This window comes from Streptomyces sp. NPDC046870 (genome assembly GCF_040704595.1).
In the GTDB taxonomy this organism is placed as follows: Bacteria; Actinomycetota; Actinomycetes; order Streptomycetales; family Streptomycetaceae; genus Streptomyces; species Streptomyces argyrophylli.
On the sequence record NZ_JBEYXM010000023.1, the window covers coordinates 57,672 to 114,842 of the forward strand.

53 protein-coding genes (2 of these 53 running past the window's edge) are annotated in these 57,171 nt (G+C 71.9%); 13 read left to right on the forward strand and 40 right to left on the reverse strand.

Annotated elements, in window-relative coordinates; translation table 11 throughout:
- Both AB0946_RS33165 and hisI read right to left on the reverse strand, forming a co-directional pair.
- Positions 1-1,037 carry the 5' portion of an anthranilate synthase component I gene (locus AB0946_RS33165; RefSeq protein WP_366764387.1) on the reverse strand. 463 nt of this gene lie to the left of the window's left edge, so only the first 1,037 of its 1,500 coding nucleotides appear in the window; the start codon lies at positions 1,035-1,037; its stop codon lies off the left edge, out of view.
- A gap of 10 nt (positions 1,038-1,047) precedes the next feature.
- Positions 1,048-1,449, reverse strand: a complete 402-nt coding sequence (gene hisI / locus AB0946_RS33170) for a phosphoribosyl-AMP cyclohydrolase (protein ID WP_366764388.1) — start codon at positions 1,447-1,449, stop codon at positions 1,048-1,050.
- 118 nt (positions 1,450-1,567) lie between these two features.
- Between hisI and AB0946_RS33175 the strand changes: the two genes are divergently transcribed.
- Positions 1,568-2,203 carry a TIGR03085 family metal-binding protein gene (locus AB0946_RS33175; protein WP_366764389.1) on the forward strand — a complete coding sequence of 212 codons (636 nt, stop codon included), beginning with the start codon at positions 1,568-1,570 and terminating at the stop codon, positions 2,201-2,203.
- Between the two features lie 12 nt (positions 2,204-2,215).
- The gene (locus AB0946_RS33180) at positions 2,216-2,614 is read left to right on the forward strand and encodes a VOC family protein (protein WP_366764390.1); all 399 of its coding nucleotides are present in this window, start codon (positions 2,216-2,218) and stop codon (positions 2,612-2,614) included.
- Positions 2,615-2,621: 7 nt separating this feature from the next.
- Here AB0946_RS33180 and AB0946_RS33185 read toward each other — a convergent pair whose 3' ends face one another.
- The 10 genes from AB0946_RS33185 to hisD form a co-directional block, all read right to left on the reverse strand.
- Entirely contained in the window at positions 2,622-3,875 is a 1,254-nt protein-coding gene (locus AB0946_RS33185; RefSeq protein ID WP_366764392.1) for an MFS transporter, read from the reverse strand.
- 22 nt (positions 3,876-3,897) lie between these two features.
- Entirely contained in the window at positions 3,898-4,485 is a 588-nt protein-coding gene (locus AB0946_RS33190) for a helix-turn-helix domain-containing protein (RefSeq protein WP_366764393.1), read from the reverse strand.
- 129 nt (positions 4,486-4,614) lie between these two features.
- Positions 4,615-5,370 (reverse strand): imidazole glycerol phosphate synthase subunit HisF, encoded by a 756-nt coding sequence (gene hisF / locus AB0946_RS33195; protein WP_366764394.1) that lies wholly within the window; start codon positions 5,368-5,370, stop codon positions 4,615-4,617.
- Between the two features lie 24 nt (positions 5,371-5,394).
- The gene (locus tag AB0946_RS33200) at positions 5,395-5,784 is read right to left on the reverse strand and encodes a RidA family protein (protein WP_366764395.1); all 390 of its coding nucleotides are present in this window, start codon (positions 5,782-5,784) and stop codon (positions 5,395-5,397) included.
- Positions 5,781-6,506: a bifunctional 1-(5-phosphoribosyl)-5-((5-phosphoribosylamino)methylideneamino)imidazole-4-carboxamide isomerase/phosphoribosylanthranilate isomerase PriA gene (priA, locus tag AB0946_RS33205; RefSeq protein WP_366751403.1), complete on the reverse strand. Its 726-nt coding sequence runs from the start codon at positions 6,504-6,506 to the stop codon at positions 5,781-5,783. Before priA ends, AB0946_RS33200 begins: the two co-directional genes overlap by 4 nt.
- 3 nt (positions 6,507-6,509) lie before the next feature.
- A complete protein-coding gene (hisH, locus tag AB0946_RS33210; protein WP_366764396.1) occupies positions 6,510-7,166 on the reverse strand; it encodes an imidazole glycerol phosphate synthase subunit HisH in 657 nt (218 codons plus the stop codon).
- Positions 7,157-7,321, reverse strand: a complete 165-nt coding sequence (locus AB0946_RS33215) for a hypothetical protein (RefSeq protein ID WP_014672133.1) — start codon at positions 7,319-7,321, stop codon at positions 7,157-7,159. Before AB0946_RS33215 ends, hisH begins: the two co-directional genes overlap by 10 nt.
- Before the next feature lie 3 nt (positions 7,322-7,324).
- Entirely contained in the window at positions 7,325-7,918 is a 594-nt protein-coding gene (gene hisB, locus AB0946_RS33220) for an imidazoleglycerol-phosphate dehydratase HisB (protein ID WP_171157228.1), read from the reverse strand.
- Positions 7,915-9,027 carry a histidinol-phosphate transaminase gene (locus tag AB0946_RS33225; RefSeq protein WP_366764397.1) on the reverse strand — a complete coding sequence of 371 codons (1,113 nt, stop codon included), beginning with the start codon at positions 9,025-9,027 and terminating at the stop codon, positions 7,915-7,917. Before AB0946_RS33225 ends, hisB begins: the two co-directional genes overlap by 4 nt.
- Entirely contained in the window at positions 9,024-10,349 is a 1,326-nt protein-coding gene (gene hisD, locus AB0946_RS33230; protein ID WP_366764398.1) for a histidinol dehydrogenase, read from the reverse strand. Before hisD ends, AB0946_RS33225 begins: the two co-directional genes overlap by 4 nt.
- Positions 10,350-10,545: 196 nt before the next feature.
- Between hisD and AB0946_RS33235 the strand changes: the two genes are divergently transcribed.
- The 4 genes from AB0946_RS33235 to ybaK all read left to right on the forward strand — a co-directional run bounded on the left by AB0946_RS33235 (position 10,546) and on the right by ybaK (position 14,653).
- Positions 10,546-12,123, forward strand: coding sequence for an oxidoreductase (locus AB0946_RS33235; protein WP_366764399.1), 1,578 nt, complete (start codon positions 10,546-10,548; stop codon positions 12,121-12,123).
- A gap of 185 nt (positions 12,124-12,308) precedes the next feature.
- Complete coding sequence (locus AB0946_RS33240) at positions 12,309-13,382, forward strand: hypothetical protein (protein WP_366764400.1); 1,074 nt, start codon at positions 12,309-12,311, stop codon at positions 13,380-13,382.
- A gap of 11 nt (positions 13,383-13,393) precedes the next feature.
- A complete protein-coding gene (locus tag AB0946_RS33245; protein ID WP_366764401.1) occupies positions 13,394-14,134 on the forward strand; it encodes an LON peptidase substrate-binding domain-containing protein in 741 nt (246 codons plus the stop codon).
- 18 nt (positions 14,135-14,152) lie between these two features.
- Positions 14,153-14,653: a Cys-tRNA(Pro) deacylase gene (gene ybaK, locus AB0946_RS33250; protein WP_366764403.1), complete on the forward strand. Its 501-nt coding sequence runs from the start codon at positions 14,153-14,155 to the stop codon at positions 14,651-14,653.
- A 553-nt stretch (positions 14,654-15,206) separates the two neighbouring features.
- Here ybaK and AB0946_RS33255 read toward each other — a convergent pair.
- From AB0946_RS33255 to AB0946_RS33270, 4 genes are all read right to left on the reverse strand, one after another.
- Positions 15,207-15,833, reverse strand: coding sequence for an AAA family ATPase (locus AB0946_RS33255; RefSeq protein WP_366764404.1), 627 nt, complete (start codon positions 15,831-15,833; stop codon positions 15,207-15,209).
- Between the two features lie 34 nt (positions 15,834-15,867).
- Positions 15,868-16,689: an ABC transporter permease gene (locus tag AB0946_RS33260; protein WP_366764405.1), complete on the reverse strand. Its 822-nt coding sequence runs from the start codon at positions 16,687-16,689 to the stop codon at positions 15,868-15,870.
- Positions 16,690-16,801: 112 nt separating this feature from the next.
- The gene (locus AB0946_RS33265; RefSeq protein WP_366764407.1) at positions 16,802-17,815 is read right to left on the reverse strand and encodes an ABC transporter ATP-binding protein; all 1,014 of its coding nucleotides are present in this window, start codon (positions 17,813-17,815) and stop codon (positions 16,802-16,804) included.
- Positions 17,816-17,873: 58 nt separating this feature from the next.
- Positions 17,874-19,097: an NYN domain-containing protein gene (locus AB0946_RS33270; protein ID WP_366764409.1), complete on the reverse strand. Its 1,224-nt coding sequence runs from the start codon at positions 19,095-19,097 to the stop codon at positions 17,874-17,876.
- Positions 19,098-19,320: 223 nt separating this feature from the next.
- On the opposite strand from AB0946_RS33270, the gene AB0946_RS33275 reads away from it, so the two are divergent.
- Positions 19,321-19,488: a hypothetical protein gene (locus AB0946_RS33275; protein ID WP_366764410.1), complete on the forward strand. Its 168-nt coding sequence runs from the start codon at positions 19,321-19,323 to the stop codon at positions 19,486-19,488.
- 81 nt (positions 19,489-19,569) lie between these two features.
- On the opposite strand, the gene dnaE is transcribed toward AB0946_RS33275, so the two are convergent.
- Complete coding sequence (gene dnaE, locus AB0946_RS33280) at positions 19,570-23,109, reverse strand: DNA polymerase III subunit alpha (protein WP_366764411.1); 3,540 nt, start codon at positions 23,107-23,109, stop codon at positions 19,570-19,572.
- A 222-nt stretch (positions 23,110-23,331) separates the two neighbouring features.
- Here dnaE and AB0946_RS33285 point away from each other — a divergent pair, with 222 nt between their 5' ends.
- The 4 genes from AB0946_RS33285 (at position 23,332) to AB0946_RS33300 (ending at position 28,036) form a co-directional block, all read left to right on the forward strand.
- Positions 23,332-24,657, forward strand: coding sequence for a DUF2252 domain-containing protein (locus AB0946_RS33285; protein ID WP_366764412.1), 1,326 nt, complete (start codon positions 23,332-23,334; stop codon positions 24,655-24,657).
- A 68-nt stretch (positions 24,658-24,725) separates the two neighbouring features.
- Positions 24,726-25,406, forward strand: coding sequence for a hypothetical protein (locus tag AB0946_RS33290; protein WP_366764413.1), 681 nt, complete (start codon positions 24,726-24,728; stop codon positions 25,404-25,406).
- Positions 25,407-25,472: 66 nt separating this feature from the next.
- Positions 25,473-26,285 carry a thioredoxin domain-containing protein gene (locus AB0946_RS33295; RefSeq protein ID WP_366764414.1) on the forward strand — a complete coding sequence of 271 codons (813 nt, stop codon included), beginning with the start codon at positions 25,473-25,475 and terminating at the stop codon, positions 26,283-26,285.
- 80 nt (positions 26,286-26,365) lie between these two features.
- A complete protein-coding gene (locus AB0946_RS33300; RefSeq protein WP_366764415.1) occupies positions 26,366-28,036 on the forward strand; it encodes an alkaline phosphatase D family protein in 1,671 nt (556 codons plus the stop codon).
- An 18-nt stretch (positions 28,037-28,054) separates the two neighbouring features.
- Here AB0946_RS33300 and AB0946_RS33305 read toward each other — a convergent pair whose 3' ends face one another.
- Positions 28,055-28,627 (reverse strand): dienelactone hydrolase family protein, encoded by a 573-nt coding sequence (locus AB0946_RS33305; RefSeq protein ID WP_366764417.1) that lies wholly within the window; start codon positions 28,625-28,627, stop codon positions 28,055-28,057.
- A 105-nt stretch (positions 28,628-28,732) separates the two neighbouring features.
- Between AB0946_RS33305 and AB0946_RS33310 the strand changes: the two genes are divergently transcribed.
- The gene (locus AB0946_RS33310) at positions 28,733-29,839 is read left to right on the forward strand and encodes a mechanosensitive ion channel domain-containing protein (RefSeq protein WP_366764418.1); all 1,107 of its coding nucleotides are present in this window, start codon (positions 28,733-28,735) and stop codon (positions 29,837-29,839) included.
- A 13-nt stretch (positions 29,840-29,852) separates the two neighbouring features.
- On the opposite strand, the gene AB0946_RS33315 is transcribed toward AB0946_RS33310, so the two are convergent.
- From AB0946_RS33315 to AB0946_RS33340, 6 genes are all read right to left on the reverse strand, one after another.
- Complete coding sequence (locus AB0946_RS33315; RefSeq protein WP_366764419.1) at positions 29,853-30,593, reverse strand: SDR family oxidoreductase; 741 nt, start codon at positions 30,591-30,593, stop codon at positions 29,853-29,855.
- Positions 30,594-30,710: 117 nt separating this feature from the next.
- The gene (locus AB0946_RS33320; protein ID WP_366764420.1) at positions 30,711-32,297 is read right to left on the reverse strand and encodes a Na+/H+ antiporter; all 1,587 of its coding nucleotides are present in this window, start codon (positions 32,295-32,297) and stop codon (positions 30,711-30,713) included.
- A 150-nt stretch (positions 32,298-32,447) separates the two neighbouring features.
- On the reverse strand, positions 32,448-32,921 hold the full coding sequence (locus tag AB0946_RS33325; RefSeq protein ID WP_366764421.1) for a GNAT family N-acetyltransferase: 474 nt from the start codon (positions 32,919-32,921) through the stop codon (positions 32,448-32,450).
- Complete coding sequence (locus AB0946_RS33330) at positions 32,912-33,856, reverse strand: RluA family pseudouridine synthase (protein ID WP_366764422.1); 945 nt, start codon at positions 33,854-33,856, stop codon at positions 32,912-32,914. The genes AB0946_RS33325 and AB0946_RS33330 overlap by 10 nt, the downstream gene beginning before the upstream one ends.
- 67 nt (positions 33,857-33,923) lie before the next feature.
- Complete coding sequence (gene lspA / locus AB0946_RS33335) at positions 33,924-34,574, reverse strand: signal peptidase II (protein ID WP_366764423.1); 651 nt, start codon at positions 34,572-34,574, stop codon at positions 33,924-33,926.
- A 67-nt stretch (positions 34,575-34,641) separates the two neighbouring features.
- On the reverse strand, positions 34,642-35,763 hold the full coding sequence (locus AB0946_RS33340) for a TraR/DksA C4-type zinc finger protein (protein ID WP_366764424.1): 1,122 nt from the start codon (positions 35,761-35,763) through the stop codon (positions 34,642-34,644).
- Between the two features lie 606 nt (positions 35,764-36,369).
- Here AB0946_RS33340 and ileS point away from each other — a divergent pair.
- Positions 36,370-39,513 (forward strand): isoleucine--tRNA ligase, encoded by a 3,144-nt coding sequence (gene ileS, locus AB0946_RS33345; RefSeq protein ID WP_366764425.1) that lies wholly within the window; start codon positions 36,370-36,372, stop codon positions 39,511-39,513.
- A gap of 170 nt (positions 39,514-39,683) precedes the next feature.
- Here ileS and AB0946_RS33350 read toward each other — a convergent pair whose 3' ends face one another.
- The 16 genes from AB0946_RS33350 to rsmH form a co-directional block, all read right to left on the reverse strand.
- The gene (locus AB0946_RS33350; RefSeq protein WP_365698669.1) at positions 39,684-40,823 is read right to left on the reverse strand and encodes a DivIVA domain-containing protein; all 1,140 of its coding nucleotides are present in this window, start codon (positions 40,821-40,823) and stop codon (positions 39,684-39,686) included.
- Between the two features lie 54 nt (positions 40,824-40,877).
- A complete protein-coding gene (locus AB0946_RS33355) occupies positions 40,878-41,168 on the reverse strand; it encodes a YggT family protein (protein WP_030347861.1) in 291 nt (96 codons plus the stop codon).
- A gap of 59 nt (positions 41,169-41,227) precedes the next feature.
- Positions 41,228-41,869 (reverse strand): cell division protein SepF, encoded by a 642-nt coding sequence (sepF, locus tag AB0946_RS33360; protein WP_030642042.1) that lies wholly within the window; start codon positions 41,867-41,869, stop codon positions 41,228-41,230.
- Positions 41,870-41,996: 127 nt separating this feature from the next.
- A complete protein-coding gene (locus AB0946_RS33365) occupies positions 41,997-42,716 on the reverse strand; it encodes a YggS family pyridoxal phosphate-dependent enzyme (protein ID WP_366764426.1) in 720 nt (239 codons plus the stop codon).
- 6 nt (positions 42,717-42,722) lie between these two features.
- Positions 42,723-43,451 (reverse strand): peptidoglycan editing factor PgeF, encoded by a 729-nt coding sequence (pgeF, locus tag AB0946_RS33370; RefSeq protein ID WP_366764427.1) that lies wholly within the window; start codon positions 43,449-43,451, stop codon positions 42,723-42,725.
- Positions 43,448-44,659, reverse strand: coding sequence for a cell division protein FtsZ (ftsZ, locus tag AB0946_RS33375; protein WP_366764428.1), 1,212 nt, complete (start codon positions 44,657-44,659; stop codon positions 43,448-43,450). Before ftsZ ends, pgeF begins: the two co-directional genes overlap by 4 nt.
- A 280-nt stretch (positions 44,660-44,939) precedes the next feature.
- Positions 44,940-45,734, reverse strand: a complete 795-nt coding sequence (locus tag AB0946_RS33380; RefSeq protein ID WP_366764429.1) for an FtsQ-type POTRA domain-containing protein — start codon at positions 45,732-45,734, stop codon at positions 44,940-44,942.
- Between the two features lie 29 nt (positions 45,735-45,763).
- Positions 45,764-46,852 (reverse strand): undecaprenyldiphospho-muramoylpentapeptide beta-N-acetylglucosaminyltransferase, encoded by a 1,089-nt coding sequence (gene murG / locus AB0946_RS33385; RefSeq protein ID WP_171157169.1) that lies wholly within the window; start codon positions 46,850-46,852, stop codon positions 45,764-45,766.
- A 6-nt stretch (positions 46,853-46,858) separates the two neighbouring features.
- Positions 46,859-48,226: a putative lipid II flippase FtsW gene (gene ftsW, locus AB0946_RS33390; RefSeq protein ID WP_366764430.1), complete on the reverse strand. Its 1,368-nt coding sequence runs from the start codon at positions 48,224-48,226 to the stop codon at positions 46,859-46,861.
- A gap of 68 nt (positions 48,227-48,294) precedes the next feature.
- Complete coding sequence (murD, locus tag AB0946_RS33395; RefSeq protein ID WP_366764431.1) at positions 48,295-49,737, reverse strand: UDP-N-acetylmuramoyl-L-alanine--D-glutamate ligase; 1,443 nt, start codon at positions 49,735-49,737, stop codon at positions 48,295-48,297.
- Positions 49,719-50,789 carry a phospho-N-acetylmuramoyl-pentapeptide-transferase gene (gene mraY, locus AB0946_RS33400; RefSeq protein ID WP_366751504.1) on the reverse strand — a complete coding sequence of 357 codons (1,071 nt, stop codon included), beginning with the start codon at positions 50,787-50,789 and terminating at the stop codon, positions 49,719-49,721. The genes murD and mraY overlap by 19 nt, the downstream gene beginning before the upstream one ends.
- Positions 50,789-52,204 carry a UDP-N-acetylmuramoyl-tripeptide--D-alanyl-D-alanine ligase gene (gene murF / locus AB0946_RS33405; RefSeq protein ID WP_366764432.1) on the reverse strand — a complete coding sequence of 472 codons (1,416 nt, stop codon included), beginning with the start codon at positions 52,202-52,204 and terminating at the stop codon, positions 50,789-50,791. The genes mraY and murF overlap by 1 nt, the downstream gene beginning before the upstream one ends.
- Positions 52,205-52,232: 28 nt before the next feature.
- Positions 52,233-53,888: a UDP-N-acetylmuramoyl-L-alanyl-D-glutamate--2,6-diaminopimelate ligase gene (locus AB0946_RS33410; protein ID WP_366764433.1), complete on the reverse strand. Its 1,656-nt coding sequence runs from the start codon at positions 53,886-53,888 to the stop codon at positions 52,233-52,235.
- 31 nt (positions 53,889-53,919) lie between these two features.
- Positions 53,920-55,884: a penicillin-binding transpeptidase domain-containing protein gene (locus tag AB0946_RS33415; protein WP_366764434.1), complete on the reverse strand. Its 1,965-nt coding sequence runs from the start codon at positions 55,882-55,884 to the stop codon at positions 53,920-53,922.
- Between the two features lie 304 nt (positions 55,885-56,188).
- Entirely contained in the window at positions 56,189-56,767 is a 579-nt protein-coding gene (locus AB0946_RS33420; RefSeq protein ID WP_366764435.1) for a septum formation initiator family protein, read from the reverse strand.
- A 67-nt stretch (positions 56,768-56,834) separates the two neighbouring features.
- Positions 56,835-57,171, reverse strand: the 3' end of a protein-coding gene (gene rsmH / locus AB0946_RS33425) for a 16S rRNA (cytosine(1402)-N(4))-methyltransferase RsmH (RefSeq protein ID WP_366764436.1). It continues 620 nt past the right edge of the window; only the last 337 of its 957 coding nucleotides appear in the window; its start codon lies beyond the right edge, outside the window; its stop codon occupies positions 56,835-56,837.

Here is a 57,171-nt window from a genome sequence, read left to right on the forward strand (position 1 = left end):
TCGTTGCGGCCGAGGTCGACGAGCATCAGGTGCTCGGCACGTTCCTTGGGGTCGGCGAGGAGTTCCTCGGCGAGGGCCTGGTCCTCCTGCGGGGTGGCCCCGCGGTGCCGGGTGCCGGCGATGGGGTGGACCATCGCGCGTCCGTCCTCGACCTTCACCAGCGCCTCCGGGGAGGAGCCGACGACGTCGAACCCGTCGAAGCGGAAGAGGTACATGTACGGCGAGGGGTTGGTGGTCCGCAGCACCCGGTAGACGTCCAGGGCGGTGGCCGTGCACGGCGTCTCGAAGCGCTGGGAGGGCACGACCTGGAAGGCCTCGCCCGCGCGGATGCGCTCCTTGACGTCCTCGACGGCCCGCTGGAAGTCGGGGCCGCCCCAGCGGGCGGTGTACTCGGGCAGCTCGGAGGGCGGCAGGTGGGCCGGGGGCTGGGCGACCGGGCGGGAGAGGTCGGCCTCCATGGCGTCGAGGCGGGCGACGGCGTCCGCGTACGCCTCGTCGACGCCGGTGTCGAGGTCGTTGTGGTTGATCGCGTTGGCGATCAGCAGGACCGAGCCCTCCCAGTGGTCCATCACCGCCAGGTCGCTGGTGAGCAGCATGGTCAGCTCGGGCAGCCGCAGGTCGTCACGCTCGCCGGGGCCGATCTTCTCCAGCCGGCGGACGATGTCGTAGCCCAGGTAGCCGACCATGCCGCCGGTGAAGGGCGGCAGGCCCTCCTGGTGCGGGGTGTGCAGGGCCTGGAGGGTGGCGCGCAGGGCCGCGAGGGGGTCGCCGTCGGTGGGGACGCCGACGGGCGGGGTGCCGAGCCAGTGGGCCTGCCCGTCCCGCGCGGTGAGCGTGGCGGCGCTGCGGACGCCGACGAAGGAGTAACGGGACCAGGAACGGCCGTTCTCCGCGGACTCCAGCAGGAAGGTGCCGGGACGCTCGGCTGCGAGCTTGCGGTACAGCGCGACCGGGGTGTCGCCGTCGGCGAGCAGCTTGCGCGTGACCGGGATGACGCGCCGGTCGGTGGCCAGCTTGCGGAAGGTCTCCAGTTCCATGGCCGCGACCTTACTGACCGGATCCGGGTGCGCCGGAACCGGCGTCCTTCAGGAGCACGTCGGCGTCGAAGCAGGTGCGGGCGCCGGTGTGGCAGGCGGCGCCGACCTGGTCGACCTTGACCAGCAGGGTGTCGGCGTCGCAGTCCAGCGCGACCGACTTCACCCACTGGACGTGGCCGGAGGTGTCGCCCTTGACCCAGTACTCCCGGCGGCTGCGGGACCAGTAGGTGCAGCGGCCGGTGGTCAGCGTGCGGTGCAGGGCCTCGTCGTCCATCCAGCCGAGCATGAGCACCTCTCCGGTGTCGTACTGCTGGGCGATGGCGGGGACGAGCCCGTCGGCGCTGCGCTTGAGCCGCGCGGCGATCTCCGGGTCGAGGCTGCTGGGCGGGAGGGCACCGGTCGCACTGGTCATGGGTCACATTGTGCCGCCCGGGACCGGCGGCCGGACACGGCCGTCCATGGAACGGTCACGGCGGCGCGGAGCGCTTCCACGGGTGGGCGGACCCGTTACGTGGCCGTAGGCTGACAGCATGTCGACCTTCGCCAAGCGTGAACGGCTTCTCCTCGCCGACCTCTTGGAAACCGTCGGGCCGGACGCCGAGACCCTCTGCGAGGGCTGGCGGGCCCGGGACCTGGCCGCCCACGTCATCGTGCGCGAGCGCCGCCCGGACGCGGCGGGGGGCGCGCTGATCAAGCAGCTCGCGCCGCGTCTGGAGAAGGTGATGGGCGAGTACACCGCGAAGCCGTACGAGGAGCTGATCCACCTCATCCGTACCGGCCCGCCGCGCTTCTCGCCCTTCCAGCTCAAGCAGGTGGACGAGGCGGCCAACATCGTGGAGTTCTACGTCCACACGGAGGACGTCCGCCGCGCCCAGCCGGACTGGAGCCCGCGCGAACTGGACCCGGTCTTCCAGGACGCGCTGTGGTCCCGCCTGGAGCGCACCGCGCGGCTGATGGGCCGGGGCGTGCCGACGGGTCTGGTGCTGCGCCGCCCGGACGGCCAGACGGTGGTGGCGCACCGGGGCACCCCGGTGGTCACGGTGACCGGCGAGCCGGCGGAGCTGCTGATGTTCGCGTACGGCCGGCAGCGCGCCGCCAAGGTGGAGCTGGACGGCGACGCGGAGGCGATCACCACGCTGCACGAGAGCAGGCGACTGGGCATCTGAGAGGACCGGCCCGTGATCAAGGTGGCGATGACCGGCGTGTACGTGGACGACGTGGCGACGGCGCACGCCTTCTACACCGAGGTCCTCGGCTTCGAGACCCGCACGCACATGGACCTGGGCGACGGCACGCTGTTCGTGACGGTCGGGGCGCGGGAGGGCGCCCAGCCGGATCTCCAGCTGTTGCTGGAGCCCGGCCAGGGCCCGGTCGCGGAGCCGTACCGCAGGGCGCTGTACGAGGCCGGGCTGCCGTGCATCGTCTTCTCGGTGGACGACCTGGGAGCGGAGTACGAGCGGCTGCGCGGCCTCGGTGTCCGGTTCACGCACCCCCCGCAGGAGCAGGGGCCGGTCGTCGCGGCGGTGTTCGACGACACCGTGGGCAATCTGGTGCAGCTGGTTCAGCCCAGGCGGTGAGGGCCGGTCAGCCGGGGAGTTCGGCGCGGCGCAGGGCTGGTACGGCGAGGGCGACGGCCCCGCCGAGCCCGCAGACGGCCGCGCTGGCGGTGAACACGGGGCCGGGACCCCAGGCCCCGATCGCGGCGGCGGCGAACGGCATGCTCAGCGGGGTCAGGCCGAGGCTGACCAGACTGGAGACGGAGGTGACCCGGCCGAGGTAGGCCGGGTCGGACTGGGTCTGGAGCAGGGCGCCGCACATCGCGCCGCTGAGCCCGGTGAGCAGGCCGACCAGCACGGCCGTGGCGACGGCGGCCACGAGACCGGGTACGTAGGCGAGGGCGCCGATGGCCACGCAGCCCGCGATGATGGCGTACCCCGCGACCAGCCCCGCGCGCGGCAGCCGCCCCCGGACGGTCAGCAGCAGCGACGCGGCCCCCGCGCCGACCCCGAACCCGGCGAGCACCCCGCCCATGCCCGCGGCACCCCAGCCGCGCCGGTCGGCGAGCAGGGTCAGCCCGACGTTCAGCGGTCCGACGAAGCCGAGGTCACCGAGGGCGATGGCGACCATCAGCGGCGCGAGCACCCGGTGCCGCCGGATGTAGCGCAGTCCGGCCCTCAGGTCGCTCCAGGCGGTTCCCGCCGTGCCGGGCGCGCCGTCCTGCGGCAGCCGCCGTACCCGCACCGACACCAGCAGCGGGAGCGACACGGCGATGAGCAGCCCGGCGACGGCGAACGCGGCCGGGGCTCCGCCGACGGCCACGGCGAGTCCGCCGAGCGGGGCGCCCACGACGCTCGCGAAGCGGATCGCGAGGCCGCGCATGCCCTGGACCCGGGCGAGCTGGTCCTTCCCGGTGAGACGGGCCGGCAGGGCGCCCACGGCGGGCAGGAACACGGCGTCGACGGTGCCGAAGACCAGCGCCAGCAGGGCGAGCGGCCACAGCCCGGGGCTGGTGAGGAACAGCAGGGCGGCCACGGCGAGGACGGCGGCACAGCGCACGGCGTCACTGCCGATGACGACCCGGCGCGGTCCGAACCGGTCGGCGGCCACTCCCCCGCCGAGCATCAGCACGGCCCTGGGCAGCGCGCTGGCCGACATCACCAGCCCGGCCTGCGCGGGGCTCCCGGCCTGGACGGCGGCCCAGGACAGGGCGAGGTAGTAGACGCTGTCGCCGAGCATCGAGGAGGTGTAGGCCCCGAGCCACCGCAGCACGTTGGGGTCGCGGTGCGCCCGCGCGGCGGCGGGCGGTACGAGCGGGGCGGTCGCGGGAGGGCTGGTCACGGCAGGGCTGTCCTCTCAGACGTCAGACGCGGAACGGGAAGCCGTACACGTGCAGCGCGACATGCTCGCGCCCCTCGGTGTCACCGGCGGCCTCGCGGACCCGCCCCTGCTCGTCGTACCGCTCGATCAGGTCGGTCAGGTCCTTCTTGAGTTCGGCGAGCTCACCGGCGGTGAGCCGGAGCAGGGCCTCCGAGTCGTGGGCCGCGGTGTTCCACCCCGGCCCCCACTGGGCGCGTTCGTCGAGGTACCTGCGGTACATCTCGGCGCGTTGCTCCAGGAACATCCGGGAGGCCGCCAGGTGCGCCGCCGCCTTCTCGGGGGCGTCCCGGAAGTCCTCGTCACGGATGGTGACGCCATCGGACGCCGGCTGCCACCAGCGCTCCCGCGCGTCCGCGCTGCGTGGCTCGGCCTCCTCGACGAGACCGTGCTCGGCCAGCTTGCGCAGGTGGTAGCTGACGAGGGAGACGGCCTCGTCCACCTGCTCGGCGAGCTGGGACGCGGTGGCGGCCTCCGCGACGAACAGCAGGCGGTACAGCCTCATGCGCAGCGGATGGGCGAGCGCCTTGAGCGTCCCGATGTCCGTGATCCGGCGGTTCTCCTCGCGTGCCATGACCCGAACGCTAGACACGCAAGAGAAGTTGCGCAATATCTCTTGCGCAATTTTTCTTGCGCAACATTTCTTGCGCATCGGGCCGGAAAAAGGCCCCGGCCATCGGCCGGGGCCCGTCGGAAGCGGCGGCTACCTCACCGGGTGCCCCGCCCCCCGCAACGTCTCCTTCACCTGGGCGATTCTCAGGTCCCCGAAGTGGAACACCGAGGCGGCCAGGACCGCGTCCGCGCCCGCGTCGACGGCCGGGGGGAAGTCGGCCGGCTTGCCCGCGCCGCCGGAGGCGATCACCGGGACGGTCACGTGCTTGCGCACCGCCGCGATCATTTCGAGGTCGTAGCCGTCCTTGGTGCCGTCCGCGTCCATGGAGTTCAGCAGGATCTCCCCCGCGCCCAGCTCGGCCGCCCGGTGCGCCCACTCCACCGCGTCGATGCCGGTGCCGCGCCGGCCGCCGTGGGTGGTGACCTCGAAGGTGCCCCCGGGGGTGCGGCGCGCGTCCACGGAGAGGACCAGCACCTGCCGGCCGAACCGCTCGGCGATCTCACGGATCAGGTCGGGGCGCGCGATGGCCGCCGTGTTGACGCCCACCTTGTCGGCGCCCGCGCGCAGCAGCCTGTCCACGTCCTGTGCCGTGCGGACGCCGCCGCCCACGGTCAGCGGGATGAACACCTGCTCGGCGGTGCGGCGGACCACGTCGTACGTCGTCTCCCGGTTGCCGGAGGACGCGGTGATGTCCAGGAACGTCAGCTCGTCGGCGCCCTCGGCGTCGTACACCTTGGCCATCTCGACGGGGTCGCCGGCGTCGCGCAGGTTCTGGAAGTTGACGCCCTTGACGACCCGGCCGTTGTCCACGTCCAGGCAGGGGATGACTCGGACCGCCAGGGTCATGAATCCACGGCTCCTTAAAGGCCTTCAGCCTCTGAGTGCTTCTAGTTCCACTTCGACCAGGATGCGCGGGTCGACGAACCCCTCGACGACCAGCAGGGTGGAGACCGGGCGGACGGCGTCGAACAGCTCCTGGTGGGCCCGCCCGACGGCGTCGACGTCCCGCGCATGGGTCAGGTACATCCGCGTACGGATCACGGACTCGATGCCGAGCCCGAACTCGCCGATCGCCTCCAGGGCGCTGGTGAAGGCCACCTTGGCCTGTTCGTACGGGTCGCCCTCCCCGTACAGCACGGTGCCCTTGAAGGACGTCGTGCCGCCCACCAGCACCCGGTCACCCGCCGCGACGGCGCGCGCGAATCCGAAACTCTCTTCCCAGGGACTTCCGCTCTGCACGCGCCGCACGGCTCCGCTCATGACGACACAGCCTCCAAGGCCTCTTCCAGGGTGAACGCCTTCGCGTACAGCGCCTTCCCTACGATGGCGCCCTCGACACCGAGGGGTACCAGTTCGGCGAGGGCACGCAGGTCGTCCAGGGACGACACGCCGCCGGAGGCCACGACCGGGCGGTCCGTGGCGGCGCAGACGTTCTTCAGCAGCTCCAGGTTGGGGCCCTGGAGGGTGCCGTCCTTGGCGATGTCGGTGACGACGTAGCGGGCGCAGCCCTCCTTGTCGAGGCGCTCCAGCGTCTCGTAGAGGTCACCGCCGTCGCGGGTCCAGCCCCGGCCGCGCAGCGTGGTGCCGCGCACGTCCAGGCCGACGGCGATCTTGTCGCCGTGCTCGGCGATCACCCGGGCGACCCACTCGGGGGTCTCCAGGGCGGCCGTGCCGAGGTTCACCCGGGTGCAGCCGGTGGCGAGGGCGGCGGCGAGGGTGTCGTCGTCGCGGATGCCGCCGGACAGCTCCACCTTGATGTCCATGGCCCCCGCGACCTCGGCGATCAGGGCGCGGTTGTCGCCGGTGCCGAACGCGGCGTCCAGGTCGACCAGGTGCAGCCACTCGGCGCCGGACCGCTGCCAGGCGAGGGCGGCCTCCAGCGGGGAGCCGTAGGAGGTCTCGGTCCCGGACTCGCCGTGCACGAGGCGGACGGCCTGGCCGTCGCGGACGTCGACGGCGGGGAGGAGTTCGAGCTTGGCCATGGTCTACAGGGTTCCGATCCAGTTGGTGAGGAGCTGGGCGCCGGCGTCGCCGGACTTCTCGGGGTGGAACTGGGTGGCCCACAGGGCGCCGTTCTCCACGGCGGCCACGAACGGCTTGCCGTGCGTCGACCAGGTGACCTTGGGGGCCTCGATCACCGGGTTGTGGCTCTCCAGGGCCCAGTCGTGGACGGCGTAGGAGTGCACGAAGTAGAACCGCGCGTCGGCGTCCAGGCCGGCGAACAGCCGCGAGTCGGCCGGGGCGTCCACGGTGTTCCAGCCCATGTGGGGCACGACGTCGGCCTGGAGCGGCGCGACCGTGCCGGGCCACTCGTCCAGGCCCTCGGCCTCCACGCCGTGCTCGATGCCGCGCGCGAAGAGGATCTGCATGCCGACGCAGATGCCCATGACCGGGCGCCCGCCGGACAGCCGGCGGTCCACGACCCAGTCGCCCCGGGCGGCGCGCAGGCCCTGCATGCAGGCGGCGAAGGCGCCGACGCCCGGCACGAGCAGGCCGTCGGCGTTCATCGCCTTGTCGAAGTCACGCGTGATCTCGACGTCGGCGCCCACGCGCGCGAGGGCCCGCTCGGCGGAGCGGACGTTGCCGAAGCCGTAGTCGAAGACGACGACCTTCTTGGTGGTGGACGCGGTGCTCAATTCCACACCTCCAGCCGCATGACACCCGCCACCAGGCACAGGCCCGCGCCGATCGAGAGCAGCACGATCAGGCTGGTGGGCATCTTCTGCTTGACGAAGGAGATGATGCCGCCGACCAGGAAGAGGCCGACGACGATCAGGAGGGTCGACAGACCGGTCATGGGTTACAGCGCGCCCTTCGTCGACGGGAGGATGCCGGCCGCGCGCGGGTCGCGCTCGGAGGCGTAACGCAGCGCCCGGGCCAGCGCCTTGAACTGGCACTCCACGATGTGGTGCGCGTTGCGCCCGTACGGAACGTGCACGTGCAGCGCGATCTGCGCCTGGGCGACGAAGGACTCCAGGATGTGCCGGGTCATCGTCGTGTCGTACTCGCCGATCATCGGCGCCATGTTCTCGGGCTCGGTGTGCACGAGGTACGGGCGGCCGGACAGGTCGACGGTGACCTGCGCGAGGGACTCGTCCAGCGGGACCGTGCAGTTGCCGAAGCGGTAGATGCCCACCTTGTCGCCGAGCGCCTGCCGGAAGGCGGCGCCGAGCGCCAGGGCGGTGTCCTCGATGGTGTGGTGGGAGTCGATGTGCAGGTCGCCGTCGGTCTTGACGGTCAGGTCGAACAGACCGTGCCGGCCGAGCTGGTCGAGCATGTGGTCGTAGAAGCCGACGCCGGTGGCGATGTCGGTCCGGCCGGTGCCGTCGAGGTCTATCTCGACCAGCACCGACGTCTCCTTGGTGGTGCGCTCCACGCGGCCTGTGCGGCTCATGAACCCTGCTCCTTCTTCAACTCACGGACCGCGTCGAGGAACGCGTCGTTCTCCTCCGGGGTGCCGGCGGACACCCGCAGCCATCCCGGCACTCCGTTGTCCCGGACCAGGACGCCCCGGTCGAGGATCTTCCGCCAGGCGTCGTGGGCGCTGGCGAACCGGCCGAACTGCACGAAGTTGGCGTCGGACTCGGTCACCTCGTAGCCGATCGCGCGCAGCTCGGCGACCAGCCGGTCCCGCTCCGCCTTGAGCTGCTCGACGTACCCGAGCAGCGTGTCGGTGTGCTCCAGCGCGGCCAGGGCGGTCGCCTGGGTGATCGCCGACAGGTGGTACGGCAGCCGGACCAGCTGGACGGCGTCCACGACCGCCGGGTGCGCGGCCAGGTAGCCGAGGCGCAGGCCGGCCGCGCCGAACGCCTTGGACATCGTCCGGGAGATCACCAGGTGCGGGCGGCCCGCCAGCAGCGGCAGCAGCGAGTCGCCGTGGCTGAACTCGACGTACGCCTCGTCCACGACCACCATCGACGGCTTGGCCGCCTGCGCCGCCTCGTACAGCGCGAGGACCGTCTCCGGGGGGACCGCGTTGCCGGTGGGGTTGTTGGGGGTGGTGATGAAGACGACGTCCGGCTCGCTCTCGGCGATGGCCCGCCGGGCGGCGGCGGGGTCGATCGTGAAGTCCTCGCCGCGCGGACCGGAGATCCAGCCGGTGCCGGTCCCGCGCGCGATGAGCGCGTGCATCGAGTACGACGGCTCGAAGCCGATCGCCGTGCGGCCCGGTCCGCCGAAGGTCTGCAGCAGCTGCTGGATGACCTCGTTGGAGCCGTTGGCGGCCCACACGTTCTCGACGCCGAGGGGGTGCTTGCCGGTCCTGCTGAGGTACTTGGCCAGCTCGGTGCGCAGTTGGACGGCGTCCCGGTCGGGGTAGCGGTTGAGGCCGCGGGCGGCCTCCCGCACCCGCTCCGCGATCCGCTCGACGAGCGGCTCGGGCAGCGGGTAGGGGTTCTCGTTGGTGTTCAGCCGTACGGGGACGTCCAGCTGGGGGGCGCCGTAGGGGGACTTGCCCCGCAGCTCGTCCCGTACGGGGAGATCGTCGATCCGCACGTCGCTCACTTGCTCTCGGGTACCTTCCAGCCGAACCTCGCCTTGACCGCCGCGCCGTGCGCCGGCAGGTCCTCCGCCTCCGCGAGCGTCACCACGTGGTGGGCGACCTCGGCGAGCGCCTCCCTGGTGTAGTCCACGATGTGGATGCCGCGCAGGAAGGACTGGACGGACAGGCCCGAGGAGTGGCAGGCGCAGCCGCCGGTGGGCAGGACGTGGTTGGACCCGGCCGCGTAGTCGCCGAGCGAGACGGGGGCCCAGGGTCCGATGAAGACCGCGCCGGCGTTGCGGACCCGGTCGGCCACCGCCGCGGCGTCGGCGGTCTGGATCTCCAGGTGCTCGGCGCCGTACGCGTCGACGACCCGCAGGCCCTCGTCGATGCCGTCGACCAGCACGATCGCGGACTGCCTGCCCCTCAGCGCGGGCACGATCCGGTCCTCGACGTGCTTGGTGGCCGCGACCTGCGGCTCCAGTTCCTTCTCGACCGCGTCCGCGAGCTCGACGGAGTCGGTGACCAGGACGGCCGCGGCCAGCGGGTCGTGCTCGGCCTGGCTGATCAGGTCGGAGGCGACGTGCACCGGGTCGGCGCCGGCGTCCGCGAGGATCGCGATCTCGGTCGGGCCGGCCTCGGCGTCGATGCCGATCCTGCCCGTGAAGTAGCGCTTGGCGGCGGCGACCCAGATGTTGCCGGGCCCGGTGACCATGTTGGCCGGCGGACAGGACTCGGTGCCGTAGGCGAACATCGCCACGGCGGTGGCGCCGCCGGCCGCGTACACCTCGTCCACGCCGAGCAGGGCGCAGGCGGCGAGGATCGTCGGGTGCGGCAGGCCGCCGAACTCGGCCTGGGCCGGTGAGGCGAGCGCGATGGACTCGACGCCGGCCTCCTGGGCGGGCACCACGTTCATCACCACGGAGGACGGGTAGACCGAGCGGCCACCGGGCGCGTACAGCCCGACGCGCTCGACCGGAACCCATTTCTCGGTCACCGAGCCGCCGGGCACGACCTGCGTGGTGTGGGTCGTACGGCGCTGCTCGCGGTGGACCCGCCGGGCGCGGCGGATGGACTCCTCCAGGGCGGCGCGCACGGCCGGGTCGAGAGCGGCGAGCGCGTCGGTGAGGGCCTGGGCCGGGACACGGACGGTTTCCAGCCGCACTCCGTCGAACTTCTCGGCGAAGTCGATCAGCGCCGCGTCGCCGCGATGATGCACGGCCTCGCAGATCGGGCGCACCTTCTCCAGGGCGGCCTGAACGTCGAAGTCGGCTCGGGGCAGCAGGTCGCGCAGGGCCGGGCCCTCGGGAAGGGCGTCGCCGCGCAGATCGATTCGGGAAATCACAGTCCCAATTCTCTCAGACCGCCGTCGGGAGCCGTCCGCGCGTATCAATGGCTGATACAGACCGTGGACCAATGACTGGTACAGAGGGTGGCCGGAACCCGGAAGATCACCTTCACGGGTGGTGTCCCGCCGGTCACAGAGGGCATGAACGGCTGTACGAAATCCAGCGAACCGAAGAGGAGAGAAGAGGACGACGGTGACCGAGGGAGCCGGCATCCGCACGGGGGACCTGCCGGACGACCTGACCGCGACCGAGGCGGGCATGTGGCAGGCCTTCCGCAACGGCAGCGTGTACGACCTGAGCAGCGGCGACTACGCGGTGGACGATCCGCACGGCGGGCATCCGTGGGGCCCGGAGCGGAGCGTTCGGGCCCGGATCGTCTGCTGGCTGCTCCTCGACGGCCCGCCGGCACTCGCCGGCCGGGTGTCCGCGCTGAAGCTCGTCGGCGTGCGCGTCACCGGCCCGCTGGATCTGGCGGGCGGCCAGGTCACCCCGTACGTGGAGCTGCGCGGCTGCCGCTTCGACGAGGAGATCCGGCTGCCGGAGGCCCGGTTCACGACCCTGCGCCTGGTGGACTGCGCGGTGCCGCGCCTGGAGGCCGCCCGCGTGCACACCGAGGGTGATCTGCACCTGCCGCGCTGCCGGTTCCAGAACGGGGTGCGGCTGACGGACGCGCACATCGGCACCGATCTGCTGCTGAACCAGGCGGTCGCGTACCGGGACCGCGGCGGGCGGTCGATCGCGGCCGACGGCCTAACCGTCGGCCAGGACCTCCAGGCGGAGATGCTGGAGTCGCACGGCGAGTTCAGTCTGCGCGGCGCCCAGATCGGCGTCTCGCTCAGCCTGCGCGGCGCCAGGCTCGCCAACCCCTACGCCCGGTTCGCCCTGAACGCCCCCCAGCTGACGGTCGAACGGACCCTGTACCTGACCCCGGCCGGCGTGGGCAACCCGCTGCTGAGCGGCACCACGCCCGCGCGCGGGACGCGCATCCAGCGGTTCGAGTCCCGGGGCGGGGTGCGCCTGGACGACGGGCGGTTCGGGGACGCCGTCGACCTGGAACGGGCCCGGTTCGTCCTCACCGACGACCAGGAGCTGTCGCTGCGCCGGGTGCAGACGCCGGAGCTGCGCTTCCTCGGGGACAAGCCGGAGCGCGGCAAGGTGGTGCTGTCCGGCGCGCGGATCGTGAACCTGGTGGACCGGGCGGGCAGCTGGCCGGACGCGGGCAATCTGCACATGGGCGGGTTCGCCTACGAGAGCCTGGTGCCGCAGGGCCCGTTCCCGCTGACCCAGCGCCTGGACTGGGTGGCGGCGGCCACCGCCGAGTACGCCCCGGAGCCGTACGAGCGGCTGGCGGCGGTGCTGCGCGCGGCCGGGGAGGACGAGGACGCGCGCGAGGTGCTGCTCGCCAAGCAGCGCCAGCGGCGCGAGACGCTGCCGCTGGCCGGCACGTGCTGGGGCTACCTCCAGGACTGGACGGTCGCCTACGGCTACCGTCCGGGACGGGCCGCGGTGTGGATGGCGGTGCTGTGGGCGGCGGGCACCCTCGCCTTCACCCGTGCGGACCCCCCGCCGGTCAGCTCCGGCGGCCACCCGGTCTGGAGCCCGGCGCTGTTCACGCTGGACCTGCTGCTGCCGGTGATCGACCTGGGCCAGGCCGGCCAGTGGCAGCTGCGCGGTGGCTGGCAGTGGCTGGCGGCGGCGCTGATCCTGATCGGCTGGGTCCTGGCCACGACGGTGGCGGCGGGCGCGACCCGGCTGCTGCGGCGCAGCTGACGGACGTCCGGCGCGAGGGCGGTGCCGTTCATCGACGGCAGACGGAATCCGCCCTCCATGCACACACCTCACACAAAACGCACATTCACCCTTTACCGGTCCTTGACTTAGGGCCGTACAACTTTCCCCGACTTGCCCAGGCCCTCTGGCGCCGCCGCGACCTGCGGACTTTCAATGGTCGCACCATGGCTCTGCTGCCCTCGTTCATCCGCCCCACCCGGATGGCCAAACGCTCCGCCCGCCCGGCCGGCACCCCGCCGGCCGGGGACGAGGCCGTCCTCGACGCGCCCGACGACCGTCTCTCGCCCGCGCTGGTCGCGGCCGGCCGGGGCGAGTACGCCGCCGCGGCCGGCCTGCTCGCCGCCACCCGCACCGCGGCCGAGTGGGAGAACCGGGACCGGTACGTACGGCGCCTGACCGCCTTCGCCCGCTCGCGCCCCGAGTGGTACGAGGAGTGGCGCGTCGCCGCCCCGGACGACCCCGGCGTGCTGCTGCTCGGGGCCCAGCTGGCGGTCGACCGCGCCTGGCCCTCGCCCGCCCGCGCCGAGCTGCTGCGCGAGGTGAGCCCGCTCATCACCGCCGCCGCCCGCGCCGACGGCCGCGACCCGGTGCCCTGGCGGATCGCGCTCGATCACGCGCGCGGCTCGCGGGCGGGGCACCGCTACTTCGAGGAGCTGTGGGAGGCGGCCGTCCGGCGCGCCCCGCACCACTACGGCTGCCACGTGGCCGCCCTGCGCTACCTGGCCGCCTTCTGCTGCGCCCAGTGGGGCGACACGCCCCACACTCCCCATGGCTCGCACGGCGCGTGCTTCGACTTCGCCGAACGGGCCGCGCAGGACGCCCCGGCCGACTCGCTCGTCCAGGCGCTGCCCGCCCGGGCGGCCCTCGGCTGCCTGACCGACGACTGCGGCCCCGACGTGCCACGCGCCCGGCTGGACGCGGCGGCCGACCGCGCCATCGAGCTGTCCGGGCGCTTCCCGGCGGCCGACCCGTGGCCCGCCGAGGTCCGCAACAAACTGCTGTACGTCCTGCTGCGGCTGGAGCGCTGGGAGGACGCCCGCACCCAGCTGCGCCTGATCGGCCCCTACGCCACCTCCTTCCCCTGGGACCGGATCTCGGAGGACCCGCTCGGCCACTTCCTGCGCGTGCGCGAACACCTGGAGACGGCGGGCGCGCGGCCCGTCCCGGCCCGGCTGCTGACGGCGTCCCGGGACCCTCTCGGCGGGCACGGCGGACACGCCCGCGCCGCCGACCACTAGGCTGGGGCGCCGTGACCACCGTCCGTCTGCCGCTCTTTCCGCTGAACTCGGTGCTGTTCCCGGGGCTCGTGCTGCCGCTGAACGTCTTCGAGGAGCGCTATCGCGCCATGATGCGCGCGCTGTTGAAGACTCCCGAGGAGGAGCCGCGCCGCTTCGCCGTCGTCGCCATCCGCGACGGCCACGAGGTCGCGCCGAGCGCCCCGGGCATGCCCGACCCCACGGCCGAGCCCGACCGGGGCCCGGCCGCCGGCTTCGGCCCCGCCCCGCTCAAGGCCTTCCACGGGGTGGGCTGTGTGGCGGACGCGGCGACCATCCGGGAGCGGTCCGACGGCACCTTCGAGGTGCTGGCGACGGGCACGACGCGCGTCCGCCTGCTGTCCGTGGACGCGTCCGGCCCGTTCCTGACCGCCGAACTGGAGGAGCTGCCGGAGGAGCCCGGGGACGAGGCGGGCGCGCTGGCCGAGGGCGTGCTGCGCTCGTTCCGCCAGTACCAGAAGCGGCTGGCGGGTGCCCGTGAGCGCTCGCTGTCCACCGGTGCGGATCTGCCGGACGACCCGGGCGTGGTGTCGTACCTGGTGGCCGCCGCGATGGTGCACGACACACCGACCAAGCAGCGGCTGCTCCAGGCCCCGGACACCGCCTCCCGGCTCCGGGACGAGCTGAAACTCCTTCGCGCGGAGACGTCCATCATCCGTAGTCTGCCGTCGTTGCCCGCGTTCGAGCTGACGCGGACGCCGACGAGTCTGAACTGAGGGAAACCCGGCACCCCGATGGCGAAGAAGTCGAAGAAGCAGCAGTCCGGGGGCACGCCCGCGACGGTGGCCCTGACGGCGGCGGGCGTGGACTTCACGGTCCACGCCTACGACCACGACCCGTCCCACCCCTCCTACGGCGAGGAGGCGGCGCAGGCGATGGGCGTCTCCCCCGAGCGCGTCTTCAAGACCCTGGTGGCCGACGTCGACGGCTCCCTGGTGGTCGGTGTGGTCCCGGTGGCCGGCTCGCTGGACCTGAAGGCCCTCGCGGCGGCGGTGGGCGGCAAGCGGGCGGCCATGGCCGACCCGGCCCTCGCCGAACGCACCACGGGCTACGTCCGCGGCGGCATCTCCCCGCTCGGCCAGCGCAAGAAGCTCCCGACGGTCCTCGACGACTCGGCGGAGTCCCACGCGACGATCTGCGTCTCGGCGGGCCGCCGGGGCCTGGAGGTCGAGCTGGCGCCGGGCGACCTGGCGAAGCTGACGGAGGCAGTGCTGGCCCCGATCGGACGCGGCTGACCCGGGCGGGGGCCGGCCGGCCGGGACGGGTGGTGGGGCACGGCCCGGGGTTTTACCGGGTCCCCCGGACAGACGCCTGCCCGTCCGCCTGTCACGGCCCGGACGGCGGCCGGTTCCATGCCACTTCGGCGGGCCGCCGGGACCTGGAGGCCGGACCGGCGCCGGATGACCTGGCGAAGCTCACGACACCGGACCCGCCAGACCCGGGCAGGTGCCAGCCCGTCCGCCCGTTACGGCCCGGACGGCAGCCGGTTCCGCGTTCACCTCGGCGGGCCGCCGGAACCTGGAGAGCGGACCGGCACCGGACGACCTGGTCAGGCTGACAAGGCGGGTGGTGAAGAGGCTCCGGGCAGGCGACTGCCCGTCACCGGCCCCGACAGATCGGGGCCGGTGCCCAGGGGCCGGCCCCGGGCCACTTCGACGGGCCGCCGGAGCCTGGAGAGCGGACCGGCAACGGACGGCCTGGCGAGGCTGACGGAGGCCGGGCCGGCGTCGGTCGAAGCGCGGCCCACCCGGGCGCGGGGACGGGGAGTTCGCCGGGCGGAGCCTCGGGTCACGGCACCTCGGGGTCCCGGGGGCCGAACAGCGCGGTCAGTCCGAGATGCGCCAGCAGCCCCGCCAGCGGCCACGCCAGCAGCGCCCCCTTCGCCGACAGCTTCAGCGGCGCCGGGAACGTCACCCCCTTGCCCACGGCCCGCGCGTGCGCGAGCACGTCGGACTCGGGTCCCAGCCACACCCCGAGCCGCCAGGCCAGCAGCGACCCGAGCAGCCCGCCGAGGCCGAGGGCCACCACGAGCGGCACACCGCCGCGCCGCCGCAGCAGGAACACCACCACGGCACTGACCAGTCCGAAGGCGAGCCCCAGCAGGGTGAACGTTCCGTCAACCCCGACCGCCTGCTCGCCCTCGCTGTCCTTGACGTAGACGACCCAGCTCTTGTCGACCTCGTCACCGATCAGCGGCACGTGCGGCGCCAGCCACCACCACAGCAGCCCCAGCAGCACTCCGCCGAGCGCCACCACCACCGTGATCACGGTGGCCTCCCGCAGTTCCGTCTTCATCCCGGGGCCGTCCTGTTCGTACGCGCCCGCGCCCGGCGTCCCGGCGGGCGGCGGCGCCTGCCAGACCTGGTGCGGGGAGTTCTCGTGCGGCGGAGGAGGCGGAGTCAGCGGTGCGGTCACCCGACCATCGTGCCAGGTCGCGCTGTGGGCCGCGTCACCGGACGGCGGCCCTGCGGTACGCCCAGGCCGCCACGGCCAGCGAGGCCACGCCGACCCCCGCGCACACCCCCAGGTCAGCGAGGACGACGGCCCAGTCGGGGTCCGCGGCGAAGGTCCGCGCGTACGCCTCCACGCCGTAGGTCGACGGCAGCAGATCACGGGCCAGCCGTACGACCTCCGGCATCCGGTCGGCGGGCAGCACGCCCAGCAGCAGCGCGGCCGACATGCCGAGCTGCCCGAGCAGCGTGGCCAGCTCCGGCCGGGGCGCGAGCAGTCCGCAGGCGGCGCCCAGCCCGGCCAGCGCGGCCCCGGCGACGGGGATGACGGCCACCAGGATCCACAGGTTGGACAGCGGCAGCCCGAACAGCACGCAGCCGAAGACGGCCGTCACCAAGGTCCCCGGCACGGTGAAGGAGGCGTAGGCCGCCGCCGCGCCCAGCACCACGGCCGCCGGCGGCACCGGCAGCGTGGCGTAGTGGTCGAGCCCGCCGCTGGCCCGCAGCTGCCCGAAGTACTGCGACAGCAGGTTCAGCGCCACGTACGCGACGACCAGCACGGACGACCCGGCCACCACGGACTGGGCCTCGTGGCCGCTGTCGACGACACCCCGCATCATCACGGTGATGCCGATGGACTGGAAGGTGGCCACGAACAGCAGCGGGATCCGCGCCACCCGGGCCCGGGACAGCTGCGCCCGGTAGACGGCCACCAGCGACGGCCACAGCCGCGCGGACGGCCCGAGCTCGGCCGCGCCGGCCGCCGCGTCCGGTACGGCCCGGGCGCCGCCCGGCAGAACCTCGGCGGGTACGACACTCACGACGGGCTGCTCCTCTTCCCTACGGCAGTCGCCACGGCGGGCCTCCTCACCCCGGCGGTCGTCCTCACCGCGGCGGTCACGCGGACCCGTACGCATTCCACGGCCGGTGCGTTCATGCCTTCACCAGCCCCTGCCGGGCCGCGCCGCCCAGCGCCAGGTAGACGTCCTCCAGGCTGGGCGTGGCGAGCGTGAAATCGTCCAGCGCGGCGAAGGCGGCTCCGCCGGTCACCGTGGCGACGACGGCGCGGGCCTCCTCGGGCGCGAGCCGGAGCGTCCAGCGCCGGCCGGACTCCACGGCCCGCTCGCGCAGCACGGCCACCTCGGGCACCTCCAGCGGCGCCCGCTCCCGCCACACCAGCTCCACCCGCACCTCGCCGGCGACCCGCGCCTTGAGTCCGGCGGGGGTGTCGCAGGCGATGACCCGGCCCCGGTCGAGCACGGCGACCCGGTCCAGGACCGTCTCGGCCTCGATGACGTTGTGGGTGACCAGCAGCACGGTCGTACCGCGCTCGGCACGCCGGCGGTCCACGGCCGCCCAGACCGCGCGCCGGGCCACCGGGTCCATGCCGGTGGTCGGCTCGTCCAGCACGAGCAGCGGCCGTTCCCCGACGAGCGCGGCGGCGAAACAGGCGAGCCGCCGCTGGCCGCCGGACAGCTTCTTCAGCGCCCGTCCGGCGATCGGGGTCAGCCCCAGTTCCTCCAGGACGGCGTCCCGCTCCGCCCGCGCCCGCCGGACGTCCAGGCCGCGCAGGCGCCCGGTGGTCTCGGCGGCGAGGGAGACGGTCAGCTCGTCCAGGGCGGTGGACTCCTGGCCCAGGTAGGCGAGGAGCCGGGCGGCCCGTTCGGGATGGCGCACGATGTCGTGGCCGAGTATCTCGACGCTGCCGGTGTCCGGCCGCAGCAGCCCGGTGAGCTGCCGCACGAGGGTGGACTTCCCGGCGCCGTTGGGGCCGAGCAGTCCGAAGACCTCCCCGCGCCGCACGTCCAGTTCGACGCCGTCGGTGGCCCGCACCTCGGGGGTGCCGGGGGCGCCCCGCCGGCCCTTGACGGCCGGGTAGGTCTTGCCGAGCCCGCGCGCGCGTACGACCTCGTCGTACCGAAGTGCCTGTCCCGCGCGCGTGCTCACAAGGGACGAGCCTACGGGGTCCGGGGCCTTTACTCGCCCTTGGGGGCGGCTCCGGCGGTCAGTCGGCGGCGGGGGCGTGCTGTTCGGCCGCCGCCGGGACGTCGATCTCCCGCCAGAACCCCGCCCGGATGGCGTAACGGTCGTGCTCGTCGATCTGGTCGTCCTTGTGCGCGAGCAGTCCGAACCGCGCCGCGTACCGCAGCAGCTCCCCGTCGATCCGGTGCGGGATGCGCGGGTACATCTGCGACAGCCGCTGCAGATGGCCCTGGTCGCCGAGGCGTGACATCCAGCGGCGGGCGAAGACCTGCCCGACCTCGTACGGATCGCCGCCGACGGTGGTGATGTCCTCCTCCCGGTCGGCCCACCGCTGCTCGGCGGTGGTGAGCTGGGCCAGCGTCGGCATGGAGGCGACCTCGGCGGGTTCGGCCACCGCGCCCGGCCGGTCGACCCAGCCCTTGTCGGAGGACCAGCGCAGGGTCGCGGTCGCCGGGTGCTGCACGGGCTGGGCACCGGGTGCGCGCAGCGCGGCCAGGTCCTTGGGGGTGGGGACGCCCTTGGAGGCGGTCACCCGCTCCTGGGCGCCGTTCTCGGCCACGGCGCCGGCCGGCGGGTGGGCGGGCTGTTCGGCGGGCCGCTCGGCCGCGGTGCCGAGCGCGGACTCGGGCAGCGGCGCGGAGAGGATCGCGGCGATCTCGGGGCGGGGCGCGGGCGGCGGGGCGCAGACGCCGGTCAGCTCCTTGGCGCGGACGGCCTGGGTGATCCAGGCGCGGTCCAGCACGCGCCGCTCGTCGGCCTCGGCGACCAGGTCCTCGGACTGGTTGTAGTCGCCGTCGGCGGCCTGGACGGCCCAGAGGTGGACGGCGACGCCGTGCTCCTTGGCGGCCATCATGCCGGGCAGCAGATCGCCGTCGCCGGTGACGAGGACGACGTCGGAGCAGGCGCGGTTGCGGGCCAGCTCGGTCAGTTCGGCGTGCATGGCGGCGTCGACGCCCTTCTGGGCCCAGCGACCGTCACTGCGGGTGAGAGCGCCGAGGCGCACGGTGACCCGGGGCATCACGCGCAGCCGGCGATGCTCCGGCTGGGGGACCCGGTCGGGGGCGCCGTCGAACCAGTAGATGCGCAGCAGGGGGCGCTCGGTGTCGGACTCGGCGCGTTCCCGCAGCGCCTGGATCAGCGCGGCGTGGTCGACGGTGATCCGGGACCGCGAGGGCTCGCCGGCGAGGAGGCTGGCGGCGGCACCCAGCAGATACCCGGCGTCCACCAGGACGATGCAGCGGTCCACGCGACTCACCCTCTTCCCGGGAGGTTTTGCTTCGGACTTCCTTCGAGTCTGCCCGACCGCGCGGGGGTTAACGGCCCGAACTCGATCTTCGGCGTGGCGTTTGCGGCTCCGGTACGACCATCAACCCTGTCACACACGGTAATTATCCGACATGCGCTTGATGTCAGCGTATGTGAATCTGGTCCCGGCCCTGGCCCCTAGATCCCCCACAGGAGGCATCACCATGGCCAAGAACAAGAACCGCAAGCAGTCCGGCCCGCAGAACCGCGCTCCGCAGTCCGAGCACGCGCAGCGTCCGCAGGCGGAGGAGCACGAGCCGCCCATGGCGCACGCCCCGGGCAGCCCTTCGGAGGCCGTGCGCAAGAAGCAGAAGAGCTTCGGCCACAACTAAAGGGCAGTTGAAGCCCGGGCACAGGTGAGGGGCGCACCCGTCCAGGGTGCGCCCCTTCGCGTCGGCGCCTTCCGCCGGGCGTCAGCCGGCCAGGCAGGACGGGCCGAGCAGCACCTTCAGGTCGCCGAACAGCGCCGGGTCGGGCTTGACCCGGTGCCGGTCCAGGCGGAGCACGGTGGTCTTGCGCGGGCCCTGGAGCTTGATCCGGACCTCGCTGTCGCCCTTGTGGTGGCTGAGGATCTCACCGAGGCGGCTGACCATCGGCGGGGTCACCTTCACGGCCGGGATGGTGAGCACCACGGGCGCGTTGGCGCCCGCGTTGGACAGGTCCGGGACCATCAGCTCCATGGCGACGAGCCGGGGCACGTCCTCGCGCTTGTCGAGGCGGCCCTTGACGAACACCACGGCGTCCTCGACGAGTTGGGTGGACACCAGCTGGTAGGTGGCCGGGAAGAACATGCACTCGATGGAGCCCGCCAGGTCCTCGACGGTGGCGATGGCCCAGGCGTTGCCCTGCTTGGTCATCTTGCGCTGCAGACCGGAGATGATGCCGCCGATGGTCACCACCGAGCCGTCCGCGTAGTCACCGCCGGTGAGCTGGGCGATGCCCGCGTCCGCCTTGTCGGAGAGCACGTGCTCCAGACCGAAGAGCGGGTGGTCGGAGACGTACAGACCGAGCATCTCCCGCTCCTGGGCGAGCAGATAGGTCTTGTCCCACTCGTCGTCGGTGAACTCGACGTCGAGGCCGAAGCCGGGCTGGTCGCTGGTCTCCTCGCCCATGCCGCCGAAGAGGTCGAACTGGCCCTCGGCCTCCTTGCGCTTGACCGCGACCACGTTGTCGATCATCGGCTCGTACTGGGCCGTGAGGCCCTTGCGGGTGTGGCCCATCGAGTCGAAGGCGCCGGCCTTGATCAGCGATTCGGTGGTGCGCTTGTTGCAGACGACCGCGTCGACCTTGTCGAGGTAGTCGGGGAAGGAGGCGTACTTCCCCTTCGCCTTGCGGCACTTGATGATCGACTCGACGACGTTGGTGCCGACGTTGCGGACGGCGGACAGGCCGAAGAGGATCACGTCGTCGCCCTGGGCGGCGAAGTTGGCCTCGGACTCGTTGACGTTCGGCGGGAGCACCCGGATGCCCATGCGCCGGCACTCGTTGAGGTAGACCGCCGACTTGTCCTTGTCGTCCTTGACCGAGGTGAGCAGGGCGGCCATGTACTCGGCGGGGTGGTTCGCCTTGAGGTACGCCGTCCAGTACGACACCAGGCCGTACGCGGCGGAGTGCGCCTTGTTGAACGCGTAGCCGGCGAAGGGGACCAGCACGTCCCAGAGCGCCTGGATGGCCTCGTCGCTGTAGCCGTTCTTGCGGGCGCCGGCCTGGAAGATGACGAAGTTCTTCTCCAGCTCCTCCGGCTTCTTCTTGCCCATCACACGGCGGAGGATGTCGGCCTCGCCGAGCGAGTAGCCCGCGATGATCTGGGCGGCCTTCTGCACCTGCTCCTGGTAGACGATCAGGCCGTAGGTGACGTCCAGGACCTCCTTGAGCGGCGCCTCCAGCTCGGGGTGGATCGGCGTGATCTCCTGCTGCCCGTTCTTGCGCAGCGCGTAGTTCGTGTGGGAGTTCATGCCCATCGGGCCCGGCCGGTACAGGGCCGACACGGCGGAGATGTCCTCGAAGTTGTCCGGCTTCATCAGCCGCAGCAGGGACCGCATGGGGCCGCCGTCGAACTGGAAGACGCCGAGGGTGTCGCCGCGCTGGAGCAGCTCGAAGGTCTTCGGATCGTCGAGCGGGAGGCTCAGGAGGTCGATGTCGATCCCCTTGTTGGCCTTCACCATCTTGACGGCGTCGTCCATGATCGTGAGGTTGCGCAGGCCCAGGAAGTCCATCTTCAGCAGGCCGAGCGACTCACAGCTCGGGTAGTCCCACTGGGTGATGGTCACGCCGTCGGTGTGCCTCACCCAGACCGGGACGTGCTCGGTGATGGTCTCGCTGGACATGATCACGCCGGCGGCGTGCACGCCCATCTGCCGGACCAGGCCCTCCACACCGCGCGCGGTGTCGATGACCTTCTTCACGTCCGGCTCGTTCTCGTACATCCCCCGGACCTCGCCCGCCTCCGAGTAGCGGGGGTGGCTGGGGTCGGTGATGCCGGACAGCGGGATGCCCTTGCCGAGGACGTCGGCGGGCATGGCCTTGGTGATGCGGTCGCCCATGGCGTACGGGTAGCCCAGCACGCGCGCGGAGTCCTTGATCGCGTTCTTGGCCTTGATGGTGCCGTAGGTGCCGATCATGGCGACCTTGTCGGCGCCGTACTTCTCCGTCACGTACCGGATCACCTCGACGCGCCGGCGCTCGTCGAAGTCGATGTCGACATCGGGCATCGAGATGCGCTCGGGGTTGAGGAACCGCTCGAAGATCAGGCCGTGCGGGATCGGGTCGAGGTCGGTGATGCCGAGCGCGTAGGCGACGATCGAGCCGGCCGCGGAGCCCCGGCCGGGGCCGACCGCGATGCCCTGGCGCTTGGCCCACATGATGAAGTCGGCGACCACGAGGAAGTAGCCCGGGAACCCCATCTGGATGATGACGTCCATCTCGTACTCGGCCTGCTTCTGGCGGTCCTCGGGGACGCCGTCCGGGAAGCGGCGCTCCATGCCGCGGCGGACCTCCTCCTGGAACCAGGTGACCTCGGTGTAGCCCTCGGGGATGTCGAACTTGGGCATCAGGTCGCGCTTCTCGAACATGCCGGTGGTGTCCACCATCTCGGCGACGAGGAGCGTGTTGGCGCAGCCCTCCTGCCAGGCGTCCGAGGAGTCGATGGCGTACATCTCGTCCGTGGACTTCAGGTAGTAGCCGGTGCCGTCGAACTTGAAGCGGTCGGGGTCGGAGAGGTTCTTGCCGGTCTGGATGCACAGCAGGGCGTCGTGGGCGCCGGCCTCGTGCGCGTACGTGTAGTGCGAGTCGTTGGTGACCAGGGGCGGGATGCCGAGCTTCTTGCCGATCTCCAGCAGGCCGTCGCGGACCCGGCGCTCGATCTCGATCCCGTGGTCCATCAGCTCCAGGAAGTACTTGTCCTTGCCGAAGATGTCCTGGTAGTCCGCCGCGGCCTTGAGGGCCTCGTCGAAGTGGCCGAGGCGCAGCCGGGTCTGCACCTCGCCGGAGGGGCAGCCGGTGGAGGCGACGATGCCCTCGGACCACTGGGCGATGGTCTCCTTGTCCATCCGGGGCCACTTCTGCAGCCAGCCCTCGGCGTAGGCGTCGGAGGAGAGCCGGAAGAGGTTGTGCAGGCCGGTCCGGTTCACGGCCCACATCGTCTTGTGGGTGTAACCACCCGAGCCGGAGATGTCGTCCCTCTTCTGGTGCGGCTGGCCCCAGAGGATCTTGCGCTTGTTCCGCCGGGACTCCGGGGCGACATACGCCTCGATCCCGATGATCGGGGTGATTCCGGCCTTCTTCGCGGAGTGGAAGAAGTCGTACGCCCCGTGGAGGTTGCCGTGGTCGGACATGGCGATGTGCGTCATGCCCATCTCGTTGCACGCGTTGAACATGTCCTTCAGCCGCGCGGCACCGTCCAGCAGCGAGTACTGGGTGTGGACGTGCAGGTGCGTGAAGGGCGGCTTTGACACGGTGAGTCCTCCGGGGGAAACACTCGGCGACGGGCTGGCGGACGGTTCTGGGGTCAGCGTCGAAGTCTATGCCGCACCACTGACACCGAGATGAAGACTCGGCGCGAAGCGCCTCGATCAGGGGTGGCGGCCGGGGCACGGGCGGGCACCTACGCGTACCTTCGTGCGTTGGGTACGGCAGAGACGCTGTCGTACAGGTAACGCACCAGGAGGCACCCCGCGATGTCGGTCCCCCAGCTCGACGAGGAGCAGCGCGGCGAGGAGATCCTCGCCGTCTTCGACACCGCCTTCGGCCGGCTCCTGGCCGCCGACCCGGCCGCGTTCCGGGTGAAGTTCCGCAAGATGGCGGCCTCGGCCTTCGCGTTCTACCGGGGCACGGCGGCCCTCTTCTACCACGACCTCGACGCCGAGAAGCGCGGCGGACCGTACCTGGACGAGCGCACCTCGCGCGTGTGGATCCACGGCGACCTGCACGCCGAGAACTTCGGCACGTACATGGACTCCAACGGCCGCCTGGTCTTCAACGTCAACGACTTCGACGAGGCCTACGTCGGCCCGTTCACCTGGGACCTGAAGCGCTTCTCGGCGTCGGTCGCGCTCCTCGGGTACGCGAAGGCGCTCAGCGACGCGCAGATCACCGAGCTGGTGACGGTCTACGCCGCCGCCTACCGCGAGCGCATCCACTCCCTGGCCACCGGCGCCAAGCGGGACGAGGTGCCGCCGTTCACGCTGGACACCGCGCAGGGTCCGCTGCTGGACGCGCTGCGTGACGCCCGCTCGCTGACCCGGTTCGGCCTGCTGGACTCGATGACCGAGATCCGCGACTTCGAGCGCCGCTTCGCACCGGGCGGCGGCTCCGTCGAGCTGGACGCGGCCACCCGCTACAAGGTGCTGGCGGCCTTCGACGGCTATCTGGAGACGCTGCCGGACTCCTCCCTGGCCCGCCCGGACTCCTACCGGGTGAAGGACGTCGTGGGCCGCCGGGGCATCGGCATCGGCTCGGCCGGCCTGCCGTCGTACAACATCCTCCTGGAGGGCCACAGCGACGCCCTGGAGAACGATGTCGTCATCTACATCAAGCAGGCCCAGACCCCGGCCGTCTCCCGGCACATCACGGACCCGGCCATCGCGGAGTACTTCCGGCACGAGGGCCACCGCACGGTAATCTCCCAGCGCGCCCTTCAGGCGCACGCCGACCCGTGGCTCGGCTGGACCGAGCTGGACGGCGCCGGCCAGCTGGTCGCCGAGGTCTCGCCGTACGCCGTGGACCTGGACTGGGACGACATCGACGACCCGGAGGAGATCGCGGCCGTCGTCGCCGACCTGGGCCGGGCCACCGCGACCATGCACGCGGCGGCGGACGACACCTCCGGCGAGTCCCTGGTGCCGTTCTCCACCGAGCGGGCCATCGACGCGGCGCTCGCCGCCGACGAGGAGGGTTTCGCTCCGCTGCTGGTGGACTTCGCCCACAGCTACGGCGCACGCGCGCGTGCCGATCACCAGATCTTCGTCGACCTGTTCCGCAACGGCCGAATTCCGGGGCTGTGACCTTCGCGGATTCACAGGCACTCTTTAGGGGTCCCTTACCCGCGTACGTGACAGACTCTCCTTTCGCTATGGACATATCCGGGACCCAGCTCAGAGCCGTGCGCGCGGCGCTGTTCACGGCCTTCGTCGTGACGCTCAGCACCGCGTCGCACGTGCTGCTGTCCCGTGCCCCGCTGCCGCTGGCGACCGTGGGCGCGGTCGCCGCCGGGGTGTTCGTCACCGCCTACGCGCTGGCGGGCCGTGAGCGCGGCTTCGGCCGGATCGCGGCCCTGCTGGTGCCGCTGGAACTGGCCGCCGACACGGTGTTCACCACCGGCCAGGACACCTGCTACGGCCGGGCGGGCGGCCCGGTCGCCGGTCCGCTGCGGGCGGTCGGCCTGGACGTGCTGTGCCAGGGCCGGGTGGGCACCCCGCTGACCGGGATGACCGGCGCTCCCGGCCATGCCGGGGCCGTGCTCGCCGATGCCAGCCCGGCCGCCGCCTGGCTGCTGCTCGCCGCGCACATCGGCGTGGGACTGCTCGCCGCCGGCTGGCTGCGCCGGGGCGAGCGTGCGCTGACCCAGCTGCTGCGGGCGGTCGCCGCGACCACGTTCCGGCCGCTGCTGCTGGCGGTGGCCGCGGTCGCCGCACGCCCGCGGCCGGCCCGCCGGCTGCCCCGCCCGGCCCCGCGCCGCGCCGCCGCCCGCGACCGGCTCCTCACGCACTCCCTGGGACGGCGTGGACCGCCGTGCTCCCCGGCATTCGCCTGAGCACGATCAGTCCCCCACACGTATTCCGCGTACGTCGTGTGCGCGTCCCACATGGAGATCACCAATATGAGCAAGCGGAACAGCCAGGCGGCGAAGACGGCGGCCCGGGAGCGGCTGCGCCAGGAGCGCGAGCGGCAGGCCAAGCGCGACAAGGCCAAGCGGCAGCTCATCGTGGCCGCCTCGGTCGTGGCCGTCCTGGCCGCGGCCGGCGGCATCGGCTACGCCGTCGTGCAGAACAACAAGCCCGCCTACTGGGAGGCCGCGAAGGACGACAAGCTCGTCAAGCCGGCCAACACCACGGGCACGGACGGTACGACGGTTGTCATCGGCAAGAGCAGCGCCAAGAAGACGCTGGTGATGTACGAGGACCCGCGCTGCCCGGTCTGCGCTGATTTCGAGCAGACGGTCGGCCCGACCGTCAAGAAGGACCTCGACGCCGGCAAGTTCAAGATCCAGTACGTCGGCGCCACCTTCCTGGACAAGAACCTGACCGGCGAGGGCTCGAAGAACGCGCTCAGCGCCCTGGGTGCCGCGCTCAACGTCAGCCCCGAGGCGTTCCTGGAGTACAAGACCGCGATGTACTCCAAGAAGTGGCACCCCGAGGAGACCACCGACAAGTTCAAGGACGACGGCTACCTGATCGAGATAGCCGACACGGTCCCCGCGCTGAAGGGCAACACGGCGTTCCAGAAGGCCGTGAAGGACGGCACCTACGACCGGTGGGCGCTGGAGGAGTCCAAGATCTTCGACAAGGACGGCATCTCGGGCACCCCGACCCTGAAGATGGACGGCAAGACGCTGACGGGCTCCGACGGCAAGAACGCGCCCATGTCGGTCGCCGAGTTCAACACCGCGCTGGAGGCGGCCCTCAAGGGCTGAGCCGACCATCCGTCAAAGAGCGGGCGAACTTTCGCGAGTTCGCCCGCTCTCGCGCGTACCGATCAGTAACCTGATCGTCCGTGACCAGTCGATACAGATCATCCGAGACCTCCCGGGGCCCCGCTCCGCTCTCGCCCCGCCGCCGTACGGTCGTCAAGGCCGCGGCGGCGACCGCTGTCCTGGCCGGCCCGCTGGCCGCCGCCGCCCCGGCCCGCGCCGCCACGGACACCCCCGCCTTCCTGCACGGTGTCGCCTCCGGAGACCCGCTGCCCGACGGCGTGCTGCTGTGGACCCGGGTGACCCCGGTCCCCGAGGCGATACCGGGTTCGGGGCTCGGCCCGGACACCGAGGTCAGCTGGGTCGTCGCCAGGGACAAGGCGTTCACCAGCATCGTCGCCAAGGGCTCCACCACCGCGACGGCCGCCTCCGACCACACCGTCAAGGCCGACATCCGCGGCCTGGAGGCGGCCACCGACTACTGGTTCCGCTTCTCGGCCGGCGGCACCGACTCCCCGGCGGCGCGCACCCGCACCGCGCCGGCGGCGGACGCGGACGTCTCCTCCCTGCGCTTCGGCGTGGTCTCCTGCGCCAACTGGGAGGCCGGCTACTTCTCCGCCTACCGCCACCTCGCGGCCCGGAACGACCTGGACGCCTGGCTGCACCTCGGCGACTACATCTACGAGTACAAGTCCGGCGAGTACGGGACCCGGGGCCAGGTCGTCCGCCCGCACGCGCCCGCCCACGAGATCCTCACCCTCGCCGACTACCGGATCCGGCACGCCAGGTACAAGACCGACCCCGACCTCCAGGCCCTGCACCTGAAGGCGCCGGTCATCGCGATCTGGGACGACCACGAGTTCGCCGACAACGCCTGGTCCGGCGGCGCCGTCAACCACACCGAGGGCGCCGAGGGCACCTGGGCGGCCCGTCAGGCCGCGGCGAAGCAGGCCTACTTCGAGTGGATGCCGGTCCGCCCGGCCGTCGCCGGCACCACCTACCGCCGGCTGCGCTTCGGCAAGCTCGCCGACCTCTCCCTGCTGGACCTGCGGTCCTTCCGCTCCCAGCAGGCGTCCACGGCCAGCGGCTCGGTGGACGACCCCGACCGCACGCTCACCGGGCGCGCCCAGCTCGACTGGCTGAAGGCCGGTCTGAAGGCCTCCGACACCAGGTGGCGGCTGGTCGGCAACTCGGTGATGATCTCGCCGTTCTCCTTCGGCTCCCTGTCCGCCGACCTGTTCAAGCCGCTCGCCAAGCTGCTCGGGCTGCCGCAGGAGGGCATCGCCGCCAACACCGACCAGTGGGACGGCTACACCGACGACCGCCGCGAACTGCTGGCCCACCTGCGCTCCAACGCCATCGGCAACACCGTCTTCCTGACCGGTGACATCCACATGGCGTGGGCCAACGACGTCCCGGTGGACGCGGGCACCTATCCGCTGTCGGCGTCGGCGGCCACCGAGTTCGTGGTGACCTCGGTGACCTCCGACAACCTGGACGACATCGTGAAGGTGCCCGAGGGCACGGTCTCCGCGGTCGCCGCGCCGGTCATCAAGGCCGCCAACCGGCACGTCCACTGGGTGGACACCGACCGGCACGGCTACGGCGTGCTCGACATCACAGTCGACCGCGCGCAGATGGACTACTACGTGCTGTCCGACCGCACCGACGCGAACGCCACCTCCAGCTGGGTGCGCTCGTACCGCACCCGCAGCGGCACGCAGAAGGTCGAGCGGACCTACGACCCGGTGTGACCGCCCCGTCGTGACCGCTCAGCCGAGCGACTCGAGGAAGCCGAGCGCCACCCGCCAGGTGGCCTCGGCGGCCTCCGCGTCGTAGTCCGGCAGCTCGGGGTCGGTGTACAGGTGCCCGGCCCCGGCGTACCGGTACACCTCCACATCGGCGCCCGCCCGGCCCATCTGCAGATACCAGGCGCTCAGCCAGTCGTCCGTCTCGAACGGGTCCGGCTCCGCCACGTGCAGCTGCACCGGCAGTTCGTCCACCTGCGCGTTCGGCGCGATGTCCGACGTGCCGTGCAGAAGCAGCAGGCCGCGCGCCCTGGCGTCGCCGAGGGCCAGGGTCTGGGCGACGGAGGCGCCGAGCGAGAACCCCGCGTACACCAGCCCCCGGTCCGAGTACGGCGCCGCCGCCAGCACGGCCCGCTTGAGCAGTTCCTCCTTGCCGGTCCGCTCCTTGAACTCCATGCCCTCCTCGACGGTGTCGAACGTACGTCCCTCGAAGAGGTCCGGCGTCCACACCTCGTGGCCCGCCGCGCGCAGCCGGTCCGCGGCCTCGCGCACCGCGGGCCTGAGCCCGTAGGTCGAGTGAAAGAGCATGATGTTCATGAGGCCATGGTGCCAGCCGGCCACGGCGCTGCCGGTGCCGCCTTACCCAGGAACGCGCCGAACTCACATGTTCATGCCCTCCGTGCGCCGGTTAGGAGCGGAGGCATGGAGAACGTACTCCGTCCACTGATCGTGCTCGGCGGCACGGTGCTGCTGACCCTGGCCATCGGCTGGGCCACCGACCGGCTGCTGTGCAAGGCCGACGAACGCGACCACGACACCCCCCTGTGGGGGCTGCTGCGCCGTGCCCGCATCCCCTACCAGCTCGTCCTGTGCAGCGCCCTGCTGCGCGGGTCGTACGACCAGGCGAAGCTGCTGGAGCGGCACCAGGTCGGCATCGGCCGGACGCTGACCCTGGTGCTGATCGGGTCCGCCGCCTGGCTGGTGATCCGGATCGCAGCGGCGGTCGTCGAGACCACCTACTCCCGCTATGCCCGCGTCCACCGCGACGCGGCCCGCGTGCGCCGGGTGCGCACGCAGGTGGAGCTGATCATGCGGGTGGTGTCGGCGATCGTCATCGTCGTGGCCGTCTCGTCGATGCTGCTGACCTTCCCGGCGATGCGCGCGGCGGGCGCCTCCCTGCTGGCCTCGGCGGGCATCATCGCCGCCATCGCCGGTGTCGCCGCCCAGTCGACGCTCTCCAACATGTTCGCCGGGCTCCAGATCGCCTTCGGCGACATGGTGCGCATCGGCGACACCGTCGTGGTCGACGGCGAGTGGGGCACGGTGGAGGAGATCACCCTGACCTTCCTGACGGTGCGCACCTGGGACGAGCGCCGGATCACCATGCCGGTGTCGTACTTCACCTCCAAACCCTTCGAGAACTGGTCCCGCGGCACCCCGCAGATGACCGGGATCGTCTACTGGCATCTCGACCACAGCGCGCCGATCGAGGCGATGCGCGAGAAGCTGCGGGACATCCTGCGCGCCTGCACGGCCTGGGACGGCCGCGCGTGCAACCTCCAGGTGACGGACACCACGCCGAACACCATCCAGGTGCGCGCGCTGGTGACGGCGAAGGACGCCGACGACATCTGGACGGTGCGGGTCGCGGTCCGCGAGCAGATGATCAGCTGGCTGTCGGCGGAGCACCCCTACGCGCTGCCCCGGGTGAACACCGCGGATTCGGTGCTGCCGCCGTCCCGTGTCCCGTCCCCCGACCGCGCGTCCCTGCGCCGGGCCTACGAGTTCCCGCGCACCGGCCGGGGCTGACCGCTCACCCCGCTCAACGCCCCCGTTCGGCACCTCCGTTCACCTGGACGATCTGTGAGGTGACGTGCCCGGCGGCGGGCGAGGCCAGCCAGTGCAGGGTCTCGGCGACGTCCCCCGGTACGCCGGCGCGGCCGTTCGAGGTGTCCGCGATGAGCTTCTGCCGCCGGGCCGCGTCCATGGTGTCTCCGAAGAACTCGGTGTCCTCGACGTATCCGGGCGCGACCACGTTCACGGTGATGCCGCGCGGGCCCAACTCCCGGGCCAGGTCGTGGGCGTACGGGTGCAGCCCGGCCTTGGCCGCCGCGTAGGCACCCGTTCCCGAGCCCCGGTAGGCGGCGATGGAACTCAGGAACAGCACCCGCCCGCCGGGCGTGGCCAGCCGGTCCTTCAGCGCCTCGGTGAGGAGCGCCGCGGTCAGGGTGTTCTGCCGGAAGTTGACGGTCCAGTCGTGGGCGACGCGGTCGAGGGGGTCGTCGCTGCCGGCCCGGGGCTCCAGATACCCGGCTCCTCCGGCGCTGTTCACGAGCACGTCCACGGTGCCCAGCTCGTCCGCCACGAACCGGGCCACCCCGCGCACGTCACCCGGTTCGGACAGGTCCGCCGCATAGCTGAGCGCCCCGGGCACACCGGCCTTCTCCAGCACGTCCGCGCGCCGGCCGAGCAACAGCACCCGGTCCCCGTCCGCCGCGAACGCCCGCGCCGCCGCCAGCCCGATGCCCGTACCGCCGCCACTGATCACGATGTTGCGAGTCATGATCCGAGAGTAGGAGCCGGAGACGGTCCGTGCCGGGAGTTGTCCACAGGACCGGCACATTCGTATGACTGGCCGGGGCCTGGTGCGCGTGACCGGCCGGACGCCGGCGCGCGGCGCTCACCGCAAGCTGCGCACGTCGAGGTGCCGCAGCACCCGGTCCACGATCTCCGGGTCCGCCCCCGGCTCGCTCCGCGCCGCCAGTACCTCGTGACGGGCGGCGCTCAGCATCTCGTTCTGGATGCGCCGCACCCGCTTCAGCCGCCTGGCCCGCTGGTGATGCGCCTCCCGCCGCTCCTCCTCCCCCATGTCCGGGCTGATCCGGATCCCGATGTCGAAGGCCCGCCGCAGCATCTGCTCGGACAGCTCCTCGGGCAGCTCCTCCACCTGCTCGATCTCCCGCAGCCGCCGCTTCGCCGCCTTCGCCGCCCGCACCGCGAGCTCCTTCTCGAACTCCTTCTCCCCTTCGGAGTCGGCCCGCACCCCCAGCCGCTTCACCAGCCAGGGCAGCGTCAGCCCCTGCAACACCAGCGTGACGACGATCACACCGAAGGCGATGAAGATGATCTCGTCCCGGTCGGGGAAGGACGCCCCGGCGTCCGTCTTGAGCGGAACGGCCAGCGCCAGCGCCACCGAGGCCACACCGCGCATCCCGGACCACCACATCACGACGGTCTCCCGCCAGCTCACCGGGATCTCCTCGTCGTAGTCCCGGCGGGCGTGCAGCCGCTTGGTCAGCCAGGTCGCCGGCAGCAGCCACAGCAGCCGTACGACGACCACCACGCCCACGACGGCCGCCGCCCAGCCGAGCATCTCCCCCCACCGGCCCTGGGCCGTGCGGATGGCGTTGTGCAGCTCCAGTCCGATGAGTCCGAAGGCGACACCGGTGACGAGCGTGTCGATGATGTCCCAGAAGGTGTGTCCGGCGAGCCGGGTCATCACGTCGTCGGCGTCGGTGGCGTACTCGGCGAGGAAGAGCGCCGTGGTGAGCACCGCGAGCACCCCGGAGCCGTGCAGCTTCTCGGCGAGCACGTAGGAGGCGTACGGCACCAGCAGCGTCATGCCGATCTGCAGGGTCGGATCGCCGAGGAGGTCCATCAGCTTGTTCGCGCCCCAGCCCAGCGCCAGGCCCACAGCCACCGCGACGACCGCGGACAGCACCAGGTCGAGACCGGCCCGCCAGGGCGAGAACGCACCGCTCACGGCCGCCGCGATGGCCACGTGGTACAGCACGATGGCGGTGACGTCGTTGAAAAGGCCCTCGCCCTCCAGGATCGACACCAGGCGGCGCGGCAGCCCCAGCTGCCCGGCGACACTGGTCGCGGCGACCGGGTCCGGCGGCGCGATCAGGGCACCCAGCGCGACGGCGGCGGCGATCGGCAGCCCCGGCACGATGGCGTTGGCGACGAACGCCACGCACACCGTCGTGACGAACACCAGGGCCACGGCCAGCAGGAAGATCGGCCGGATGTTGGCCGCGAACTGCCGCCAGGAGGTCCGGCGGACGGCGGCGTAGAGCAGCGGTGGCAGCAGTCCGGGCAGGATCAGGTCCGGCGGGATGTCCACGTTGGGCACGAACTCGGCCACGGCCAGGACCCCGCCGAACAGGGTCATCAGCACGGGCGCAGGCACCCCGAACCGGTCCCCCAGCGGGACGCTCACCAGGGCCCCGAGCAGCAGGACGAACAACAGAGCCAGCTGGTCCAAGGACGGCGCTCCGGGAGTCGACGATCACACGGCAGACCTCAAGCCTGCCACGACGCCCGCGACCCGGCGTACCGACGCCTTGGCGCCCGCACGCCCGCCGGAAGACCGTGCGACCGGCAGCGGCTCACTTGGCCCCAGCGGCTCCAGCGGCTACAGGGTCCGGCGCATCGCCCGGTGCGGTATGCCCGCGTCCGGGAACTCCGGGCCGTACGCCTCGTAGCCGAGCCGCTCGTAGAAACCCAGGGCGTGGGTCTGCGCGTGCAGGTCGACCGCCGTGAGGCCACGGGCGCGGGCCGCGTCCTCGACGGCACGCACCAGGGCCGCGCCGACGCCGAGCCCACGGGCCTCCCGGGAGACGGCGAGCCGGCCCAGGGAGCCCACCGCCGGGTCGCCGCCGGTCTTCGCGGCCGCCGCCTCACCGTGCAGCAGGCGCCCGGTACCCAGCGGCACCCCGTCGTCGCGGACCGCCAGCACGTGCACGGCCACGGCGTCGTAGGCGTCGTACTCGATGTCCTCGGCCACGCCCTGCTCGGCCACGAAGACCTCCTTGCGGACCGCGAAGCAGGCCTCGCGGTCGGCGGGGTCCTCGGCGACCCGGACGGTGTAGACGGGGCTCACGCCCATGTCTCCTCCCGGACCTGGTCGAGGGCGTTCTGGAGGTCCTCGGGGTAGTCGCTCCCGAACTCCACCCAGGAACCGTCACCGGGGTGCTCGAAGCCGAGGCGGACGGCGTGCAGCCACTGGCGGGTCAGGTGCAGCCGCTTGGCGAGGGTGGGGTCGGCGCCGTAGGTGAGGTCGCCGACGCAGGGGTGGCGGTGGGCGGCCATGTGGACGCGGATCTGGTGGGTGCGGCCCGTCTCCAGCTTGACGTCCAGCAGGGAGGCGGCGCGGAAGGCCTCGATGAGGTCGTAGTGGGTCACCGAGGGCTTGCCGTCGGCCGTGACCGCCCACTTGTAGTCGTGGTTCGGGTGGCGGCCGATCGGGGCGTCGATGGTGCCGCTCGTCGGGTCCGGGTGGCCCTGGACGAGGGTGTGGTAGCACTTGTCGACCGTGCGCTCCTTGAACTGGCGCTTGAGCGACGTGTAGGCCCGCTCCGACTTGGCGACCACCATCAGGCCCGACGTGCCGACGTCCAGGCGGTGCACGATGCCCTGGCGCTCGGCGGCGCCGGACGTGGAGATCCGGTACCCGGCGGCGGCGAGACCGCCGATGACGGTGGGGCCGGACCAGCCCGGCGACGGGTGCGCGGCCACGCCGACCGGCTTGACGATCACGACCACGTCATCGTCGTCGTGCACGATCTCCATGCCCTCGACCGGCTCGGCGACCACCTGCACCGGCGCGGGCGCCTGCGGCATCTCGACCTCGAGCCAGGCGCCGCCGCGCACCCGCTCGGACTTGCCGACCACCGCGCCGTCGACCTGGACCTTGCCGGCCGCGGCCAGCTCCGCCGCCTTCGTGCGGGAGAAGCCGAACATGCGGGAGATGGCGGCGTCGACGCGCTCGCCCTCCAGGCCGTCGGGCACGGGCAGGGTACGGATCTCGGGAATCGTGCTCACCCGTCGAGTATGCCGGACGGGCCGGACGGCTCCGCACGAGCCTGTGGAAAACCCGGGAGGGCCGGGATCAGTCCTTGTGGACCGTGCCGTCGGGGTCCAGGCCGCGGAAGGACAGCAGCACGATCAGGATGCCGCCGCACACGATGGCCGAGTCCGCGAGGTTGAACACGGCGAAGCCCTTGGGCGCGATGAAGTCCACCACCTCGCCCTCGAAGACGCCCGGCGCCCGGAAGATCCGGTCGGTGAGGTTGCCGAGCGCGCCGCCGAGCAGCAGGCCGAGCGCGACGGCCCAGGGGAAGCTGTACAGCTTGCGGGCCAGGCGGATGATCACGACGATCACGGCCGCGGCGATCAGCGTGAAGATCACCGTGAAGGCCGCGCCGAACCCGAAGGCGGCACCGGGGTTGCGGATCGCGTGCAGCTCCAGCAGGTCCCCGACGACCTGGATGGGCGCGCGCCCCTCCAGGCGGGACACGACGAGCATCTTGCTGACCAGGTCGAGGGCGTACGCGAACGCGGCCACCGCGAACAGCACGGCGATCCGGCGCCCGCGGCCGGTCCGCGCCGCCGTGGCCCCCTGCCCGCCCGCGCCGGACACGCCGGCCTCCCCGGACGCGCCGACCGCGCCGGTGCCGGCGGGCGCTTCGGCCGCCGCCGTGTGCTCGCCGCCGTCGTCCGGGGTGTCCGGCGTACCGATGATCCGCTCCGCCTCTGCCACGTGAGTCCCTCAACCTAGGTGCCTGACTGAGGACGAGACTACGGCACGCCCTGAGGGCCCCCCACGCTCAGGAGCGGCGTTCCTGCTTCTGCTTGCACTCCACGCACAGCGTGGCCCTGGGGAACGCCTGCATCCGGGCCTTCCCGATGGGGTTGCCGCAGTTCTCGCACACGCCGTAGGTGCCCGCGTCGAGCCGTTCCAGGGCCCGCTCGGTCTGGACCAGCATCTCGCGCGCGTTGGCGGCCAGCGCCAGCTCGTGCTCGCGCGTGATGTTCTTGGTGCCGGTGTCGGCCTGGTCGTCGCCGGCACCGTCCCCGGAGTCCCGCATCAGGCCGGCCAGGGACGCCTCGGACGAGCTGATCTCCTCCCGCAGCCGTTCCATCTCGGACTGCAGCTCCGTGCGGGCCTCGTCGACCTCCTCCGCGGTCCAGGGATCCTCGCCGGGGCGTACCGCCAGTTCACCGGGCTCCACCGCGCCGAGCCGCGCCTTGGGGACGGCGGTCTGTTCCGCCGTGGCCGTGCCAGGAGTCTTCTTCGCAACCACTGTCGTGGCTCCCGTCTGCTTCGCGGCCCGCGCCGCGCCCGCGTCCTTGGTCGTGCTCTTGCCGGCCGCCTCCTTCACCGCTGCCTTGTCGGCGGCGGCCTTCCCGGGGGCGGCCTTCTTGGCGACGGCCTTCTTGCCGGCCGCTTCTGCCGCGGCCGTCGCCTCGGCGGCCGCTTCCTTCCTCGCGGACTTCTCCGCCGCGGCCGTCCGGTGGGCGGCCGGCCTCTTCGTGGCCGTCTTCTTCGGCGCGGCCTCCTCCGCCACGGCCGTCTTCCCGGCCGCCGCGTCCTTCACGGCCGTCTTCCCGGCGTCCGTCCTGCTATCCACTGCCCCCTTGGGAGCCGTTTCCCTCACAGCCGCCCTCTTGCCGGCGGCGTTCTTCCGAGCGGCCTTCTGCACAGCCGTCTTCTTCTCAGCCGTCTTCTTCTCGGCCGCCTTCTTCGCAGCCTTCCCCGCAGCGACCGGTCTCCCGCCGACGACCGCCTTCGCGCCCACCGCGTTGGTGCCCCCCGCCTTCAGCGCAGCCGTCTTCACGGCAGCCGTCTCCGTGGCGGCCGTCCTGCCCTGGGCCGTCTTCTCGGTGGCAGGCCTCGCGCCGGTCTTCCCGGTCGCCGGCTGCTGTACGGCGGTCTTCTTCGCCACCATGGCCGCGGCCCCTTCACATATTGTGATCTTCCTCGCGAATCGTGCTGGGACGATAAATCGACTTGAGTCCCGCGGCAACGGGGCACACCGCCCGATTCGCCCGCCCGCACCCCCCGAGCCACGGGCATGCATCCGTTGTGCCCAGCTCCCCGCCGGGTAATCCGCCGGGGAGCGCCCGCGCCCGCCCCGGCGCCCCCGCCCCTCGCCATTCGGGTCATACGGCCCGGTCGCAAGGCCCGCGCCCGCGCCGCCCGGAAAACCGGTCCGCCGCTGTCCGCGCGGCGCCGTACACTGGGCGGAGCGAGAAGCGTGGATGGGGACGAGTAGCGGCGTAGGCAGCCCAGAGCGACCCGGGGACGGTGTGAGCCCGGGGGCGAGCGCGACGTGAAGATCACCCCGGAGCCGCCGGAAGAAAGCCGCAGCCGCAGGGCGACGGCGAGTAGAACCGGCTTCGCGACCCCAATGAGGGGGCTCACCGGCGCGTACGGCGTGGCGGGGGGCCAAGGAGGGTGGTACCGCGGGAGCGCGCCGCACACGGCGTAGACAGCAACGAAGGCTCTCGTCCCTCCGACGGAAGGCAGCAAGTCCGTTGGAGGATGCTCGCAGATGACAGCGCCGACGTACCGCCAGGTGCCCGCACAGGTCGACCTGCCCGCTCTTGAGCACGCCGTGCTCGACTTCTGGCGCGAGCAGAAGATCTTCGCCAAGAGCCTGGAGCAGTCCGAGGGCCGCCCGGAATGGGTGTTCTACGAGGGCCCGCCCACCGCGAACGGCATGCCCGGCGCCCACCACATCGAGGCCCGCGTCTTCAAGGACGTCTTCCCCCGCTTCCGCACCATGCGCGGCTACCACGTGGCCCGCAAGGCGGGCTGGGACTGCCACGGGCTGCCCGTCGAGCTGGCCGTCGAGAAGGAGCTGGGCTTCTCCGGCAAGCCGGACATCGAGGCGTACGGCATCGCCGAGTTCAACGCCAAGTGCCGCGAGTCCGTGACCCGGCACACCGACGCCTTCGCCGAGCTGACGACCCGCATGGGCTACTGGGTCGACCTGGACGACGCCTACCGGACCATGGACCCCGACTACGTGCAGTCGGTGTGGTGGTCGCTGAAGCAGATCTTCGACAAGGGGCTCCTCACCCAGGACTACCGGGTCGCCCCCTGGTGCCCGCGCTGCGGCACCGGCCTGTCCGACCACGAGCTGGCGCAGGGGTACGAGACGGTCGTCGACCCGTCGGTGTACGTCCGTTTCCCGCTCACCTCCGGTCCGCTCGCCGGCCAGGCCGCGCTCCTGGTGTGGACGACGACCCCCTGGACCCTGGTGTCCAACACGGCAGTCGCCGCGCACCCGGAGGTGACCTACGTGGTCGCCACCGACGGCGAGGAGAAGCTCGTCGTCGCCGAGCCGCTCGTCGCCAAGGCGCTCGGCGAGGGCTGGGAGACCACGGGCCAGACCTTCACCGGTGCCGAGATGGAGCGCTGGACGTACCAGCGCCCGTTCGAGCTGGTGGAGTTCCCGGCCCCGGCGCACTTCGTCGTGAACGCCGAGTACGTCACCACCGACGACGGCACCGGTCTGGTGCACCAGTCCCCGGCCTTCGGTGAGGACGACCTCAAGGTCTGCCGCTCCTACGACCTGCCGGTCGTCAACCCGGTCCGCCCGGACGGCACCTTCGAGGAGGACGTCCCGCTGGTCGGCGGCGTCTTCTTCAAGAAGGCGGATGAAAGGCTCACCGACGACCTGAACCAGCGCGGTCTGCTCTTCAAGCACCTGCCGTACGAGCACAGCTACCCGCACTGCTGGCGCTGCCACACCGCGCTGCTCTACTACGCGCAGCCCTCCTGGTACATCCGCACGACGGCCATCAAGGACCGGCTCATCCAGGAGAACGAGAAGACCAACTGGTTCCCGGAGACGGTCAAGCACGGCCGGTACGGCGACTGGCTGAACAACAACATCGACTGGGCGCTGTCGCGCAACCGCTACTGGGGCACCCCGCTGCCGATCTGGCGCTGCGGGGAGGACCACCTCACGTGCGTCGGCTCCCTCACCGAGCTGAGCGAGCTGACCGGCACCGACCAGTCGGGCCTCGACCCGCACCGTCCGTACATCGACGAGGTCACCTTCGCCTGCCCCCACGAGGGCTGCGGCGCGACGGCCACGCGCGTGCCGGAGGTCATCGACGCCTGGTACGACTCGGGCTCGATGCCGTTCGCGCAGTGGGGCTACCCGTACAAGAACAAGGAGCTGTTCGAGAGCCGGTACCCGGCGCAGTTCATCTCCGAGGCGATCGACCAGACCCGTGGCTGGTTCTACACGCTGATGGCCGTCGGCACGCTCGTCTTCGACAAGTCGTCGTACGAGAACGTCGTCTGCCTGGGCCACATCCTGGCCGAGGACGGCCGCAAGATGTCCAAGCACCTGGGCAACATCCTGCAGCCGATCCCGCTCATGGACCAGCACGGCGCGGACGCGGTGCGCTGGTTCATGGCGGCCGGCGGCTCCCCGTGGGCCGCGCGCCGGGTGGGCCACGGCACCATCCAGGAGGTCGTCCGCAAGACGCTGCTGACCTACTGGAACACGGTCGCCTTCCAGGCCCTGTACGCCCGTACGTCGGACTGGGCGCCGTCCGCGGCGGACCCGGCGCCGGCCGAGCGCCCGGTGCTGGACCGCTGGCTGCTGTCCGAGCTGCACGCGCTCACCGACCAGGTGACGCAGGCCCTGGAGGCGTACGACACCCAGCGCGCCGGCAAGCTGCTGAGCGCGTTCGTCGACGACCTGTCGAACTGGTACGTCCGCCGTTCCCGCCGCCGCTTCTGGCAGGGCGACAAGGCCGCGCTGCGCACGCTGCACGAGGTGCTGGAGACGGTCACCAAGCTGATGGCGCCGATCACCCCGTTCATCACCGAGCGGGTGTGGCAGGACCTGGTGGTTCCCGTCACACCGGGCGCGCCGGAGTCCGTGCACCTGGCCACCTGGCCGGAGGCGGACCTGTCGGCGATCGATCCGGAGCTGTCGAAGCAGATGGTCCTGGTCCGCCGGCTGGTCGAGCTGGGCCGCGCCACGCGCGCGGAGTCCGGCGTCAAGACGCGTCAGCCGCTGTCCCGGGCGCTGATCGCGGCGAGCGGCTTCGAGGCACTGGACCCGGAGCTGCACACGCAGATCACGGAGGAGCTGAACGTCGAGGCACTGGCGTCGCTCAGCGAGGTCGGCGGCAGCCTGGTCGACACGACCGCGAAGGCCAACTTCCGGGCGCTCGGCAAGCGGTTCGGCAAGCGGGTGCAGGACGTGGCGAAGGCGATCGCCGCCGCCGACGCCGCCGCGCTGTCCCTCGCCCTGCGCGAGGGCACGGCCTCCGTGGAGCTCGACGGTGAGACGGTCACCCTCGCTCCGGACGAGGTGATCATCACGGAGACCCCGCGCGAGGGCTGGTCGGTGGCCTCCGACTCCGGTGCCACGGTGGCGCTGGACCTGGAGATCACCGAGGAGCTGCGGCAGGCGGGCCTGGCCCGTGACGCGATCCGGCTGATCCAGGAGGCCCGCAAGAACAGCGGCCTCGATGTCGCCGACCGGATCGCGCTGCGCTGGACCTCCACGGACCCGGCTGTGGTGGCGGCCCTCGCCGAGCACGCGGGGCTGATCGCCGACGAGGTGCTGTCGACCGACTTCGCCCAGGGCGAGGCCGACGACAGCTTCGGTGAGCCGTTCACCGACGAGGGGCTGTCCCTCACGTTCCGGCTCCGCAAGGCGTAAGCGGCCGGCGGTGCGCGAAGGGCCCGGCCCCCCTCGGGGGGCCGGGCCCTTCCTTCATGGGCCGCCTCGTCACGCAACCCGCGTAAAAAGGGCGGGCCCCCGGGACCGAAGTCCGGGGGGCCCGCCCTATCAGACGCTGCCGACGCCGTTGTCGTACTGGTGCCCGGTGCTCAGTTGTCGTCCTCGTCGATCAGGAACCCACGCATCGGCGAGGGAGCCTGACCCATCGGGGACGGGCCCTGCGGGCGGACCGGAGCCATGGGCTGGGTCATGGCCGGGGTCATCTGCTGCTGACCGCCGTAGGACGGGGCGGACGGCGAGGGGTTTCCACCCATCGTCTGGTTGCCGCCGTAGGACGGGGCGCTCGCGCCGGCCGGGGCCATGGAGGGCGCCGGGGACGGCGGCAGGGACGCGGTGGCCGGCGTGCGCGGCGGGGCCAGCGAGTCGTCGGCCTGGGTCTCCAGCTGACGCAGCTGCGACTCCAGGTACGACTTCAGGCGCGTGCGGTACTCGCGCTCGAAGCCGCGCAGGTCCTCGACCTTGCGCTCCAGCGTGGCGCGGGCGGACTCCAGGGAGCCCATGGCGACGCGGTGCTTCTCCTGCGCGTCCCGCTCCAGGGCGTCGGCCTTGGCACGGGCGTCACGCTCCAGACCCTCGGCGCGGCTGCGGGCCTCGCCGACGATCTTGTTGGCCTCGGAACGGGCCTCGGCGATCGCCTGGTCGGCGGTCTGCTGGGCCAGCGAGAGGACACGGGCGGCGCTGTCGCCACCGGGGCCCTGACCGGGGCCGCCCATCGGACCGCCCATGGGACCACCCATGGGACCGCCCATCGGGCCGCCCATCTGCTGCTGCATGGGCGGCTGTCCACCCATCGGGCCCTGACCCATCGGACCCTGGCCCATCGGGCCGGGACCCTGCGGGCCGCCCTGACCGCCGGGGCCGGCGGGCAGCTGCGGGGCACCGCTCGGCAGCTGGGGCGGACCACCCATGGGGCCACCCATCTGCTGCTGCGGCGGGCCCGATATCCCGGCGGGCACGGGAGCGCCGGGACCTCGCATGCCCTGCTGCTGGTGCTGCTGGTGCTGCTGCTGGTCCTGCTCCGGAGGCTTGCGCGCGTTCTGCTGGTTCTGCGCGGCGGCACGGGTGGCCGCGGCCAGCTTGGCGCGCAGGTCCTCGTTCTCGCGGAGCAGACGGGTCAGTTCGGCTTCGACCTCGTCGAGGAAGGCATCGACCTCGTCCTCGTCATAGCCTTCTCGGAGGCGGACGGTCGTGAACTGCTTGTTCCGCACGTCCTCGGGGGTCAACGGCATCTCTTCACCTCAACGTAGTCATCGGCAGTCGGCAAGACCGGATCGTCCCCATCCTCATCTCACGAAGCTCCCCGCGACGGAGATGAGAATGTAGACGATGATCATCAGTACGAAGAAGGACAGGTCGAGCGCCACGCCCCCGAGACGCAGCGGCGGGATGAACCGCCGCAGAAGCTTCAGCGGTGGATCGGTGACAGTGTAGGTGGCCTCCAGTACGACCACCATCGCCTTGCCGGGTTGCCACGAGCGGGCGAACTGGAAAACGTAGTCCATGACCAGCCGGAAGATGAGCACGACGAGGAACACCATCAGCGCGATGTAGATCACCTGCGCGAACACGCTCATGGCCTGTGGTTCCCTCTCCCCTGTTCCGTGCTCTTCCGTGCTTCGATCCGGCCTACGTCTCAGCTCTGGTTGAAGAACCCGCCCTCTGCGATGCGGGCCTTGTCCTCCGCCGTGACATCGACGTTAGCAGGAGACAACAGGAACACCTTCTGCGTCACCCGCTCGATGCTGCCGTGAAGACCAAACACCAAACCGGCCGCAAAGTCGACAAGTCGCTTGGCGTCTGTGTCATCCATCTCAGTCAGATTCATGATCACCGGGGTGCCCTCACGGAAGTGTTCCCCGATGGTACGGGCCTCGTTGTAGGTCCGCGGGTGAAGCGTGGTGATCCGGTAAGGCTCTCGTTCCGACACGACCTTGGGCATGATCACCGGCGCGTTCTTCTCCAGGGACTGACGTTCTTGTGTGATGGATGCCACGGGCGCGATCCGCGCCGGGCGTCCGGATTCCGCGGCGAGCGAAGTCGAACGGGCCACCGGCTCGCGGGGCGCGGGCGGCTGTACGATCCGCACCTCTTCGTCCCTTTGGGACTGATGTGCGCCGTGCGACTGGTGCGACGGCTCGTGCCGTCGGTGGTCCCGCTCGGGCTCCGGGTCCAGTTCGGGCTCGAAGTCGTCGTCGGGGTCGAATCCGCGGCCGTCGTACCCATCGTCCTCCACGAGGCCGAGGTAGACCGCCATCTTGCGCATCGCGCCGGCCATGCTCTGAGTCCTCCGCTCTGTGGTGGATCGACTGACGACTGCCAAGTGCCCGCGATCCACGTGGTCGTTGTGCCCGCCTTGCGTGCACTGACCATATTTTCTGCTGTGGTCCGACTTCCTGGCGACGTTACCCGAGGCTGGGGCGGACTCCGAGTACCGCGGTGCCGACGCGCACATGTGTCGCCCCGGCGGCCACGGCCTGTTCGAGGTCCGCGCTCATCCCTGCCGACACCATGGTTGCAGTCGGATGGGCTCGGCGCAGGTCAGTCGACAAAACCACCAGGCGCTCGAACGCCGCCTGTTCGCGCCCCGCGTACTCCCCGGTGAGCGGAGCGACGGTCATCAGCCCGTCGAGCCGCAGCCCGGGCGCCCCGGCGACGAGGTCGGCCAACTCTTCGATTCCCTCCGGGGCCACGCCACCGCGGTCGCCCCTGCCGCTCGCGCCGGCGTCGAACGCGACCTGGATGAGGCATCCCACCTCGCGCTCCGCCCGCACCGCCTCCTTCGACAGCGCGGCGACGAGCCGGGAACGGTCGACGGACTGCACGACATCGGCGTAACCGACCACGGAACGCACCTTGTTGGTCTGCAACTGGCCGACGAAGTGCCACTTCAGGGGCAGATCCGCGCACGCGGCGGCCTTCGGGGCCGCGTCCTGGTCACGGTTCTCGGCGACATGGCGCACACCGAGTCCGGACAGGATCCGCACATCGCTCGCCGGGTAGGTCTTGGTGACCACGATCAGGGTCACTTCCTCCCGCGCGCGCCCGGCCGCCACGCACGCGGCGGTGATGCGCTCCTCCACCTTCGCCAGATTCGCGGCGAGTTCGGTCTTACGGTCCGTCATGCCCCATCAGTCCAGCCAGACATAGCCCGCGAGCCGCCCGGTGGTGCGGTCGCGGCGGTACGAGAAGTGGTCGTCCGACTCCAGCGTGCACACCGGCGCCTGCGCCCGGTCGCACACCCCGAGCCGGTCGAGCTGCGCGTGCACCCCGGCGCTCACATCGAGCGCCGGCGTGCCCCAGCTCGTCTCGGCGTGCGCCGCCGGCTCGACGGCGGCCACCTCGGCGCGCATCGCCTCGGGCACCTCGTAGCACCGGCCGCACACGGACGGACCGGTACGGGCGACGATCCGGCGCGCCTCGGCACCGAGTCCGACCATGGCGCGTACGGCGGCGAGGACGACCCCCTTGACCATGCCGGGCCGGCCCGCGTGGGCCGCGGCGACGATCCCGGCCTCGGGGTCGGCCAGCAGCACCGGCACACAGTCGGCGGTGAGCACCGCGAGGGCGAGTCCGCGCCGGGCGGTGACGATCGCGTCGACCTCCGGCACCGGCCGCTCGCCCCACGGCTCCTCCACCACGGCGACGTCGGCGCCGTGCACCTGGTTCATCCAGACGACCCGGCCGGGGTCCAGGCCGAGCGACTTGGCCGCCAGCTCCCGGTTGCCCCGGACCGCCTCGGGCACGTCGCCGACCGCGCCGCCGAGGTTCAGCTCCTCATACGGAGCGGCGCTCACCCCGCCCCACCTGTCGGTGAAGGCGAAGTGCGCGCCGCTCACGCTCTCGCGCTGTCCTATCACTTGAGGAAGTCCGGGACGTCCAGTTCCTCGGCCGCGCTGTCCGAGTAGGTCCGGGGCGCCGGCGTCACCGGCGGGGCGACCGGGATCTCCGCCACCGGCTCGGGCGCCGGCTCCGGCTCCTCCTTCGGCTTGACGCTGCCCAGCGAGCCGAAGGACGGACGGCTCGGCTCGCTCGGCCGGGCCGGAGCGGGCTCCTCGCGGCGGGCGGCGGGGGCCGGTCCGGAGGCCGCGCCGAGGACGTTGTCCCGGCGGGCGGGCGGCTGGCCGCCGTCGAAGCCCGCCGCGATCACGGTGACCCGGACCTCGTCGCCGAGGGCGTCGTCGATGACCGCGCCGAAGATGATGTTGGCCTCGGGGTGGGCGGCCTCGCTGACCAGCTGGGCGGCCTCGTTGATCTCGAACAGGCCGAGGTCGGAGCCGCCGGAGATGGAGAGCAGCACGCCACGGGCGCCGTCGATGGACGCCTCCAGCAGCGGCGAGGAGATCGCCATCTCGGCCGCGGCCACCGCACGGTCGTCGCCGCGGGCCGAGCCGATGCCCATGAGGGCGGACCCGGCCTCGGACATGACCGACTTGACGTCGGCGAAGTCGAGGTTGATCAGGCCGGGGGTGGTGATGAGGTCGGTGATGCCCTGAACACCGGAGAGCAGGACCTGGTCGGCGGACTTGAAGGCGTCCAGGACCGAGACCTGGCGGTCCGAGATGGACAGCAGCCGGTCGTTCGGGATGACGATGAGGGTGTCGACCTCTTCGCGGAGCTCGGCGATGCCGTCCTCGGCCTGGTTCGCGCGGCGCCGTCCCTCGAAGGTGAACGGGCGGGTGACCACGCCGATGGTGAGCGCGCCGAGCGAGCGCGCGATGTTGGCCACGACGGGCGCGCCGCCGGTGCCGGTGCCGCCGCCTTCACCGGCCGTCACGAAGACCATGTCGGCCCCCTTGAGGACCTCCTCGATCTCCTCGCGGTGGTCCTCGGCGGCCTTGCGGCCGACGGCCGGGTTGGCTCCGGCGCCGAGTCCGCGGGTGAGTTCGCGGCCGACGTCGAGCTTGACGTCGGCGTCGCTCATCAACAGCGCCTGTGCGTCGGTGTTGATGGCGATGAACTCGACGCCCTTGAGACCGACCTCGATCATCCGGTTGATGGCATTGACACCACCGCCGCCGACACCGATGACCTTGATGACTGCGAGGTAGTTCTGCGGTGCTGCCACGTCGAAGGCCTCTCGCCTCGAATTACGTTGTCGCCGCCGTGCGGTTGCCCCGCGCCGGGACGACGGATGCCGAATGGGACGGTCCGTAGCGCCGACCCGAACCCTAACCCTGAAGTTTAGGGTTACCAGTGTGTCTGTTCCCTGGAGTCTTCTGAACAGGACACTAAGTCGACAAGTGGCGCCCGTTCAACGAACACGCCGAACCTCCCGTTTTTCTTTTCACCCTATGTGATCAGCCGTAGCGGTGCCCAACCAGGGTGCTGGCCTGCGCGGATGTGCGTCAACTCCCCGATGACGCAGGGGCGGTGGGCACGCTGACGTCGAAGTGCCGCGCGCCGGGGGATGCTTTCATGAGAGCCGTGAGGGACCGTGCCTTGGCACGGCCCTGTTCGTCGCTGCCCCACGCGACGGTGCGGCCGCCGGCCAGCTCCAGCGTGATGTCGTCGTAGGTGCGCACGTGGACGGTCCGGGTGGCCTTCGCCACCGCGTCCGGCAGGTCCCCCGCGACCCGGACCGCCTCGCGCACCAGCCGGTCGGCGCCGAAGCGCCGGAAGCTGGCGGCGCCGGGACCCGTCCGGGACGCGGACAGTTCCAGCAGCGGAACGCCGCTCGGCGCGTGCGCGACCGTGGCGAACCGGACGCCGTCGTCGTCGACTTCGACGACGTTCCCGCCCTTTCGGATGAGCAGGACCGGAGTGCGCTCGATCACTTTCAGACCGATGCCGTGCGGCCAGGAACGAACCACGTCCACGGTGTCGATGCGGGGCAGTTTCCGGCGAAGCCGGGCTTCGATGGCGTCCGTGTCGGCGGAAATCATCGGTTTTCCGACAGGTACGGCCGCCGCCTCGCGCACCTCGGCCGGGGTCAGCACGCGCGTGCCCGACACCGAGACGCTCTCGACGCGCAGCCACGAGGAGCCGTACAGCACCCAGACACAACCGCCCCCGAGGAGCACGAGGAGGGCGACCAGGGCGACGAGCGCGCGCAGACGCCGCCGTGCCGGCCCACGGGCGGGCGGCGGGCCGGACGACTCCTGCTGGCGTTCTCCGCGCTCGGCGGTGGAGGGTCCGGCCACGCTGCTCACTGCCCTTTCGTCATACGGTCCTACCGGCGAGAGGCGATCGCCTCGTACACCATGCCGACGAGCAGGTCGTCGGCGTCCCGGCGGCCGAACTCGCTCGCCGCGCGGGACATCTCGTACAGCCGGTGCGGGTCCGCGAGCACGGGCAGCACGTTCTGCTGCACCCACTCGGGCGTCAGCTCCGCGTCGTCGACGAGGAGCCCGCCGCCGGCCTTGACCACCGGCTGGGCGTTGAGCCGCTGTTCGCCGTTGCCGATGGGCAGCGGGACGTACGCGGCCGGGAGTCCGACGGCGGAGAGTTCGGCGACGGTCATCGCGCCCGCGCGGCAGAGCATCATGTCGGCCGCGGCGTACGCGAGGTCCATCCGGTCCAGGTAACTTACCGGGATGTATGGCGGCATTCCCGGCATCTGGTGCACCTGCGGCAGTTCGTTCTTCGGGCCGACCGCGTGCAGGATCTGGATGCCGGCCTGCTGGAGCCACGGGGCGACCGCCTGCGTCACCTCGTTCAGCCGCCGGGCGCCCTGCGAGCCGCCGGAGACGAGCAGCGTGGGCAGGTTGGGGTCGAGGCCGAAGCGGTGGCGGGCCTCGGGCCGGACGGCGGCGCGGTCCAGCGTGGCGATGGAGCGGCGCAGCGGGATGCCGATGTAGCGGGCGTCACGCAGCTTGCTGTCCGGGGTGGAGACGGCGACCCGGGCCGCGTACCGCGAGCCGATCTTGTTGGCCAGGCCCGGACGGGCGTTGGCCTCGTGGATCACGATGGGCACGCCGAGGCGCTTGGCGGCCAGGTAGCCGGGCAGGGCGACGTAGCCGCCGAAGCCGACCACGCAGTCCGCCTTGGTGCGCTCCAGGATCTGCTCGGCCGCCTTGATCGTGCCACGCAGCCGGCCCGGGACGGTGATCAGCTCGGGGGTGGGCTTGCGCGGCAGGGGCACCGCCGGGATCAGCGCGAGCTCGTAGCCGCGCTCCGGGACGAGCCGGGTCTCCAGGCCGCGCTCCGTGCCCAGGGCCGTGATCCCCACGGTCGGGTCCTGCCTGCGCAGGGCGTCCGCGAGGGCGAGCGCGGGCTCGATGTGGCCGGCGGTCCCTCCACCGGCGAGTACGACATGCACCGAAATTCACCGCTCTCCGGACGAACGCGCCGCCGAGGCACGCCGTCGCATCGTGTTCCATCTCCGAGGCCCCCGCTCGGCACCGGAGCCTCCCGCCCGCTTTCTACCAAAGCGAGGTTGCCGCATCGCAAGCGCCGCCCGCGCAGCGGGCTCGTCGCGCGCGAAGGCGATCAGCAGCCCGATGGCGAACATGGTCGGCAGCAGGGCGGACCCTCCGTAGGAGAACAGCGGGAGGGGGACACCGGCGATCGGCAGCAGACCGAGCACCGCACCGATGTTGATCACCGCCTGGGCGGTGATCCAGGTGGTCACGCCTCCCGCGGCATACCTCACGAAGGGGTCCTCCGTGCGTCCGGCCACGCGGATACCCGCATAGCCTAGAGCCGCGAACAGGGCGAGCACCGACAGCGTCCCCGCCAGGCCCAGTTCCTCACCGGTGACGGCGAAGATGAAGTCGGTGTGGGCTTCCGGGAGTTGGCCCCATTTTTCCACACTCGCGCCGAGTCCGGAGCCGAAGAGTCCGCCGGAGGCCAGGGCGTAGATCCCGTGCACGGCCTGCCAGCAGTCGGCGACCCCGGCCTTGGGCTCGGTCGCGCCGATGCAGGCGAGGCGGGCCATACGGTTGGGGCTCGTCTTGATGAGCGTCACACCGATCAGGCCGGCGACGGAGAGCACGCCCGCGAACAGCCGGGTGGGGGCGCCCGCCAGCCACAGCAGGCCGAAGAGGATCGCCGTGAGGATGATCGCGGTGCCCATGTCACCGCCGAGCATGATCAGCCCGAGCAGCAGGAACGCGACCGGGACCAGCGGCACCAGCATGTGCTTCCACTGGGTCAGCAGCTTCCTCTCCTGCTTGCGGGCGATCAGGTCCGCCCCCCACAGCACCAGGGCGAGCTTGCCGAACTCGCTGGGCTGGATCTGGAAGGAGCCGCCGAGGGAGATCCAGTTCTGGTTGCCGTTGACCGCCATCCCTATCCCGGGCACCTGCACCAGGGCCATCAGGAAGACGGCGCCGGCGAGGATCGGGTAGGCGAGCGCCCGGTGCAGCTTCACCGGCATGCGGGAGGCGGCGAACAGCAGTGCCCCGCCGATCAGCGCCGCGAGGAACTGCTTGCGGAAGAAGTACGACCCGGGCAGCGACAGCTGGAGCGCGGTGATCTGGGAGGCCGAGTAGACCATCACCAGGCCCAGCACGGTGATCAGCACACTGCCGCCGACGATCAGGTAGTAGGCGGTCAGCGGCCGGTCCCAGGCCCTGCGCGCGCGCGTGTAGAGCCGTTGTACGGGGTTCTCGCGCGGGGGCCGGACCGCGGCGGAACGCGGGCGCCGGGACGCCCGCTGCACGGGTGGCCGGCCGGTACGGCTACTGGGCATCGGCGCCTCCGCTGAACGTCGACCGTCCCACGCGTCCCTCCCAAGATCCGCCCGGCAGGCGGCCGGGGTCAGGCGCCGAGTTCGCGGACCGCAGCCGCGAACGCGTCACCGCGCTGGTTGTAGTTGGTGAACATGTCCATGGAGGCGCAGGCCGGGGCCAGCAGCACCGTGTCGCCGGGCCGAGCCAGCCGCCTCGCTTCCGTCACCGCCTGGAGCATCGCCCCAGTGTCGGTCCGTTCGAGGTCGACCACGGGTACTTCCGGCGCGTGTCGCGCGAGGGCGTCCCGGATCAGGGCCCGGTCGGCACCGATCAGGACGGCACCGCGGAGCCGCTTCGCCGACTTGGCGACCAGCTCGTCGAAGGTCGCGCCCTTCGCCAGACCGCCCGCAATCCATACGATCGGTTCATATGACGCCAAAGAGGCCTCGGCGGCGTGCGTGTTGGTCGCCTTGGAGTCGTCCACGTACGCGACCCCGTCGATGTCGGCGACGTGCGAGATGCGGTGGGCGTCCGGGCGGAAGGCCCGCAGACCGTCCCGTACGGCGCTCGCGGGCACCCCGAAGGCGCGCGCGAGGGCGGCGGCGGCGAGGGCGTTGGCGATGTTGTGCGGCGCGGGCGGGTCGACGTCGGAGACCTCGGCCAGCTCCTGCGCGTTCTCGTGCCGGTTCTCGACGAAGGCCCGGTCGACCAGGATGCCGTCGACGACGCCGAGTTGGGAGGGTCCGGGCGTGCCGAGCGTGAACCCCACGGCCCGGCAGCCCTCCTCGACGTCGGCCTCGCGCACGAGGTCCTCGGTGGCCTTGTCGGCGACGTTGTAGACGCAGGCGACCTTGTTGCCCTCGTAGATACGGCCCTTGTCGCGCGCGTACGCCTCCATGGAGCCGTGCCAGTCCAGGTGGTCCGGCGCGAGGTTGAGGACGACCGCGGAGTGCGCCCGCAGGGAGGGCGCCCAGTGGAGCTGGTAGCTGGACAGCTCCACGGCGAGGACGTCGTACGGCTCCTCGCCGAGGACGGCGTCCAGCAGGGAGACGCCGATGTTGCCCACGGCGGCCGTGCGCAGGCCCGCCGCCTTCAGGATGGAGGCGAGCATCTGGACGGTCGTGGTCTTGCCGTTGGTGCCCGTCACGGCCAGCCACGGGGCCGCGTCCGGGCCGCGCAGCCGCCAGGCCAGCTCCACGTCGCCCCAGACCGGCACACCGGCCTTCCCGGCGGCGAGGAACAGCGGCTTGTCCGGCTTCCAGCCGGGCGCGGTGACGATCAGCTCGGTGCCCTCCGGCAGGGTCTCGCCGTCGCCGAGGCGCACGGTGACGCCGAGCGCCTCCAGCTCCGCGGCCTGCTCCCGCGCGCGTGCGTCGTCGCCGTCGTTGACGACCGTGACGATCGCCCCGCGCGCGTGCAGCGCCTTGGCCGCCGGGACACCGGAGACGCCGAGCCCGGCGACGGTGACGTGCTTGCCCTGGAAGTCGGAAGGCCCAGAAGGCACCGAGGAGGTCACTTGTCCGCTGCCCATCCCGCGTAGAAGAGGCCCAGTCCGACGATCACACAGATGCCCTGGATGATCCAGAATCGGACCACCACCAGGACCTCGGACCAGCCCTTGAGTTCGAAGTGGTGCTGGAGCGGTGCCATCCGGAAGACGCGCTTGCCGGTGAGCCGGAACGAGCCGACCTGGATGACGACCGACATGGTGATGAGGACGAACAGGCCGCCCATGATGGCCACCAGCAGCTCCGTGCGGGAGAGGATGGCCAGGCCGGTGAGGACACCGCCGAGGGCGAGCGAGCCGGTGTCGCCCATGAAGATCTTCGCCGGCGAGGTGTTCCACCACAGGAAGCCGAGGCAGGCACCCATCAGCGCGGAGGCGACCACGGCCAGGTCCAGCGGGTCGCGCACCTCGTAGCAGGCGCCGGGGTTGGTCAGGGTGCCCGCGTTGGCGCAGGACTCCTGGAACTGCCAGACGCCGATGAAGGTGTAGGCGCCGAAGACGAGGACGGAGGCGCCGGTGGCGAGGCCGTCCAGACCGTCGGTGAGGTTCACGCCGTTCGACATCGCGAGGATCATGAACAGCGCCCAGACGACGAACAGCACCGGGCCGATGGACCAGCCGAAGTCGGTGATGAACGACAGCTTGGTGGAGGCCGGGGTGTTGCCGCGGGCGTCGGAGAACTGCAGCGACAGCACGGCGAAGGCGATGCCGACGATCAGCTGTCCGGCCATCTTGGCCTTGGCCCGCAGGCCCAGCGAGCGCCGCTTGACGATCTTGATGTAGTCGTCGAGGAAGCCGACCAGGCCCATGCCGGCCATCAGGCCGAGGACCAGCAGCCCGGAGTAGGTGGGCGGGTAACCGGTGATGAGCTTGCTCAGGAAGTACGCGGCGATCGTCGCCAGGATGAAGGCGATACCGCCCATGGTCGGCGTACCGCGCTTGCTGGCGTGCTCGCGCGGGCCGTCGTCACGGATGTACTGGCCGTAGCCCTTGCGGGCGAGGAGCTTGATCAGCAGCGGGGTGCCGACCAGCGTCAGGAAGAGGCCAATGACTCCTGAGAACAGGATCTGCTTCATCATCGGGCGGCAACCTCACCCTCGGCACCGGTCTCGACGAGCGCCTGGGCGACGCTCTCCAGACCCACCGAACGGGACGCCTTCACGAGCACGACGTCCCCCGGGCGCAACTCGCTGCGCAACAGGTCGATCGCCGCCTGTGCGTCGGACACGTGCACCGACTCCTCACCCCACGAACCCTCGTTATATGCGCCCAATTGCAGCCAGGAGGCCTCAATCCCCCCGACGGCGACGAGCTTGCTGACGTTGAGCCGGACGGCGAGCCGTCCGACGGCGTCGTGCTCGGCGAGCGCCTCGTCCCCCAGCTCGGCCATCTTGCCGAGCACCGCCCACGTGCGGCGCCCCTTGCCCATGGCCGCGAGCGCCCTGAGGGCGGCCCGCATGGACTCGGGGTTGGCGTTGTAGGCGTCGTTGACGATGGTCACGCCGTCCGGGCGCTCGGTGACCTCCATGCGCCAGCGGGAGAGGGAGCCCGCCTCGGAGAGCGCGGTGGCGATCTCTTCCGCGGACATGCCCAGCTCATGGGCGACGGCGGCCGCGGCGAGCGCGTTCGACACGTGGTGCTCACCGTACAGGCGCATCGTCAGATCACTTGCACCGGAGGGTGTGTGAAGCCTGAAGGAGGGCTGTCCGCTGTCCGTGAGTCGTACGTTCTCGGCCCGAACGTCCGCTTCGGCCGACTCTCCGAAAAGGACCACCTTCGCCTTGGTACGGGAGGCCATGGCGCGCACCAGCGGGTCGTCGGCGTTGAGGACCGCCACGCCGCCCTCCTCGGCCGGGGGAAGCGCCTCCACGAGTTCGCCCTTGGCCTGGGCGATCTGCTCACGTCCGCCGAACTCGCCGATGTGGGCGCTGCCGACGTTGAGCACCAGGCCGATCCTCGGCGGGGTGAGACCGGTGAGGTAGCGGATGTGCCCGATGCCCCGGGCGCCCATCTCCAGCACGAGGAACCGGGTTTCCTCGGTGGCGGACAGGGCGGTCAGCGGCAGCCCGATCTCGTTGTTGAGCGAGCCGGGCGTGAACACCGTCGGCGCCTTGCGCCGGAGCACCTGGGCGATGAGGTCCTTGGTGCTGGTCTTGCCGGCCGAGCCGGTCAGGGCGACGAGGGTCGCGCCGAGCCGGCGTACGACGTGCCGGGCGAGGGCGCCGAGGGCCGTCTGGACGTCCTCGACGACGATCGCGGGAACGCCGACCGGGCGGGAGGCCAGCACGGCGACCGCGCCGGCCTCGGTCACCGCGCGGGCGTAGTCGTGGCCGTCCACGCGCTCGCCGACGAAGGCGGCGAACAGGCTGCCGGGCACCACCTCGCGGGAGTCCCGGACGACCGGTCCCGTGACCTGTACGGACGGATCCGGTATGTCGTGCGTCTGCCCGCCGACGACTTTTGCGATCTCGGCGAGGGAGAGGGCGATCACAAGTTCATCCCCTGGGTCTTCTGGATTTTCATCCCTGGGTCTTCTGGATGGCTTCGCGGAGCACCTGGCGGTCGTCGAAGGGACGGACCACGCCGGCGATGTCCTGGCCCTGCTCGTGGCCCTTGCCGGCGACCAGCACGGTGTCGCCGGCCTGGGCGCGGCCCACGGCGGCGGCGACGGCGGCGGCCCGGTCCTCGAAGAGGAGCACCTCGCCGCGCTCGTGCGCGGGCACGGAGGCCGCGCCCTGGAGCATGGTCGCGAGGATCGCCAGGGGGTCCTCGGAGCGGGGGTTGTCGGAGGTCAGTACGGCCGTGTCGGCGAGCCGGGCCACGGCGGCGCCCATCGGGGCGCGCTTGGTCTGGTCGCGGTCGCCACCGCAGCCGAGGACGACGTGCAGCCGGCCCTTGGTGACCTTGCGCAGCGCCTTGAGCACCGACTCCACGGCGTCGGTCTTGTGGGCGTAGTCGACCACCGCGAGGTAGGGCTGTCCGGCGTCGACGCGCTCCAGGCGGCCCGGGACGCCCGGGACGGCGGCGATGCCGTCGGCGGCGGTCTGCGGGTCGAGACCGGCCGCGGCGAGGGCGACGACGGCGGCGAGGGTGTTCGCCACGTTGAAGGGGCCCGGCAGCGGCGACTTGGCGTGCACGCGCTCACCGTTCGGGCCGAGGACGGTGAACGTCGAGTCCATGGGCCCGACCTGGACGTCCTGGGCGCGCCAGTCGGCGTCGGGGTGGCCCTCGGCGGAGAAGGTGACGACCGGCACGGTCGCCTCCTTCGCGAGCCGGCGGCCGTACTCGTCGTCGGCGTTGACCACGCCGAGCCTGCTGCGTCGCGGCGTGAACAGCTGTGCCTTCGCCTGGAAGTAGTCCTCCATGCCGGAGTGGAACTCCATGTGTTCCGGGCTGAGGTTGGTGAAGACGGCGATGTCGAAGACGCAGCCGTCGACCCGGCCGAGGACCAGGGCGTGGCTGGAGACCTCCATGGCGACCGCCTCGACGCCCCCTTCGCGCATGACGGCGAACAGGGCCTGGAGGTCGGTGGCTTCCGGCGTGGTGCGCTCGGACTTGATGCGCTCGTCGCCGATGCGGATCTCGACGGTGCCGATGAGGCCCGTCGAACGGGCGGTCTTCAGGCCGCCTTCCACCAGGTAGGCGGTGGTGGTCTTGCCGGAGGTGCCGGTGATGCCGATCTGGAGCAGGTCGCGGCCCGGGTGGTGGTAGATCGTGGCCGCCAGCTCTCCCATCCGGCCGCGCGGGTCCTCGACCACCAGGACGGGCAGCCCGGAGGCGGCGGCGCGCTCGGCGCCCGTGGGGTCGGTGAGCACGGCGACGGCGCCCAGGCTCGCGGCCTGGGTGACGAAGTCGGCGCCGTGCAGCCGGGCGCCCGGGAGGGCGGCGTACAGGTCACCGGGGCGGACCGCGCGCGAGTCGTGGGTGATCCCCGTGACCTCGGCGGCGGTTTCCGGCGCGGTGACACCCAGCTGGCCTGCGAGCTCCGCGAGGGGTGTGGCGGGAAGCGTCGTCGGCCGGGGCAGTCCCGGATATGTCACGGGTTGGCCCTTCTGGGTGATGGGGGACTGATCAGCGTGTGGCACGGCGGTGAGCGTACCGGGCGCACCCGCTCCGGAGCGAAGTGAGGGCCTGTGGGCGCCTTGGTTCCCGGGGTCCGGGGTGATCGTTGTCACGAGCTGGTTCCTGGTGTTTCCGAGGTGCTGATCAGGGCTTGTAGTCGACGGGCAGGTTGGCGGCCTTCGCGCCGGTCGGCGGGACCTGGAGGGTCTTCAGGGCGAACTCCATCACCTGCTTGTAGATGGGGGCGCAGATCTGGCCGCCGAAGTAGCTGCCCGAGGTGGCGTTCTGGATGGCGCAGTAGACGGTGATCCGCGGCTTGTCGGCGGGGGCGAAGCCGGCGAAGGACGACGTGTAGCCGCGGTAGCGGCCGGTGAGCGGGTCCACGCGGTTGGCCGTGCCGGTCTTGCCCGCGACCCGGTACCCCGGGATGCGCGCCTTGATGCCGGTGCCCTGGCCGTCGTCCACGACGGACTCCAGCATCTGCGCCAGGCTCCTGGCGGTCTTCTCGCTGACGACCCGTGTCCGGTCGGGCTTCGGAGCGGGGTCGAAGCGGCCGTCGGCGCCCTTGGTGCCGCGCACCAGGGTCGGCTGGACGCGGACGCCGCCGTTGGCGATGGTCGAGTACACGGAGGCGGCCTGCATCGCGTTGATGGAGAAGCCCTGGCCGAAAGGGATCGTGTACTGCTGCGAGGTGGACCACTTCTGCGGCGGCGCGAGGATGCCGGCGGTCTCGCCGGGGAAGCCGAGTCCGGTGGGGCTGCCGATGCCGAACTTGCGCAGGTAGGAGTAGAGGACCTTGTTGGCCTCGGGCTGGGTCCTGGCGAGTTCGCCGGCGGCCAGGATGGTGCCGATGTTGCTGGACTTGGCGAGCACGCCGTTGAGGGTCAGGTTCCAGGTGCCGTGGTCGACGTCGTCCTGGAAGAGCCGGTCGCCGCGGTGCAGCCGGTTGGGTACGACGACGTGGGTGAGCGGGGTGGCGACGTTCCGCTCCAGCACGGCCGCCATCGACATCACCTTCGCGGTGGAGCCGGGCTCGTAGGCGTCCTGCACGGCCGCGTTGCCCATGGCGTCGCCGTCGGCCTTGGACAGGTCGTTGGGGTCGAAGCCGGGCGAGTTGGCCATGGCCAGGATCTGGCCGGTACGGGTGTCCTGGACGATGACGTAACCCCGGTCCGCCCGGGACTTCTTCACCTGCTCGCTGATCGCGTTCTGGGCGGCCCACTGGATGTCGCGGTCGATGGTCAGCTCGACGTCGGAGCCGGGCACGGCGGGGGTCTCGGTGGACCCGGCCGTCGGCACCTGGCGCCCGCCGGCCTGGGCGTAGCGGACCTTGCCGTCCTTCCCGGACAGCTGTTTGTCCAGCTGCTGCTCGATGCCGCCGCCGCCCTGGCCGTCGGCGTTGACCCAGCCCAGTATCCCGGCGGCCAGGTCGCCGTTGGGGTACACGCGCTGGCTGCTGGGGTCCGCGAAGACACCGGCCAGCACGTTGACGGTGGTGTGGTCCGTCTCCGACTTGTTGCTGAGCGCGGTCTTCAGGTCCTTGATCTGCTTCCAGACCTGCGGGGTCTGCCGGGTGGCGAGCCGGGTGTAGCGGGAGTTCTTGTTCGCGGGGCGCAGCTTCCTGACGAGCGTGGCCTGGTCCTGGCCGAGGATCGGCGCGAGCAGGGCGGCGGCCTTCTCCGGGCCGTCGGAGATCCGCAGCTGCGTGCGGCCGAACATCGTCGGGTCGGCCGTGATGTCGTACGCGTCCTCGCTGACGGCGAGGGCGACGCCGTTGCGGTCGGTGATCTCGCCGCGCTCGGCGGCCAGGGTGTGCACCACGTACCGGTTCTGCTCGGCCCGCGCCGTGTAGGAGCTCGCGTCGACGGCCTGGACCTGGAGCAGCCGCACCACGAAGGCGAGCAGCACCAGGGTCAGGGCGAGGCTGACCAGCCGCAGCCGGGGCCGGGGGCTGCCGAGCCGGAGCGGGCGCGACACCGGGGGCCGGGCACCGGCGGAGCGGCGGACCGGCCGGGCAGCGGGCGCGGGCTGCCGCCGGACGGCACCCCGCGGCCGGGGAGGCTTGGCGGGCCCGGGCACGCGGCGGCGCGGCGGTTGCCTGTCGGACACTTCCGTCACCTGCCGGGGGTCGGGGTGGGCTGGGGGATCGAGCGCGGCGTCATCGCGCCGGCCGGGGCCGGCGTCCGGGCCGCACGCCGAAAGGCGACCGGACAACGGCGCCCCGCGCGCGGGGCCGCCGGCCGTCCCTGACACCCGGACCGGCCGCCGCCACCGCGGCGCGGCACCTTCCGGGCCGGCCGGCGACGGGCGCGCGGCGACGGGCACGAGGAGCCGTGTCCGCCCGGTGCCGGCGGGCCGGAGCGGGCGGGCCCGGGCACGCGGCGGCGCGGCGGTTGCCTGTCGGACACTTCCGTCACCTGCCGGGGGTCGGGGTGGGGAGGGACTGGAGGGTGGCGGGCGGAGCGGGGGGCGCGGCTGCCGGGTCGCCCGGCGGCTGGGGCGGCACGGCGGGGGCCGGGGCGGCGGGCGGGGCCGTGGGGAGGGTGGCGCCGGCCGGGGTCATCGGCCCGGAGGCGGCCGGGGTGAGCGGCCCGGGGCCGGCCGGGGCCGTGAGGGCGGCGGGCTCGGGCGCGGCGACGCCGGGAACGCCCTTGACGGTGCCGTCGGGGCCGAGGAAGGCCGGGTCACCACCGGGGACCATGCCGAGTTCGCGGGCGCGGCGCTGCAGGGCGTCCGGGGACGAGTAGGCGTCGATGTCGCGCTGGAGGGCCTGTTCCTCGTCGGTGAGGCTCTTCGTCCGCTTCTGCAGGTCGGCGAGTTCGAACGAGCCCTCGCTGAGCGCGGAGTTCAGCACCAGCAGCCCGATGAGGCCGCCGCCGAGGAGCACGACGACGAGCAGGACGAACGGGGTGCGGGCCGCCTGGGCGCGGCCGGCCGGGAAGAGCCGGGCCAGCCGGGCGGCCCTCCCCTTCAGCTCGGGTTTCCTGCTCACTGCTCCCCCGGTGCGTGCGGGACACCGCTCCCCCGGTGGGCGGGGGAACCCTTCCGACCCGTCTCGCTCACTCGACGTCCTCCCGGATGCGCTCGGCACCCCGCAGTCTGGCCGGCGCGGCCCGGCGGTTCTCGGCGATCTCTTCCTCGGTGGGAAGTTCGGCACCACGGGTGAGCAGCTTGAGCCGCGGCTGGTACCGCTCGGGCACGACGGGCAGCCCGGGCGGCGCGGTGGTGGCGGCCCCGGCCGCGAACACCTGCTTGACGAGGCGGTCTTCGAGCGAGTGGTACGACAGCACGGCGATGCGCCCGCCGACGTCCAGGGCCTTCACGGCGGCCGGGATCGCCCGCTCCAGGACCGACAGTTCGCCGTTGACCTCGATGCGCAGCGCCTGGAAGGTGCGC

What these genes read in the sequence shown, in the direction of transcription:
- AB0946_RS33305 (WP_366764417.1), bottom strand. Translation starts at nt 28,627, where the DNA reads ATGAACATCATGCTCTTTCACTCGACCTACGGGCTCAGGCCCGCGGTG.
- AB0946_RS33355 (WP_030347861.1), bottom strand. Translation starts at nt 41,168, where the DNA reads ATGAGCGTGTTCGCGCAGGTGATCTACATCGCGCTGATGGTGTTCCTC.
- AB0946_RS33190 (WP_366764393.1), bottom strand. Translation starts at nt 4,485, where the DNA reads ATGGCACGCGAGGAGAACCGCCGGATCACGGACATCGGGACGCTCAAG.
- AB0946_RS33295 (WP_366764414.1), top strand. Translation starts at nt 25,473, where the DNA reads ATGAGCAAGCGGAACAGCCAGGCGGCGAAGACGGCGGCCCGGGAGCGG.
- AB0946_RS33285 (WP_366764412.1), top strand. Translation starts at nt 23,332, where the DNA reads ATGTCGGTCCCCCAGCTCGACGAGGAGCAGCGCGGCGAGGAGATCCTC.
- ftsW (WP_366764430.1), bottom strand. Translation starts at nt 48,226, where the DNA reads ATGCCCAGTAGCCGTACCGGCCGGCCACCCGTGCAGCGGGCGTCCCGG.
- AB0946_RS33175 (WP_366764389.1), top strand. Translation starts at nt 1,568, where the DNA reads ATGTCGACCTTCGCCAAGCGTGAACGGCTTCTCCTCGCCGACCTCTTG.
- AB0946_RS33240 (WP_366764400.1), top strand. Translation starts at nt 12,309, where the DNA reads ATGGCTCTGCTGCCCTCGTTCATCCGCCCCACCCGGATGGCCAAACGC.
- ybaK (WP_366764403.1), top strand. Translation starts at nt 14,153, where the DNA reads ATGGCGAAGAAGTCGAAGAAGCAGCAGTCCGGGGGCACGCCCGCGACG.
- hisF (WP_366764394.1), bottom strand. Translation starts at nt 5,370, where the DNA reads ATGACCCTGGCGGTCCGAGTCATCCCCTGCCTGGACGTGGACAACGGC.
- AB0946_RS33315 (WP_366764419.1), bottom strand. Translation starts at nt 30,593, where the DNA reads ATGACTCGCAACATCGTGATCAGTGGCGGCGGTACGGGCATCGGGCTG.
- AB0946_RS33290 (WP_366764413.1), top strand. Translation starts at nt 24,726, where the DNA reads ATGGACATATCCGGGACCCAGCTCAGAGCCGTGCGCGCGGCGCTGTTC.
- mraY (WP_366751504.1), bottom strand. Translation starts at nt 50,789, where the DNA reads ATGAAGCAGATCCTGTTCTCAGGAGTCATTGGCCTCTTCCTGACGCTG.
- hisI (WP_366764388.1), bottom strand. Translation starts at nt 1,449, where the DNA reads ATGACCAGTGCGACCGGTGCCCTCCCGCCCAGCAGCCTCGACCCGGAG.
- AB0946_RS33365 (WP_366764426.1), bottom strand. Translation starts at nt 42,716, where the DNA reads ATGACGGACCGTAAGACCGAACTCGCCGCGAATCTGGCGAAGGTGGAG.
- AB0946_RS33310 (WP_366764418.1), top strand. Translation starts at nt 28,733, where the DNA reads ATGGAGAACGTACTCCGTCCACTGATCGTGCTCGGCGGCACGGTGCTG.
- AB0946_RS33350 (WP_365698669.1), bottom strand. Translation starts at nt 40,823, where the DNA reads ATGCCGTTGACCCCCGAGGACGTGCGGAACAAGCAGTTCACGACCGTC.
- hisB (WP_171157228.1), bottom strand. Translation starts at nt 7,918, where the DNA reads ATGAGCCGCACAGGCCGCGTGGAGCGCACCACCAAGGAGACGTCGGTG.
- AB0946_RS33275 (WP_366764410.1), top strand. Translation starts at nt 19,321, where the DNA reads ATGGCCAAGAACAAGAACCGCAAGCAGTCCGGCCCGCAGAACCGCGCT.
- murD (WP_366764431.1), bottom strand. Translation starts at nt 49,737, where the DNA reads ATGGGCAGCGGACAAGTGACCTCCTCGGTGCCTTCTGGGCCTTCCGAC.
- AB0946_RS33200 (WP_366764395.1), bottom strand. Translation starts at nt 5,784, where the DNA reads ATGAGCGGAGCCGTGCGGCGCGTGCAGAGCGGAAGTCCCTGGGAAGAG.
- AB0946_RS33215 (WP_014672133.1), bottom strand. Translation starts at nt 7,321, where the DNA reads ATGACCGGTCTGTCGACCCTCCTGATCGTCGTCGGCCTCTTCCTGGTC.
- priA (WP_366751403.1), bottom strand. Translation starts at nt 6,506, where the DNA reads ATGGCCAAGCTCGAACTCCTCCCCGCCGTCGACGTCCGCGACGGCCAG.
- sepF (WP_030642042.1), bottom strand. Translation starts at nt 41,869, where the DNA reads ATGGCCGGCGCGATGCGCAAGATGGCGGTCTACCTCGGCCTCGTGGAG.
- AB0946_RS33340 (WP_366764424.1), bottom strand. Translation starts at nt 35,763, where the DNA reads ATGGTGGCGAAGAAGACCGCCGTACAGCAGCCGGCGACCGGGAAGACC.
- AB0946_RS33325 (WP_366764421.1), bottom strand. Translation starts at nt 32,921, where the DNA reads ATGGGCGTGAGCCCCGTCTACACCGTCCGGGTCGCCGAGGACCCCGCC.
- ileS (WP_366764425.1), top strand. Translation starts at nt 36,370, where the DNA reads ATGACAGCGCCGACGTACCGCCAGGTGCCCGCACAGGTCGACCTGCCC.